The 55,063-nt window shown below is 59.2% G+C and carries 59 protein-coding genes, 1 tRNA gene and 1 pseudogene; 25 read left to right on the forward strand and 36 right to left on the reverse strand.

Translation table 11 applies throughout. The features are described 5' to 3' along the window. Positions 1–30 precede the first annotated feature (30 nt). The 9 genes from phnN to phnG all read right to left on the reverse strand — a co-directional run bounded on the left by phnN (position 31) and on the right by phnG (position 7,264). The gene (gene phnN / locus E1297_RS19445) at positions 31–630 is read right to left on the reverse strand and encodes a phosphonate metabolism protein/1,5-bisphosphokinase (PRPP-forming) PhnN (protein WP_209015872.1); all 600 of its coding nucleotides are present in this window, start codon (positions 628–630) and stop codon (positions 31–33) included. After that, on the reverse strand, positions 623–1,768 hold the full coding sequence (locus tag E1297_RS19450) for an alpha-D-ribose 1-methylphosphonate 5-triphosphate diphosphatase (RefSeq protein WP_155141327.1): 1,146 nt from the start codon (positions 1,766–1,768) through the stop codon (positions 623–625). The genes phnN and E1297_RS19450 overlap by 8 nt, the downstream gene beginning before the upstream one ends. Further along, entirely contained in the window at positions 1,765–2,502 is a 738-nt protein-coding gene (locus E1297_RS19455) for a DUF1045 domain-containing protein (protein WP_155141329.1), read from the reverse strand. The genes E1297_RS19450 and E1297_RS19455 overlap by 4 nt, the downstream gene beginning before the upstream one ends. A 99-nt stretch (positions 2,503–2,601) precedes the next feature. After that, on the reverse strand, positions 2,602–3,303 hold the full coding sequence (phnL, locus tag E1297_RS19460) for a phosphonate C-P lyase system protein PhnL (protein WP_155141331.1): 702 nt from the start codon (positions 3,301–3,303) through the stop codon (positions 2,602–2,604). Positions 3,304–3,315: 12 nt separating this feature from the next. Then, positions 3,316–4,104: a phosphonate C-P lyase system protein PhnK gene (gene phnK, locus E1297_RS19465; protein ID WP_155141333.1), complete on the reverse strand. Its 789-nt coding sequence runs from the start codon at positions 4,102–4,104 to the stop codon at positions 3,316–3,318. Beyond that, positions 4,101–5,030, reverse strand: coding sequence for an alpha-D-ribose 1-methylphosphonate 5-phosphate C-P-lyase PhnJ (locus E1297_RS19470; protein WP_155141335.1), 930 nt, complete (start codon positions 5,028–5,030; stop codon positions 4,101–4,103). Before E1297_RS19470 ends, phnK begins: the two co-directional genes overlap by 4 nt. Then, the gene (locus tag E1297_RS19475) at positions 5,027–6,142 is read right to left on the reverse strand and encodes a carbon-phosphorus lyase complex subunit PhnI (protein ID WP_155141337.1); all 1,116 of its coding nucleotides are present in this window, start codon (positions 6,140–6,142) and stop codon (positions 5,027–5,029) included. Before E1297_RS19475 ends, E1297_RS19470 begins: the two co-directional genes overlap by 4 nt. 1 nt (position 6,143) lies before the next feature. Next, positions 6,144–6,788, reverse strand: a complete 645-nt coding sequence (phnH, locus tag E1297_RS19480) for a phosphonate C-P lyase system protein PhnH (RefSeq protein ID WP_155141339.1) — start codon at positions 6,786–6,788, stop codon at positions 6,144–6,146. Beyond that, positions 6,788–7,264, reverse strand: coding sequence for a phosphonate C-P lyase system protein PhnG (gene phnG / locus E1297_RS19485; protein ID WP_155141341.1), 477 nt, complete (start codon positions 7,262–7,264; stop codon positions 6,788–6,790). The genes phnH and phnG overlap by 1 nt, the downstream gene beginning before the upstream one ends. Positions 7,265–7,382: 118 nt before the next feature. Between phnG and phnF the strand changes: the two genes are divergently transcribed. Continuing rightward, complete coding sequence (gene phnF, locus E1297_RS19490) at positions 7,383–8,117, forward strand: phosphonate metabolism transcriptional regulator PhnF (protein WP_155141343.1); 735 nt, start codon at positions 7,383–7,385, stop codon at positions 8,115–8,117. 29 nt (positions 8,118–8,146) lie between these two features. On the opposite strand, the gene E1297_RS19495 is transcribed toward phnF, so the two are convergent. Further along, entirely contained in the window at positions 8,147–9,709 is a 1,563-nt protein-coding gene (locus E1297_RS19495; protein ID WP_155141345.1) for a CYTH and CHAD domain-containing protein, read from the reverse strand. Between the two features lie 195 nt (positions 9,710–9,904). Here E1297_RS19495 and E1297_RS19500 point away from each other — a divergent pair. The 5 genes from E1297_RS19500 (at position 9,905) to E1297_RS19520 (ending at position 11,990) form a co-directional block, all read left to right on the forward strand. Beyond that, a tRNA-Leu gene (locus tag E1297_RS19500) sits at positions 9,905–9,989 on the forward strand. Between the two features lie 102 nt (positions 9,990–10,091). After that, the gene (locus E1297_RS19505) at positions 10,092–10,670 is read left to right on the forward strand and encodes a YqaA family protein (RefSeq protein WP_155141347.1); all 579 of its coding nucleotides are present in this window, start codon (positions 10,092–10,094) and stop codon (positions 10,668–10,670) included. A gap of 16 nt (positions 10,671–10,686) precedes the next feature. After that, positions 10,687–11,214, forward strand: coding sequence for a disulfide bond formation protein B (locus E1297_RS19510; RefSeq protein ID WP_209015873.1), 528 nt, complete (start codon positions 10,687–10,689; stop codon positions 11,212–11,214). After that, positions 11,211–11,459 carry a hypothetical protein gene (locus tag E1297_RS19515; RefSeq protein WP_155141349.1) on the forward strand — a complete coding sequence of 83 codons (249 nt, stop codon included), beginning with the start codon at positions 11,211–11,213 and terminating at the stop codon, positions 11,457–11,459. The genes E1297_RS19510 and E1297_RS19515 overlap by 4 nt, the downstream gene beginning before the upstream one ends. A 102-nt stretch (positions 11,460–11,561) precedes the next feature. Continuing rightward, a complete protein-coding gene (locus E1297_RS19520) occupies positions 11,562–11,990 on the forward strand; it encodes a metallopeptidase family protein (RefSeq protein ID WP_155141351.1) in 429 nt (142 codons plus the stop codon). Between the two features lie 39 nt (positions 11,991–12,029). On the opposite strand, the gene ppa is transcribed toward E1297_RS19520, so the two are convergent. Both ppa and E1297_RS19530 read right to left on the reverse strand, forming a co-directional pair. Further along, complete coding sequence (gene ppa / locus E1297_RS19525; RefSeq protein WP_155141353.1) at positions 12,030–12,569, reverse strand: inorganic diphosphatase; 540 nt, start codon at positions 12,567–12,569, stop codon at positions 12,030–12,032. A 242-nt stretch (positions 12,570–12,811) separates the two neighbouring features. Next, positions 12,812–13,324: a GNAT family N-acetyltransferase gene (locus E1297_RS19530; RefSeq protein WP_155141355.1), complete on the reverse strand. Its 513-nt coding sequence runs from the start codon at positions 13,322–13,324 to the stop codon at positions 12,812–12,814. Positions 13,325–13,774: 450 nt separating this feature from the next. On the opposite strand from E1297_RS19530, the gene E1297_RS19535 reads away from it, so the two are divergent. After that, positions 13,775–14,170, forward strand: a complete 396-nt coding sequence (locus tag E1297_RS19535; protein ID WP_155141357.1) for a DUF2794 domain-containing protein — start codon at positions 13,775–13,777, stop codon at positions 14,168–14,170. Positions 14,171–14,327: 157 nt separating this feature from the next. Here the strand turns inward: E1297_RS19535 and E1297_RS19540 are convergent, their stop codons facing one another. From E1297_RS19540 to E1297_RS19555, 4 genes are all read right to left on the reverse strand, one after another. After that, on the reverse strand, positions 14,328–15,110 hold the full coding sequence (locus E1297_RS19540; RefSeq protein ID WP_155141359.1) for a Bax inhibitor-1/YccA family protein: 783 nt from the start codon (positions 15,108–15,110) through the stop codon (positions 14,328–14,330). A gap of 165 nt (positions 15,111–15,275) precedes the next feature. Next, on the reverse strand, positions 15,276–16,049 hold the full coding sequence (locus tag E1297_RS19545) for a hypothetical protein (RefSeq protein WP_155141362.1): 774 nt from the start codon (positions 16,047–16,049) through the stop codon (positions 15,276–15,278). A 92-nt stretch (positions 16,050–16,141) separates the two neighbouring features. Next, complete coding sequence (locus E1297_RS19550) at positions 16,142–18,712, reverse strand: ABC transporter permease (protein ID WP_155141364.1); 2,571 nt, start codon at positions 18,710–18,712, stop codon at positions 16,142–16,144. Beyond that, positions 18,709–19,425 (reverse strand): ABC transporter ATP-binding protein, encoded by a 717-nt coding sequence (locus E1297_RS19555; RefSeq protein ID WP_155141366.1) that lies wholly within the window; start codon positions 19,423–19,425, stop codon positions 18,709–18,711. The genes E1297_RS19550 and E1297_RS19555 overlap by 4 nt, the downstream gene beginning before the upstream one ends. 224 nt (positions 19,426–19,649) lie before the next feature. Here E1297_RS19555 and E1297_RS19560 point away from each other — a divergent pair, with 224 nt between their 5' ends. The 3 genes from E1297_RS19560 to thpR all read left to right on the forward strand — a co-directional run bounded on the left by E1297_RS19560 (position 19,650) and on the right by thpR (position 22,378). Next, the gene (locus E1297_RS19560; RefSeq protein ID WP_368669618.1) at positions 19,650–20,219 is read left to right on the forward strand and encodes an arylesterase; all 570 of its coding nucleotides are present in this window, start codon (positions 19,650–19,652) and stop codon (positions 20,217–20,219) included. A gap of 54 nt (positions 20,220–20,273) precedes the next feature. Further along, positions 20,274–21,326: an aldo/keto reductase gene (locus E1297_RS19565; RefSeq protein ID WP_155141370.1), complete on the forward strand. Its 1,053-nt coding sequence runs from the start codon at positions 20,274–20,276 to the stop codon at positions 21,324–21,326. Between the two features lie 512 nt (positions 21,327–21,838). Then, a complete protein-coding gene (gene thpR, locus E1297_RS19570; protein ID WP_155141372.1) occupies positions 21,839–22,378 on the forward strand; it encodes an RNA 2',3'-cyclic phosphodiesterase in 540 nt (179 codons plus the stop codon). Positions 22,379–22,402: 24 nt separating this feature from the next. Here the strand turns inward: thpR and E1297_RS19575 are convergent, their stop codons facing one another. Continuing rightward, a complete protein-coding gene (locus tag E1297_RS19575) occupies positions 22,403–23,638 on the reverse strand; it encodes a glycosyltransferase family 4 protein (RefSeq protein ID WP_244327819.1) in 1,236 nt (411 codons plus the stop codon). A gap of 28 nt (positions 23,639–23,666) precedes the next feature. Between E1297_RS19575 and E1297_RS19580 the strand changes: the two genes are divergently transcribed. Beyond that, a complete protein-coding gene (locus E1297_RS19580) occupies positions 23,667–24,461 on the forward strand; it encodes a carboxylesterase (RefSeq protein ID WP_155141374.1) in 795 nt (264 codons plus the stop codon). 174 nt (positions 24,462–24,635) lie between these two features. On the opposite strand, the gene E1297_RS19585 is transcribed toward E1297_RS19580, so the two are convergent. Continuing rightward, positions 24,636–25,277 (reverse strand): DNA-3-methyladenine glycosylase, encoded by a 642-nt coding sequence (locus E1297_RS19585; RefSeq protein ID WP_155141376.1) that lies wholly within the window; start codon positions 25,275–25,277, stop codon positions 24,636–24,638. Positions 25,278–25,389: 112 nt separating this feature from the next. Between E1297_RS19585 and gluQRS the strand changes: the two genes are divergently transcribed. Then, positions 25,390–26,289: a tRNA glutamyl-Q(34) synthetase GluQRS gene (gluQRS, locus tag E1297_RS19590; protein WP_155141378.1), complete on the forward strand. Its 900-nt coding sequence runs from the start codon at positions 25,390–25,392 to the stop codon at positions 26,287–26,289. 32 nt (positions 26,290–26,321) lie between these two features. Here gluQRS and E1297_RS19595 read toward each other — a convergent pair whose 3' ends face one another. Then, positions 26,322–27,245: a LysR family transcriptional regulator gene (locus E1297_RS19595; protein ID WP_155141380.1), complete on the reverse strand. Its 924-nt coding sequence runs from the start codon at positions 27,243–27,245 to the stop codon at positions 26,322–26,324. 107 nt (positions 27,246–27,352) lie between these two features. Here E1297_RS19595 and E1297_RS19600 point away from each other — a divergent pair, with 107 nt between their 5' ends. The 5 genes from E1297_RS19600 (at position 27,353) to E1297_RS19620 (ending at position 32,762) form a co-directional block, all read left to right on the forward strand. After that, positions 27,353–28,129 carry a CmcJ/NvfI family oxidoreductase gene (locus E1297_RS19600; protein WP_155141382.1) on the forward strand — a complete coding sequence of 259 codons (777 nt, stop codon included), beginning with the start codon at positions 27,353–27,355 and terminating at the stop codon, positions 28,127–28,129. 13 nt (positions 28,130–28,142) lie between these two features. Continuing rightward, entirely contained in the window at positions 28,143–29,123 is a 981-nt protein-coding gene (locus E1297_RS19605; RefSeq protein WP_155141384.1) for a TIGR03571 family LLM class oxidoreductase, read from the forward strand. Next, complete coding sequence (locus tag E1297_RS19610; protein WP_155141386.1) at positions 29,120–29,908, forward strand: SDR family NAD(P)-dependent oxidoreductase; 789 nt, start codon at positions 29,120–29,122, stop codon at positions 29,906–29,908. The genes E1297_RS19605 and E1297_RS19610 overlap by 4 nt, the downstream gene beginning before the upstream one ends. 88 nt (positions 29,909–29,996) lie before the next feature. Continuing rightward, positions 29,997–30,842: an enoyl-CoA hydratase/isomerase family protein gene (locus E1297_RS19615; RefSeq protein ID WP_155141388.1), complete on the forward strand. Its 846-nt coding sequence runs from the start codon at positions 29,997–29,999 to the stop codon at positions 30,840–30,842. A 708-nt stretch (positions 30,843–31,550) separates the two neighbouring features. Then, positions 31,551–32,762 (forward strand): MFS transporter, encoded by a 1,212-nt coding sequence (locus E1297_RS19620; protein WP_155141390.1) that lies wholly within the window; start codon positions 31,551–31,553, stop codon positions 32,760–32,762. Positions 32,763–32,796: 34 nt separating this feature from the next. Here the strand turns inward: E1297_RS19620 and E1297_RS19625 are convergent, their stop codons facing one another. Further along, entirely contained in the window at positions 32,797–33,846 is a 1,050-nt protein-coding gene (locus E1297_RS19625) for an AEC family transporter (RefSeq protein ID WP_209015874.1), read from the reverse strand. Between the two features lie 118 nt (positions 33,847–33,964). Between E1297_RS19625 and E1297_RS19630 the strand changes: the two genes are divergently transcribed. Further along, on the forward strand, positions 33,965–35,086 hold the full coding sequence (locus E1297_RS19630; protein ID WP_196223364.1) for an ATP-binding protein: 1,122 nt from the start codon (positions 33,965–33,967) through the stop codon (positions 35,084–35,086). Between the two features lie 11 nt (positions 35,087–35,097). On the opposite strand, the gene E1297_RS19635 is transcribed toward E1297_RS19630, so the two are convergent. Continuing rightward, positions 35,098–35,748 (reverse strand): 2-hydroxychromene-2-carboxylate isomerase, encoded by a 651-nt coding sequence (locus tag E1297_RS19635; RefSeq protein ID WP_155141394.1) that lies wholly within the window; start codon positions 35,746–35,748, stop codon positions 35,098–35,100. Between the two features lie 89 nt (positions 35,749–35,837). On the opposite strand from E1297_RS19635, the gene E1297_RS19640 reads away from it, so the two are divergent. Then, the gene (locus E1297_RS19640; RefSeq protein ID WP_155141398.1) at positions 35,838–36,698 is read left to right on the forward strand and encodes a phosphatase PAP2 family protein; all 861 of its coding nucleotides are present in this window, start codon (positions 35,838–35,840) and stop codon (positions 36,696–36,698) included. Between the two features lie 16 nt (positions 36,699–36,714). On the opposite strand, the gene E1297_RS19645 is transcribed toward E1297_RS19640, so the two are convergent. Then, a complete protein-coding gene (locus E1297_RS19645; protein WP_155141400.1) occupies positions 36,715–36,981 on the reverse strand; it encodes a hypothetical protein in 267 nt (88 codons plus the stop codon). A 96-nt stretch (positions 36,982–37,077) separates the two neighbouring features. After that, positions 37,078–37,524, reverse strand: coding sequence for a low molecular weight protein-tyrosine-phosphatase (locus tag E1297_RS19650; protein WP_155141403.1), 447 nt, complete (start codon positions 37,522–37,524; stop codon positions 37,078–37,080). Between the two features lie 95 nt (positions 37,525–37,619). On the opposite strand from E1297_RS19650, the gene E1297_RS19655 reads away from it, so the two are divergent. Continuing rightward, positions 37,620–37,916, forward strand: a complete 297-nt coding sequence (locus tag E1297_RS19655) for a 4a-hydroxytetrahydrobiopterin dehydratase (protein ID WP_155141404.1) — start codon at positions 37,620–37,622, stop codon at positions 37,914–37,916. A 9-nt stretch (positions 37,917–37,925) separates the two neighbouring features. Here E1297_RS19655 and E1297_RS19660 read toward each other — a convergent pair whose 3' ends face one another. After that, positions 37,926–38,153 carry a sulfurtransferase TusA family protein gene (locus E1297_RS19660; RefSeq protein ID WP_155141407.1) on the reverse strand — a complete coding sequence of 76 codons (228 nt, stop codon included), beginning with the start codon at positions 38,151–38,153 and terminating at the stop codon, positions 37,926–37,928. Positions 38,154–38,251: 98 nt separating this feature from the next. On the opposite strand from E1297_RS19660, the gene E1297_RS19665 reads away from it, so the two are divergent. The 3 genes from E1297_RS19665 (at position 38,252) to E1297_RS19675 (ending at position 40,877) form a co-directional block, all read left to right on the forward strand. Then, positions 38,252–38,803, forward strand: coding sequence for a DUF924 family protein (locus tag E1297_RS19665; RefSeq protein WP_155141409.1), 552 nt, complete (start codon positions 38,252–38,254; stop codon positions 38,801–38,803). Positions 38,804–39,189: 386 nt separating this feature from the next. Further along, on the forward strand, positions 39,190–39,528 hold the full coding sequence (locus E1297_RS19670; RefSeq protein ID WP_155141411.1) for a P-II family nitrogen regulator: 339 nt from the start codon (positions 39,190–39,192) through the stop codon (positions 39,526–39,528). Between the two features lie 20 nt (positions 39,529–39,548). Further along, entirely contained in the window at positions 39,549–40,877 is a 1,329-nt protein-coding gene (locus E1297_RS19675) for an ammonium transporter (protein WP_155141413.1), read from the forward strand. Between the two features lie 77 nt (positions 40,878–40,954). On the opposite strand, the gene E1297_RS19680 is transcribed toward E1297_RS19675, so the two are convergent. Next, positions 40,955–41,629 carry an HAD family phosphatase gene (locus E1297_RS19680; RefSeq protein WP_155141415.1) on the reverse strand — a complete coding sequence of 225 codons (675 nt, stop codon included), beginning with the start codon at positions 41,627–41,629 and terminating at the stop codon, positions 40,955–40,957. Between the two features lie 453 nt (positions 41,630–42,082). Between E1297_RS19680 and E1297_RS19685 the strand changes: the two genes are divergently transcribed. Beyond that, positions 42,083–44,488, forward strand: a complete 2,406-nt coding sequence (locus tag E1297_RS19685) for a hypothetical protein (RefSeq protein ID WP_155141418.1) — start codon at positions 42,083–42,085, stop codon at positions 44,486–44,488. 98 nt (positions 44,489–44,586) lie between these two features. Here the strand turns inward: E1297_RS19685 and E1297_RS19690 are convergent, their stop codons facing one another. Continuing rightward, complete coding sequence (locus E1297_RS19690) at positions 44,587–45,405, reverse strand: ABC transporter permease subunit (protein WP_209015875.1); 819 nt, start codon at positions 45,403–45,405, stop codon at positions 44,587–44,589. A gap of 367 nt (positions 45,406–45,772) precedes the next feature. Here E1297_RS19690 and E1297_RS50370 point away from each other — a divergent pair. Next, positions 45,773–46,758, forward strand: a pseudogene (locus tag E1297_RS50370) (YbfB/YjiJ family MFS transporter); the annotation flags it as partial. A gap of 199 nt (positions 46,759–46,957) precedes the next feature. On the opposite strand, the gene E1297_RS19700 reads toward E1297_RS50370, so the two are convergent. The 10 genes from E1297_RS19700 to E1297_RS19745 all read right to left on the reverse strand — a co-directional run bounded on the left by E1297_RS19700 (position 46,958) and on the right by E1297_RS19745 (position 54,618). Further along, a complete protein-coding gene (locus E1297_RS19700; protein WP_155141419.1) occupies positions 46,958–47,845 on the reverse strand; it encodes a cation diffusion facilitator family transporter in 888 nt (295 codons plus the stop codon). A 74-nt stretch (positions 47,846–47,919) separates the two neighbouring features. Continuing rightward, positions 47,920–48,705 (reverse strand): thioredoxin family protein, encoded by a 786-nt coding sequence (locus E1297_RS19705; protein WP_155141421.1) that lies wholly within the window; start codon positions 48,703–48,705, stop codon positions 47,920–47,922. 247 nt (positions 48,706–48,952) lie between these two features. Then, positions 48,953–49,576, reverse strand: a complete 624-nt coding sequence (locus tag E1297_RS19710) for a DsbE family thiol:disulfide interchange protein (RefSeq protein WP_155141422.1) — start codon at positions 49,574–49,576, stop codon at positions 48,953–48,955. Then, positions 49,576–49,776, reverse strand: a complete 201-nt coding sequence (ccmD, locus tag E1297_RS19715; RefSeq protein WP_155141424.1) for a heme exporter protein CcmD — start codon at positions 49,774–49,776, stop codon at positions 49,576–49,578. The genes E1297_RS19710 and ccmD overlap by 1 nt, the downstream gene beginning before the upstream one ends. A 4-nt stretch (positions 49,777–49,780) precedes the next feature. Then, positions 49,781–50,548 (reverse strand): heme ABC transporter permease, encoded by a 768-nt coding sequence (locus E1297_RS19720; RefSeq protein WP_155141425.1) that lies wholly within the window; start codon positions 50,546–50,548, stop codon positions 49,781–49,783. 83 nt (positions 50,549–50,631) lie between these two features. After that, positions 50,632–51,303 carry a heme exporter protein CcmB gene (gene ccmB, locus E1297_RS19725; RefSeq protein WP_155141426.1) on the reverse strand — a complete coding sequence of 224 codons (672 nt, stop codon included), beginning with the start codon at positions 51,301–51,303 and terminating at the stop codon, positions 50,632–50,634. Further along, positions 51,300–51,935 carry a heme ABC exporter ATP-binding protein CcmA gene (ccmA, locus tag E1297_RS19730; protein WP_155141427.1) on the reverse strand — a complete coding sequence of 212 codons (636 nt, stop codon included), beginning with the start codon at positions 51,933–51,935 and terminating at the stop codon, positions 51,300–51,302. Before ccmA ends, ccmB begins: the two co-directional genes overlap by 4 nt. Positions 51,936–52,035: 100 nt before the next feature. Next, positions 52,036–52,716 (reverse strand): SMI1/KNR4 family protein, encoded by a 681-nt coding sequence (locus E1297_RS19735; protein ID WP_155141429.1) that lies wholly within the window; start codon positions 52,714–52,716, stop codon positions 52,036–52,038. A 371-nt stretch (positions 52,717–53,087) separates the two neighbouring features. Further along, complete coding sequence (locus tag E1297_RS19740; protein ID WP_196223365.1) at positions 53,088–53,750, reverse strand: outer membrane protein; 663 nt, start codon at positions 53,748–53,750, stop codon at positions 53,088–53,090. Positions 53,751–53,913: 163 nt separating this feature from the next. Then, entirely contained in the window at positions 53,914–54,618 is a 705-nt protein-coding gene (locus E1297_RS19745; protein WP_155141433.1) for a YoaK family protein, read from the reverse strand. Positions 54,619–55,063: the final 445 nt, after the last annotated feature.

The raw sequence follows: 55,063 nt of genomic DNA on the forward strand, positions 1-55,063 counted from the left end.
AGCCGCACAGACCAGCAATATGCAGAGGTCTTACAAAGAAAGCGCGGCACGCATGGCGGCGACACCTTCCTTGATTGTGCCGGTGTTCTCGATCCGGATCAGGCCCGGAACGTTTTGCGGTTCCAGATCGGCATGGGTCAGCCTTGCCTCGATTTGTGCCTTGCTTTCCCGGCCTCGGGCCGCCAGCCGTTCGGCCAGCACCGGGATTGGTGCCGTGATGAGGACCACATCCACATGGGCATATTTCTCGAACGCCCTGTGAAGCGCGCGCCGCGCGCCGTTGGCAATGACTGTGCCGCCGCGCCGTATGACGTCATCGCAGGTTTGAGGCAGGACATAACCGAGGCCATGGGCGCGCCAGAACAGGGCGCAGTTTCCGTTTGTTGTGACAGCGGCATAAGCGTCTTCGGAAAGCGTGTCGTGGTCTTCACTGTCCGCATCGGCGGGACGGGTGACCTGCCGCCTTGCAAAATGGATGTCGGACCGCCCTGCGAGATCCGCTTTGAGACCGGCGATCAGCGTGTCCTTGCCGGCCCCGCTCGGGCCGACGATCAGAACCAGTCTTCCCGGACCGGCCTTGCCGTTTGACACAGGCCCGTCCGGGTTGCCGGTTTGTGGTGTCTCAGGCAACGCGCCGCCCTTCACGCCAGACACCCCGCACGATCGGAACATTGCCGACAAGCCTGACCTGAACCAGATCGGCCCGCCGCCCGGTTTCAAGTTTGCCCCGGTCATCAAGACCGATCGCTTCGGCCGGGATGGCGGTCACCTTGGCAATGGCGTCCGGCAGGGAGATGGTATCCACCTCGCTGGCCAGCTGAAACGCTGCCTGGATCAGAGAGACCGGCACATAGTCCGAAGACAGAACGTCAAGACAAGCGTTTTCGGCAAGTTCGCGGGCCGAGACGTTGCCGGAATGAGACCCGCCCCGAACCACATTGGGGGCGCCCATCAACACCGCCATGCCGGCATCGCGCGAGGCCCTGGCCGCTTCAATGGTTGTCGGAAATTCGGCAATCCGCGTGTCGAGCGCAACGGCTTCGTCGACATGGGCAAGTGTGGCGTCGTCGTGGCTTGCGACCGAGATTCCGCGGTCTTTCGCGAAGGCCGCGATTCTTTTCCGGTGCTCCGGCGCATTCTTGTCGGCGCGTTCCTGCCGTTCGACGATAAACGCATCCATTTCCGCGTCGGAAAAGCCCTTCTTGCCCTGATAATAGGCGCGGAAGGAATGCAGCGAAACGAACTGGCGTTGGCCGGGGGTGTGATCCATCAGCGAGATCAGCCGCACCCGATCATCCTCTTCAAAGACGGAGAAGGCTTCCATCACATCGGGGGCCGAGACTTCGCATCTGAGGTGGATGAAGTGATCCGCGCGCAGGCGCTGCTCATTCTGGCCGGTCTCAATGGCATCGGCCAACAAGCGCATGTCGTGATAGCGCAGGTCCGCATCCTCATCCATACCGACCCGGAGCGCGTCGAACACGGTCGTAATCCCGGCGCAGGCAATCTGGGCATCATGAGCCTGCACGGCGGAGACCGGGTTCCAGCGCACTTTCGGACGGGGGGCGTAGTGGACTTCCAGATGGTCGGTGTGCAGTTCCACCAGACCCGGCAGCAGATAGTCGCCTTCGCAATCATGGCCCGAAGTGCTGGTCGCGCCGCCGATGCCGTCGATCCGGCCATCCTGACGGCAGGTCAACGCGCCGTCGATCACCTCGTCGGCAAGCACCAGCCGGGCGTTGGTGAAGGTTTTCGGACAAGAACTCATACCTGCTCCTTGAAAAGCTGTTCACTTGCGGCGGATGGGAGCGCCGGACCTTTAAGCTGAAAGTGTGTGTGCACGTGAAAGGGCGAGCGGCGATTTTCTTCCACGTAGAGCGCAAAGCTGCCGATGGTCATTGGCTTGCCGGTTACAGTGGAAAAATGTGCCTCGGCGGCGGCTTTCAGCTTACTGCGTTCATCGTCATTTTCGACCTTGTTGCTCAAGGTCATGTGAAACCGGAAGTCTTCGAAGATGTAGGGGTAGCCCCAATCTGCCAGATTTCGGTCTTGGGCCGGTGTGAGGGGGCTTTTTCTGCGCCGCGCCAGATCTTCGCCCGCCAAGGGGGCCCGGCAAGGTTCGAAGAAGCGGACGCAGGCGGCCGCAAATGCGGAGAGTTCCGGTGAATCGGCCGCCGGAATCAAGGCGAGAAACCCGTGGAGTTCGGCGACGGTCAGACCGGAAGTCCCGAAGCCGGAGATCTGGCTCGAAAACCGCTCACATGCCTTGAGGAGGTCTGTTTCGGTAACGTCGTCGCGAAGCGAAAACGGGGCTTTCAAGGTGCCGTGAAAGCCGTAGCGGCGCGGGTCTGCCGTCAGTTCCTTCAGCCGGTCCGGCGAGAGGGTCCTGATGCGCGGTTGCTCCAGCGCGGTCCCAGCAAACGGATCACGGCCCAGCCAGCCGTTTCCCAGTGTCATCAGCGGCGTTTTCTGGTCCGCTGCAAAATAGATGGCATAACGCATTGCCTTGCGTGTCCTTCAAGTCGGGAACGGCTGGATCATGTCCTGCCGGATAATCCGGAAGCCGTGTCGATCCTGTGACACTTTCCCCATGTCTGTTGTTCAGGCCGCCTCCGCATGGAACCGGGTCACATCGATGATCCGGTCGGCGATCTCGTCCCGGACATCCTGATCATGCAAAATGCCCAGCATGGCAACGCCTTCGGCCTTTTTCTCCTCGACCAGCTCGATCACGACCCGGCGATTGGCGGCGTCAAGCGAGGCGGTCGGTTCGTCAAGCAGAAGCAGCGGATAGGGAGCAATGAACCCACGGGCGATGTTCACCCGCTGCTGCTCGCCGCCGGAAAAGGTTGCCGGCGGCAGGTCCCAGAGCCGTTCGGGAACATTGAGCCGGGCAAGCAGCAGCCGAGCCTTCCTGAGGGCAACGTCCTGTGCGGTTCCCTGAGCCATCAGGGGTTCGGCCACGACTTCGGCAGCCGGAACTCTCGGGATCACCCGCAAGAACTGGCTGACATAACCGATCGTGTTGTGCCTGAGGGAAAGGATGTCCCGCGGGGCCGCTTCGGCGACATTGACGATCCGGTCACCCACCGTGACCAGGATTTGACCCGCATCGCAGCGATAGTTGCCGTAGATCATTTTCAGGATCGAGCTTTTTCCGGCCCCCGAGGGACCGCCAAGGACGACACACTCTCCGGAATCCACGGAAAAGTCGGCATTGGCGACCACCGGGATCTCGATCCCGCCTTGCAGATGCATCGTGAAGGTCTTGCCGACGCTGTTGAGATAAAGGCGAACGGTCATGGTCTAAAGCCCTCACACCTGCAAAATGGACGAGACGAGCAGTTGGGTATAGGGCGCATGCGGATCGTCGAGCACCTGATCAGTCAGGCCGGTTTCGATCACAGCGCCCTGGCGCATCACCATGATCCGGTGCGACAGAAGCCGGGCGACGGCCAGATCGTGGGTGACTATGATCACCGACAGTCCAAGGTCCGCCACAAGCCGCCGCAACAGGTCCAGAAGCCGCGCCTGCACCGAAACATCGAGCCCGCCGGTCGGCTCGTCCATGAACACCAGACGCGGATGGGTGACCAGATTGCGGGCGATCTGCAGGCGCTGGCGCATGCCGCCGGAAAAGCTTCTGGGATCGTCATCGATCCGGTCTTCGGCAATCTCGACGCGGCCCAGCCAGTCCGTGGCGGTGTCGCGGATCGTGCCGTAATGGCGCGCGCCGACAGCCATGAGCCGTTCGCCGACATTGGCACCGGCCGAGACCGTCATGCGCAGGCCGTCGGCGGCATTTTGATGCACAAAGCCCCAGTCGGTGCGCATCAGCATGCGCCGCTCGGCTTCGGTGAGATCATAAAGGTTGCGCATGGTCCCGTCGCGCATCCGGTATTCGATCGCACCCGCAGTGGGGGCAAGCCGGGTCGACAGGCAATTGAGCAAGGTGGTCTTGCCGGAGCCGCTTTCCCCGACAATGGCCAGTACTTCGCCGGGCCAGAGATCAAACGACACGTCCTGACACCCTGTACGGCTGCCATAAAACTTCGTCACGCCATGCACCTGAAGCAGCGGCGCGGCCTGAGCCATCATGCTCATCGGGACGCCTCCACGTTGTCTTTGTCCGTGCCTGTGAGCCGTACCGCAGCCGGATCGGCGGCCATCGGGCCGGTGTGACCGTCCGTGCGCCGGGTTTCGCAGAAATCCGTATCGGAGCAGACGAACATCCGCCCGCCCTTGTCGTCGAGGATGACTTCGTCGAGATAGACGCCATCCGCGCCGCACAGGCCGCAAGGTGTGTCGAACGACTGGACTTCAAAGGGATAATCCTCGAAGTCGAGACTTTTGACCTCGGTGTAGGGCGGAATTGCATAGACTCTCTGTTCGCGGCCCGCGCCATAAAGCTGCAGCGCGGGGGATCGGTTGATCTTCGGATTGTCGAATTTCGGCGTTGGTGAGGGATCCATCACATAGCGGCCATTGACCTTGACCGGATAGGCGTAGGTCGTGGCGATATGACCGTGGCGGGAAATGTCTTCGTAGAGTTTCACATGCATGAGGCCATAATCCTCAAGGGCATGCATCTTCCGGGTTTCGGTCTCGCGCGGCTCCAGAAAGCGCAAAGGCTCCGGAATCGGGACCTGAAAGACGATGATCTGGTCTTCGCGCAAGGGTTTTTCCGGGATCCGGTGACGCGTCTGGATGATCGAGGCCCTGGAGGTTTCGAAGGTCGTTTCGACACCGGCCGTCTTTTCAAAAAAGCCGCGCAGGGAGACAGCATTGGTGGTGTCGTCCGAGCCCTGGTCGATCATTTTCAGGCAGTCGTCCCGCCCGAGGATCGAGGCTGTCACCTGAACGCCGCCGGTCCCCCAGCCATAGGGCATCGGCATTTCCCGGGAGGCGAAAGGCACCTGATAGCCGGGGATCGCGATCGCCTTGAGCAGCGCGCGGCGGATCATCCGTTTGGTCTGTTCGTCCAGGTAGGCGAAATTGTAGGCTGTATCGTTCTCGGAAATTCCGGTCATTCCGCAGCCTCCTGGACGTTTTTTTCGCTCTCCGTCCGTTTTTCGAACCATTCGGCCCGCAAACGCCTGATCAGGTCCAGTTCGGCCTGAAAGTCGACATAGTGTGGCAGCTTGAGGTGTTCGACGAACCCGGTCGCCTGAATGTTGTCGGAGTGGGACAGGACGAATTCATGGTCCTGAACCGGCGCGGTCAGGTCTTCGCCCAGCTCTTCCCAGCGCAAGGCCCGCTCCACCATGGCCATCGCCATGGCCTTGCGCTCCACCTGACCGAAAACGAGGCCGTAGCCACGGGTGAAGGCGGGCGGGGTTGTGGCCGATCCCTGAAACTGGTTGACTATCTGGCATTCGGTTACCTTGATCCGTCCGAGCGAAACCGTGAAACCGAGCTCTTCGGAATAAAACTCCACATCCACCGCGCCATAGCGGATTTCGCCGGTAAAGGGGTGGGTTCGGGCATAGCCGCGCTGGGAGGAATAGGCGAGGGCCAGCAGAAAACCCTCGTCACCGCGCGCAAGGTTTTGAAGCCGCAGGTCGCGGCCTGCGGGAAAGGACAGGGGCTCGCGGGTCAGATCGGCGACCGGGGCATCGGTTGCAGGTTCCGGATCGGGTTCGATCAGGCCTTCGTCTCCGAGAAGATCGGTCACGCGCGGCATTGCCTCGTCCCGGACCCGGCCAGCGGCCACATCTTCCGGAATGCCTTCGTCTTCGGCGGCAAGCGCAAAGTCGAGCAGACGGTGACTGTAGTCGAAGGTCGGCCCGAGCACCTGGCCGCCGGGCAAGTCCTTGAACGTTGCGGAAATCCGCCGTTCCACCAGCATCGCACCGGTCTCGACCGGTTCACTGTAGCCGAAGCGCGGCACGGTGGTGCGATAGGCCCGCATCAGGAAGGCGGCCTCGATCAGGTCGCCGCGTGCCTGCTTGATTGCGAGCGCGGCCAGACCCTCGTCATAGAGCGAGCCTTCGCCCATGACCCGGGCAACGGACAGGCTGAGCTGTTCCGCGATCTGGTCCAGCGTCAGGCCCGGAACCGAGCGGTCGCCGCGCCTTCGTTTGGCAAGCAGCTTGTGGGCATTGCCGATCGCCTTCTCGCCCCCTTTGACGGCAACATACATGTCAGGCCTCCGGCAGGGTGATTGTGGTGGAGCGGGGCAGGGCGGCAATCTTGTGCGATCCGGCAAAGACCAGGTCGACCCCGCGCGGAAACTGCGCGTTGTTGGCCTGTACCTGATGCCAGAACCCGGCGGGAACCGGCTGCGTTGCAAAGCGCTCCTGATCCTTGACGCCCGGACCTGTCAGAACCGCGTCCGGTGGTCCGGCAAACAGCTGATTGAGCAGGATGAGTGTTGCCGACCGGTCGGGATAGTCGGGACTGCCCCGATGAAAGGCGTTGAGCGGCGGCATGCTTGCCGGGTCGGCGATCAGGGCGAAGGTAGCATCGGCCGGTTCGGTAACGAGCCTTGCGCCGGTGTGAAACTTCAGAAAATCCGAGACCGGTTGTGACGCCGACAGGGTCTTGTCCAGCCAGATGGTCGTGTCGTAGTCGAAGAGTGTAAGCGCAAGGGCTGCACCTATCGGGGTCAGCGGGGCTGGGGGCGTCAGGCCGGACGGGTTGAAGTCTTGCGTCCCCCCCGGACGGGCCATCGCCATCATTACGGCCCTGAAGCAGCGCTGCGCGTCATGGACCGGGTCCGGAAACCCGGGCGCAAGGGCCGAAAGATCTGGATGGTCCGCCATGCGGGAAGCTGGTCCGGTATCCATCAATTGTCTCCCCTGACCATGGTGAAGAAATCGACCTTTGTTGCGGCGGTTTCGGCCTTCAGTCGGGCGTCGGCCTCTGCCTGCTTTTGCTCAAGCGGGGCAATCACCTCCTCTTCGATCCTTGTGCGGAAGTCCGGGCTTTGCCAAAGGGCGTCGAACAAGGCTGCATCTGCGGCCTTTTGCTTGTGGCGGCCGAGACAATAGGCACTGCCGGTTTCGCCGGTTTTCAGCCGCACCACACAGCGGGTCACGGTGACCTCTCCGAGATTGAATGGCTGGCCGCTGCCGCCAGCCTTGCCGCGAACCATGACAAGGCCGGTTTCAGGCGGCCGGACCAGGTCGAATGCGGGCAAGGCGGGCAGGCAGGCTTTCGCCGCGGCCAGGTGGGTCGGATCGGCGGCGGCGAAGGCTGCCATCGCCCTTTGGCGGGCGGCGGTGTGTGCGGATGTGTCATGAGCGGGTGATGATTGGGTCATACGCTGCCTCGGCACTGAAGGGCTCCGTCGGGACACCGTCTCCATAAACCTGATTCGTATAATTGTATAGACAAATTTTCGAATTGACTTGAAGCCGCACCGGTTCGATGACGAGGGGATGACCCGACACTTACCGCTCGACCGCGGCGCAGGCATTGCGATCTGGCGCCAGATCATGGAATGGCTGAAAGCCGAAATTGCGTCCGGAGCCTTTGCCACCGGCAGCCGCTTGCCACCCGAATCCGAGATTGCCGATCAATTCGGCGTCAACCGCCACACGGTGCGGCGCGCAATTGCGGAACTGAGCAGCGAAGGTATCTTGCGCGCGGATCAGGGCCGCGGCACCTTCGTCGCCACAACGCCCCTGAGTTACCCGATCGGAACCCGGACCCGGTTTTCCGACATCATGTCCGAACAGAATCAGACACCCGAGGGCCGCTTGCTCGGGTCCTCGCTCGAACCGGCGGATGCGTTGCGGGCAAAGTGCCTTGAGGTGCCGGCTGGCACTCCGCTGATCCGTCTGGAAACCCTCAGGATTGCAGGTGGCGTGCCGGTGATTGCCGGGACGAGCTGGTTCGAGGAACGCCGCTTTCCCGCGCTCGTGAGCGACTATGCCGAAACGGGTTCCGTGACCAAAGCAATGGCCCGGGCGGGCGTGACCGATTACACCCGCAAGGAAAGCCGGGTGTCGGCGGCGCTGGTTTCGGAGGAAGATGCCGGGCACCTTGAACTGGCGCCCGGTTCGCCTGTGCTGCTTGTTGACAGCGTCAATGTCGACGGGTTCGGCAAACCGGTCCACTGTTCCCGTTCCCGCATGGCTTCCGGCCGGATGCAGCTGGTGATCGAGAGTTGAGAATATCCGGTTTTACTTTTTGACCGGGCTCACAGCCAAAACCGCGGCGTCTTTTTCGTGTCGGTCCAGTATTCCTTTGCGTGGGTCCACATGGCGTGGGCCTGGGCTTCGTGCCAGCCGACCACAAAGCCGACCGCCTGCTGGATCGCAACCGCATCGCCCTTCTTGGGCGGCGGCATCACCAGAAGTTTTTCCGCCATGGCGACGTCATTGAGATAGCCGAACACGTCCTGCAGGCGCTTCATGCGTCGCAAGAACGGTTTCATCTCGGTCTTGGGATAGAGCGACCCGAAGAATTCGGTACCGTAACGCAGCTTTTTCAGCGCCTTGCGCATGTCATGGCGTTCGGGAATTGCGAGCTCGTCGATCCGGGCGCCATATTTCGAGACCTTCTTCCAGCGCTTTTGAAGCGCCGTTCGGGAAAAGGCGCGCACCGACTGGCCGAGCAGCGCTGTCTGACCGAAGTTCTCAGGATCCAGCCAGCCCCTTGTCTCGGTATAGGCTGCCAGATCGAACAGGAAACTGTTGATGTCCGGTTGGTTCAGATGGGATTGCAGGCTGGCGCGGCAGGCCTCGCGCATGACATTCATGTGATCAAGCAGCGCGTCGAGCTTGAGCCCCGGCGGCACGAAAGCCGAAAGCGGTGCGACGATCTCTTCCGTCAAGACATCGAGGTCGCGCAACTCTCCGGCTTCGCCCGCAAGCGCTTGCGCGGTCGCGTCCAGCCGGTCGAGTGAAACCGGATTCAGCACCGGCCGGAACATGCGAAACGCGCTGCGCAGCCGCCGCAGACCGACACGCAGTTGGTGCGGGCCTTCCGGATCGCCGCTCTCGAGCATGACCATCCGGTTGTGGGCAATCTGACCGAGGCAGGAGCGCAGGATCTGGCGATAGGCCAGTTCGACGGTCTCATCGGCGAGCAGACCAATCTCGTCCGCCAGTTTCGGCAGCTTCTGATCGTCGGTCTCGCCACCTGCGAAACGGAACCCGCGCTCGGCCTTGTTGTAGGGCGAGAACCGGAATGGCGTGTCACCGGTGATTTCGCGTGCGGCTGCAAAAAGCGGTGCGGTCGAACCGCTCTTCAGTTCCAGCTCGATCTCGGCAAAGGGCTGCGTGCGGTCCCCGGCCTTGATCTCGCCATTGTCGAAGGCAAGCTCGATCTGGGTTCCGTCGGTTTTTGACGTGATCAGGCGGGTGGTGCGCCGGATCTCGTTTTCAAAACAGGGCTCCAGCGGCTTGTCGCCAATGGTTTTGGTCAACACCTCCAGAACGTCCGGGTCTGAAATGACCGAGAAATCGATATTGGGGCCGGTGACCGGGTGTTCCGCCTCGATCGGGCTCGACAGCGGTCCGTGCATGCCCGTGCCGAGTTTGGCCGTCTGCACCCAGCTGCGGCCGCTCTTTCGCACGCGCAGCGAGATTTTCGCGGCCCTGAGATCCTGATCCGGTGTATCGAAATAGATCGACTGCAGCGTGCGCGTGGTCGCACGTCCGGACGTGAAGCCTGAATAGGTGCCGTTCTTCTTCAGCCCCTCCAGCGCTTCGGGTGAGATGTCGAGCTTGAGCTCGATTTCCTTGCCTGCCTTGCTCATGAGCCATTTCTAGCCAAGGGCCATTTGCATGTCCAGAATAAGCGCACAATTTGCGCTTTATTGGGCTATGCGGTTTTGACGCGGTGCGTGTGCCTTTGTTGTGGCCATGTTCTCATGTGAATTTTGTGCGATTGCGGCGGGACGATCTTGCATCCGGGTCAAACAGCGTGATAAGAGGCGCCCTCGGTGTCAGTTGCCCCTCTGGCGGAACTGGTAGACGCGCGGGATTCAAAATCCCGTTCCTTCGGGAGTGCCGGTTCGATTCCGGCGGGGGGCACCACTATCTTTCCAAAAGCGCTCAATCTTTTCGCTGTGTGCATTCCGCTGCGGCGGATGACGTTTTTGAGGTGACACCGCCGGGGGACAAGGGTAAGGAAGCGCCATGTTGCGACGCCTTTATGACTGGACACTGTCCCTCGCTGCCGGACCGCGCGCCCCTGCCGCGCTCGGCACCGTTTCCTTTGTTGAAAGCTCGGTCTTTCCGCTTCCGCCCGACTTGCTTCTGATTCCGATGGTCATCGCCAAGCGGGACCGCGCCTGGTGGTTTGCCGCACTTTGCACGGTGGCCTCGGTTGCCGGTGGTGTGCTGGGCTACTTTCTCGGCATGTTCCTGTTCGAGCAAGTGGCCGAACCGGTGCTGGCCTTTTACGGCAAACTGCACTGGCTGCAGGAATTTTCCACTGTCTTCAACGACTGGGGGTGGTGGTTTGTGTTTATTGCCGGACTGACGCCGTTTCCCTACAAGGTGATTACCATCGCATCCGGAGCCGCGGGCCTCAGCCTGCCGGTTTTCATTGTCGCGAGCCTTGTATCGCGCGGCCTGCGGTTCTTTATCGTGGCTGCGCTGCTCTACATGTTCGGCCCGCCGATCCGGGATTTCATTGAGAAGCGCCTCGGGCTGATGTTCACCCTGTTTGTGGTGTTGCTGGTTGGCGGTTTTGCGGCCTTGAAAGTCATCTGAGAAGCTGGAGACCGAGATGATGGGTGCAACGGCAAAAGGTCAGGCCAATGCCATCGCGGCTCTTCTGATCCTTGCGGGTCTGGTGGCGATCGGCACCGCCTGGGGCTTCGAGTTGATTGGCGGCTATGCTCCTTGCAAGCTGTGCCTTGAGCAGCGCGTACCTTACTACATCGGTCTGCCGCTGGCGCTGGCCTCGCTTTACCTGTCCCTGAAAGGACGGTCGGGCCTGGCCGCGCTGGGGTTTGTTCTGGTTGCGGCTGTCTTTGCCTATGGCGGCGGGCTTGGCGTCTATCAGTCCGGGGCCGAGTGGGGTTTTTGGGCAGGCCCGAGCGATTGCGGTGGTGGCGCGGCCGCCCCGGCTTCTGCGGCGGACATGTTGTCGGCCCTGCAAACGACGCGCGTGGTCAGTTGTACGGAAGCCAGCTGGCGGTTTCTGGGTCTGTCCTTTGCAGGCTGGAATGCCTTCGTGTCTGGCGGACTTGCGGTGCTGGGGCTGATTGCGGCACTCTTGTCGCTCAAGGCAAGGAAGGCCAGAGTGGCATGAGCAAACCGGACCATGAGAAAAAGCGTCAGGATGCCCTGAGGGCGATTGATCGCGTTCAGGCGGAAAGCGAAACCATCGGCTCGTCGACTTTCGTCCGGATGGCACACCGGGCGACCGGTCATCTGGGGGCGTCCGACAAGGATCAGGACGACAAGATCGAGGTCTGGGGCACCCGCATTGGCAGGGTTGCAGGTCTGATTTTCGCGATCGGCCTGATTATATATCTGGCTGTAACATATTTTTAGGGCTGACGCCGCCGCTTGGCCGAAAACCTGATCACGACATAGGTCTGACAGTGTCCGGGTACCGGCGCGCTGTCGGAAACAATTCATTTGGGAGGAAGCCTCATGGCTTCAATGCATCCGTTCAGATCGGACTGGAGTGACCGGCGTGCGCCGGCGCTGGACGTGTTTCAGGCGATTGCAAGCGAAGTTCTCGCCAATATGCCGGACGAGTTTCTGGCCATGTGCGGCAACATCGAAATCCGCATGACCGAATATGCGCAAGACGAGATGCTCGATTCGCTTGGCATTGAAGATCCGAATGATCTTCTCGGCCTGTTTCAGGGGCGCGGACTGGCGCAGGGAGCGGCCGAGTTGCACACCGGCCAGATGCCGAACCGGATCTGGTTGTTCCGCCGCCCGATCCTGGATTACTGGGCCGCCGGGGAGGACACGCTGGGCGAAGTGGTCGCGCATGTCCTGATCCATGAAATCGGCCATCATTTCGGCCTGTCTGACGACGACATGGAGCAGATCGAGGCTGCGGCCGACTGATTTCCGGCCGCAACCCGTTTTTTTCTTGAGGCGTGCTGCTTATTCGGCAGCTTCCTTGGTGGCACGTTCAATCGATTCCACGATCAGTTTCTTGGCCGCATCAGCGCCCTCGATTCCCGTGACCTTGACCCACTTGCCCGGTTCCAGATCCTTGTAGTGCTCGAAGAAATGCTTGACCTGGTCGAGCATGATCTGCGGCAGTTGCGACGCATCCTGAAAATGGTCGTAGCGGGTTGTCAGCTTGCTGACCGGAAACGCGAGGATCTTTTCGTCGACGCCGGACTCGTCTTCCATGACCAGAACGCCGACGGCCCGGCAGGCCATGACGGCACCTGGAACGATCGGCCGCTGGTTGAGTACGATGACATCCATCGGGTCGCCATCACCGCACAGGGTGTGCGGGATGAAGCCATAGTTCCCCGGGTACCGCATCGGAGTGTAGAGGAACCGGTCGACGAACATCGCCCCGGCGTCCTTGTCCATTTCGTATTTGATGGGTTCGCCGCCGACGGGAACTTCAATGATGACGTTAAAGTCTTCCGGCGGGTTCTTGCCGATCGGCACAGCATCGATGCGCATTTGGCTTAGCTCCTATTGACTGTCCCGGCTCCTATTGCAGCCCGAAGAGGGAAGCGCAAGCCCCAAAAACGGCGCGTTTCATGAATATGTCTTCAGGTGGCGCGCTGTCTTTGCGCGGCCGGGATTTTCCCGCCCAAAATGCGGATGGCCAACGGGAAAAGAGTATTGTGTATTGTTTCGATGGCCGGTTTCGAGGTCTTGTTTGCGGTATACTCTGTCAGTGCTACGGGCAAGGGAAATGCCTATTGCCGCGGCCATGCATAGATCGACAGGTCGATGCGTTTGCCGGCACTTCGGTACCAGCTTCTTGCGACAAGCTGGCCGCCAAGGGCCCGGTAAAAGTGCCGGGCCGGCTGATTGTCACTCAAGACCTTGACCGCAAGCCCCTCGAAACCGCGGCGAGACAGTTCGCTCCGGACCTTTGAGAAAAGCGCCCGGCCGAACCCGAGCCCCTGGTATTCCGGCCTGAGATAAAGTTCGTAGACCTCGCCGCGCGCTGCCATGTTGTTCAGCCTGCAAGGTCCGTAATAGGCGTATCCCGCCGGTTCCTCCGCAACTTCGAGCAGCTTGATGGCCGCGCCGCTGACGAGGGCGTCAAACCAGAAACTGGCTCCCCGGCGCGAGATCATGCGCTGCAATTCAACACCGTTGAGCAGGCCGCGATAGGCCCCCAGCCAGGCCGCATTGTGAATGGCGGCGAGGGCTTCGCAATCTGCCGGGCGTGCCGGACGAATGTCGATCAGCTCGGTGCTCATGACAGACATGCTGGCACGGCGCGAGGTTTTCGAAAAGACGCAATTTTGCGCATGGGCGCTATGGCCGGATGCCGTCTTCAACGGAAAAGGGCCGGCGTAAAGCCGACCCTTCAGTTGCCCTAATGTATTACGCTGTACACAAGCTTGAGGGGATGTTCAGGTCCCGGGGGGCTGGGGGGCTAATGCGTTCCGGTTCCCGAACTCCTCAAACCCATCAGGGTATGGAGGAACTATGAAATTGCAAAGTGGCTCGCCAAGGGCCGGATTACGGCAAAATCATGATTTTAATGAGGGATTCCCGCCGCAAATCTTTCCGCAGCATGGCTGGAAGGATATTTTGCTGTCAAAGCGATGACGCAGGGTGTTTCGCCCCTTGCCAAAGGCTCAAGCGGCGGCGCATCATGACTGCGGGTCATCGGACCTCACCCAACGCCCGAATAAGGAGGGGGTATGAGCGAAGCCGACGAGAACGCAAATATGCGGGGCGCGAAGCCTCTGGCCGCAACGGCTTCAGCGCCTGCCTTCCATCCGCCCGCCAAACCCGTGGTCGCCTTCAACCGCAAAGAACTGGACGTTATCCTGCGCCTTTATGGCCGCAAGGTCGCAGAAGGCGAGTGGCGGGACTATGCGATGGATCTCTTGAAGGATCGCGCGGTTTTTTCGGTGTTCAGGCGCAGTTCCGAGATGCCGCTATACCGGATCGAGAAGGATCCGAAACTTGCCAGGCGTCAGGGGGTTTACTCCGTGGTTGCAACCGGGGGCATGATCCTCAAGCGTGGACACGATCTTGCACAGGTCTTGAAGGTTCTGGACAAGAAGAAGCACTTGCGGCTCGTCGAGGCCTGACCCGAGCCGTTCTGAGTGGGTCTCATGTTATTGAGAAGCCGTTGAAACGGTACCGTACGGGAACGGACCGGTGCCATTTTCCAGTTACATGCGCCATTGCGACATAACAAAAAGCCCGGCACGATGGCCGGGCTTTTCATGTGTGTTTCGCTGGCGCTTAGTCGCGGTTGCCAAACAACTGCAGCAGCATCAGGAACAGGTTGATAAAGTCGAGGTAGAGACGCAGGGCGCCCATGACCGACTTCTTCGTTGCGACTTCGCTGCTGTCGCCTTCGTAGTACATTTCCTTGATCTGCTGGGTGTCATAAGCGGTCAGGCCAGCAAAGACCAGAACGCCGACGACGGAGATGGCGAACTGCAGCGCGCTGGACGCCAGGAAAATGTTCACCAGCGACGCAATCACGACACCGATCAGGCCCATGAACAGGAATGAGCCCCACGCAGACAGGTCCTTCTTGGTGGAGTAGCCGAACAGGCTCAATGCGCCGAAGGAGGCAGCGGTGATGAAGAACACGCGTGCAATCGATGCTCCGGTGTAAACTAGGAAGATCGACGACAGGGAAATTCCCATCAGGGCCGCGTATACCATGAACATGGTCCGGGCACCGGAGGCGCTCATGGACTGGATCCGGAAGGACAGCCACAGCACCATGCCGAGTGGCGCGAGCATTACCACCCACTTCAGCGGCGAACCGTAAAGCGCGACACCCAGTTGTGTCAGCATCATGCCGTTGGGCAGCTGCGCGACGGCATCAGCCTGATTGCTGGTGACTGCGAGCATGAGCGTGCCGAGCGCAAACAGACCGGTCAGCGCAAGGCCGAAGGTCATGTAGTTGTAGACGCCCAGCATGTAGGAGCGCAGGCCCTGATCAATGCCGGCCTCGGCGCGCGTGCCGGCGGCCGCATAGGGCGCCTGTGTGTTCCGATCAAAGGTCGACATGTTTTTCGATTGTCCCTCTCGTGGTTATAGCGTCATGGGCAATCTGACCCACAACAGTCCTGCGCTAGAATATGGGAAAACCCGGACCGGCGCACAAGGTACCTGCATGAAAAAAACGTAAGGTATTTGTACGCCGCAACCGGAGAGGGCAGGGAGCCGGACGTTTTACCGCATGGCCTTCAGGCGGGATGCGATCTGCCGGTCACATGTGCCGTAGGGAGTACGCACGATTTCCTCGGCCTTGAAATCCAGAATTTCCTTGGTCTGATCGCGCATGTCCGCCTGGGTCACTCCGGGCTTGAACCACTGCAGCACGGCATAGTCACCGCCGGCATCGGTCAGGAACGCAACCGGTTTGCCGTCCTGTGAAATGCCCAGCCGGCCGACGCGGACCGGTTCAACGGACACCCGGCGGGTTTCGCCGTCGATCTTCAGGCTGTCCTGATCGATATGCAGGCTTTTCAGGGTCGAACCTGCCGTTCCGGCCCAGCTGCCATAGAGCTTGGCACCGTTTTCCTCGACAGACAAGCAGGACTTCATGTGGTTGACCAGGGACAAGCGTGTCGCCGAAGCCTCCATCGGGGTCTTGCCCTTCTCGGCAATGGTCAGCTTCATCGAGGTGTTGCCGGTCCGGTAGACGCGCAGGCCAACGGGCGTGTAGCCCTTGTCGCCGATGGTCCGGGTGTAGAAGTCGAACTGGTTGGTGTCGTTGGTACCTGCCCGGCGATAGAGCCAGCGCTTGGGCAGACCGTGCTCGAACACCAGCCAGTCGCTGATAACCAGGCCTTCGGCGCCTGCTTCGGTGTTGAGCTGCCATACGCCGGTGTGGAACGGGCTGTCAGCGGCTGCCGTGCCGGCCAGTCCGATGGTCGCGGTGGCCGCGACAACTGCACCGGCCGCAAGGCGCTTGAAAGAATTCAACAAATTGTCGTATCGCATGAAGGTCCTGCCCCCTTAGATGGATCTGATCCGGATTGGACAGCCTCATCGGGTAGGGGACGAAGATTGTGCGAAGCTTGCCCGTGTGACACTCACAGGTTGCGCAAGACAGGTGCCGGTTTTTCTCCGAGCACCTTCCAGGTGCCGATCAGGCCGAACCCGACGGTCAGGATCAAAGCGATGGCTGCCGCCGAAACCGCTGTCACCGGCAGGAAGACGAAGTCCCCGCCCATGATCTGCGTCACCACATACCAGGCCGCCACTCCACCGGCGAAAAGCGCAAAGACCGCCGTTGCAAGCCCCAGCATGGCATATTCCAGCGCATAGGCGGTGATCAGACGGCGCCGGGTCGCCCCCAGGGTTTTCAGGATCACCGCGTCATAGATCCGGTTCCGGTGCCCGGCCGCAAGCGCGCCTGCCAATACCAGAATGCTCGCAATCAGCGTGACGGATGAGGCTCCCCGGATCGCCCAGGCGAGCTGGGCGACCAGATCGTTGACCTGCGAGATGGCGTCCTTGACCCGGATCGTCGTCACGGTTGGAAAGGCATTGGACACCGTCCTCAGCAGGCCCAATTCTTCCGCAGGCGGCACGGGGTGGTCCCATCCGAGTGTCATCAGATAGGCGTGCGGGGCACCGGCAAAGGTGTTCGGAGAGAAGATCATCACGAAATTGATGCCGAGCGACTCCCATTCGATATGCCGTGTGTTGGCAATCTTGGCCGTCAATTGCCGCCCAAGTACATTGAGCGTGATTTCGTCGCCGATGGCGAGCCCAAGCTCCCGAACCGCTTCCTCCTCGAACGAAACGAGAGGCGGGCCGGTATAGTTTTCCGGCCACCATTCGCCCTGAACCAGGGTCGCATTTTCCGGCAGCTTTTCTTCATAGGTGATGCCGCGGTCGCCGCGCAGGATCCAGCCGGAGCCGCCGGACGTGTCATATTGATCTGCCGGAATGCCTCTCAGGCTGGTGATCCGTCCGCGCAGCATCGGCACGCTCTGGATATCGGCGCCGGGGGCATCAGCGGTCAGCAGGTCGCGGAAGGCGTCGCGTTCAGTGTTCTGGATGTCGACAAAGAAGAAGCTCGGTGCATCATCGGCCATCGTGGTGGTGAGTTCCCGGCGCAAATTGCCGTCAATCAGCGCCAGAGCGACCAGAAGGGACAGGCCGAGGCCGAGCGACAGCACCACGGACGGCGTCAGTGCGCCGGGCCGGTGCACATTGGCAATGGCAAGGCGGAGTTCTGTCGAGCGGACGCCGGGCACGCGCCGGGCAACTGCCATGATGCCGCGGGCGACCAGCGCCAGCAGAACAAAAGCACCGGCAGAAGCGGTGACATAGACGGTCGCCAGCGTCTTGCTTGAGGCCATCAGGATGGCAATTCCGGCGAGCAGCAGAACCGTGACCGCTGTTGCTGTCAGATAGCGTTTGCGCGGCAGTTTGGCCCCCGAGGACACCAAATCCCGGAAAAGGGCTGTCGGAGGCACGTCATGGGCCCGCCCGAGCGGCCAGAGCGCAAACGCAAGTGCCGTCAGAAATCCATAGAACAGGCCAAGGCCCAGTTCTGCCGGATAGATTCCGGCCGCAAGCTTGACCGGCAATACGTTCGACAGGGCCGCACCGGCTGCGAAGGGCACGATCGCACCGATCACAAGACCGGCGGCAATCCCGATCCCGGCCAGCAACAGCATCTGGATCAGGTAGATCTGGAACACGAAGCCGCCGGTTGCTCCAAGGCACTTGAAGCTGGCAATAACCTCGCGCTTCGTCTCCAGATAGGCACGGATGGCGTTGGCGACACCCACACCGCCCACCACCAGCGCGGTGAGGCCGACAAGGGTGAGGAATTGCGCGAACCGGTCGATGCTGCGTTGCAGCCCGGGCGCGGCGTTCGCACGCGACCGTATCCGCCAGCCCGCATCCGGTTGCGCGGACTTGGCTTCGTCAATCACCGAGATCAGCTGTTCGTCCGTTGGTGCACGGGCGAGTTTGACCCGGTAATGCCAGCGCACGAGGCTGCCCGGCTGAACCAGACCGGTGCCGGGCAGTGCCTGATCGGAGATCATCAGCCGGGGCCCGAACTCCATTCCGCCTGCCAGCTTGTCCGGCTCGGCGGTGAGCACATCTGTGACGCGGACCGTTTCGCGGCCGATTGTCAGCGTGTCGCCGACTGAAATATTGAGCCGCGCGAGAAGCGACATGTCGGCGGCGGCACCCCAGATGCCGCCCTGTTCGGAAAGGGCTTCCTGAAGCGGGCGCCCGCTTTCGACGGTCACGTTGCCGTAGAGCGGGTAATTGGCCCCGACCGCTTTCAACTCGACAAGGGCTTGCTCGTCTGTTTGCGGCCGTCTGGCCATGGCGCGCAAGGTGGCGACTTGCGAGACCTCGCCAAGGCTCTTCAAATACACAAGCTCGTCCGGTGTTGCCTCGCGGTGAACCAGTGAAAACGACAAGTCGCCGCCCAGAATAGCCTGCCCTTCGGCGGAAATTCCTTCGACCAGCGCGCGGGACAGGGAATTGACCCCCGAAATCGCGGCGACGCCAAGGGCGATGCAGGCGATGAAAATGTAAAACCCGCGAATGCCGCCGCGCAACTCACGCAAGGCAAAGCGCAAGGCAAGGGCCGGTCCGGGTTTGGCTGCCGGTGCGACAAAACCGTTCATGCCTGCGCTCCCGCACCCGCCATGGCGCGGGGCTGGCCCCAATCCTCGATTTCACCGGAGCGAACACGCACCGTTCTGGCGCATTGAGCCGCAAGTCCCGGGTCATGGGTGACGAGCACCAAAGTGGTGCCCCGGGCTTCCTGGGCGCGGAACATCAACTCGACGATCTGGTTGCCCGTTGTTTCGTCAAGGTTCCCGGTCGGTTCGTCCGCGATCAGAATTGCGGGTTCCACGACCAGCGCGCGGGCAACGGCGACGCGTTGCTGTTCGCCTCCTGACATTTGTGCCGGATAATGATGAAGCCGGTGGCCGAGACCAACGGCTTCCAGTTCCGCCTGCGCCTTGGAAAAAGCGGCGGTGTCGCCTGCAAGCTCAAGCGGCACGGCAACGTTCTCAAGCGCGGTCATGTTCGGAACCAGATGAAACGACTGGAAAATGATCCCGACATTCTGGCCGCGGAACTGCGCAAGCTGGTCTTCGGACAAGGGGCCAAGCTCCGTGCCTGCAACATGAACAGTGCCCTTGTCGGCCCGCTCAAGCCCGGCCATCACCATCAAGAGCGTCGATTTTCCCGATCCCGAAGGTCCGACCAGCCCGACCGATGTCCCCGGTTCGATTTCGAGGTCGATACCCTTCAGAATATGCACCTTGCCAGCGCCGTCGCCGAGTGTCAGATGAACATCTTTCAACGCTATTGCTGGTCCGCTTGCCATAATCGATCCTATATTGGTTTTTCGTCGGTGCCCGTTGCGGTTTACGCAGTTGGGCGGCAACAGGATTTCCCGAGAAGCTCCGACTTCAAATGATGTGAACTTACACGTCCGCGTTGATATGGGACACAGAAAGAAGGCCTTCCAGCCCCATGGTTTTGAGAAAAATGTATCAAACTGTATTGGCCGGCGCCGTCTTGTTTGGCGTCAGTGCGGCCGGCGAAGCAATGGCCGATCCCCTCAAGATCGTGGTGCTTGGCGACAGCCTGTCGGCCGGGTACCAGTTGCCGCCGGACCAGGCGTTCCCGGAACAGCTTGAACAGGCGCTCATCGACCGGGGGCATGACGTGGAAGTGGTCAATGCCGGTGTGTCCGGCGACACGTCCTCGGGAGGCTTGTCGCGGCTGGACTGGTCGGTCGGGCCGGATGTTGATGCCGTGATCCTGGAACTCGGTGCCAATGATGCCCTGCGCGGCATCCCGCCTCAGAAAACCCGCGAGAATCTCGACGAGATCGTCAGCCGTCTGAGCGCGCGCGGGGTGGATGTTCTGGTGACCGGCATGATGGCGCCGCGCAATCTGGGTGAGGATTATGCCGCCCGGTTCGACCCGATTTTCGGTCAGGTCGCAGAGAAAAACGATGCTTTGCATTATCCGTTTTTCCTTGAAGGTGTCGCGATGGATCCGTCCCTCAATCTGGCTGACGGGATCCATCCGACAGGCGAGGGTGTTTCCGTGATCGTGGAGAATGTGCTACCCCACGTGGAACAACTTATCACCCGCGCCGGGTCGTCCTGACAGCGCGGGCTCAGCCCGACACTGAATATTTTTGGACATCTGAAGGATTTTCCGATGGATCAGCGCCGTCTTGGCCGCACCGACATCAAGGTCAGCTCGATTTGCCTTGGAACCATGACCTATGGCGAACAGAATACGGAAGCCGAAGGCCATGCGCAGATGGATCTGGCTACCGACCGTGGCGTGAATTTTTTTGATACGGCCGAGCTTTATCCGATCCCGCCAAGCAAGCAGACCCAGGGCCGTACCGAGCGGATCATCGGCAGCTGGTTCAAGGCGCGCGGCAGCCGGGACAAGATCGTTCTGGCAACGAAAGTGGTCGGACGCACGGTGATGGACTGGTTCCGCGAAGACGGTTCGACCGGCCAACTGAACCGGTTCCAAATCGAGGAAGCCGTCAACCGCAGCCTGCGAAATCTTCAGACAGACTATATCGACCTCTATCAAATCCACTGGCCGGACCGGAATGTCTCCGGCTTCGGCTCCAACCCGACCCAATGGGTTGATGTGGACCCGGCCGAAGACGAGAACCCGATTGGCGAGACACTGGAAATCCTCGGCGATTTGGTCAAGGCCGGCAAAATCCGCCATGTCGGACTTTCGAACGAAAGCCCCTGGGGGACAATGACCTATCTGGCCGAAGCGGATAAACGCGGTCTGCCCCGGCCCGTTTCCATCCAGAATGCCTATTCGCTGGTCAACCGGACCTTCGAGACCGGTCTGGCGGAGATTGCCCGGCGCGAGAATGTCGGCCTTCTGGCCTATTCTGCGCTCGCGCAGGGATATCTGACCGGCAAGTACCGGGATGGCGCGATGCCCAAGGGCGCGCGGAAAACCCTGTTCGAGAGGCTGAACCGCTACGAGAAGCCTGGGGCCGAAGATACCATCAATCGCTATCTCGATCTGGCGCAGGAACTGGAGCTTGACCCGGCCCAGATGTCGCTTGCCTTTGCGCTTGGCCGGTCGTTCATGACTTCGGTGATCATCGGGGCAACCACCATGGAGCAGCTTGACACCAATCTCGCGTCTGCCGGGGTTACGCTCACGCCGGAGGCCGAGGAGCGGATCAATGCAATCCATCAGCTGACCGGAAACCCTTGCCCCTAGACTGAACAATGATCAGATCGGGGCTTTAATTCTGCGTCCTGACAGTCATCCCGGAATAACTGAAATGTTTTATCCGGGATCGGTTTGCCAATGAAATCAGTGATGTCAAGGTTCTCCGGTCCCGGGTCGCGCCAAGGCTTGTCCGGGATGGCGCATGAGGGTGACCGCTTATTTACCAATGACCAAACCTGACCAATGGTGACTTTCGTGCGACGGATCGCTGCGCCGTTGATCGAGCCTTGTTTGCAAGGCTGGCCATTTTTGGCCGGTTTCGGGCTTGTCTTCAAGGTGTCATCGGGAAGGTCTTAAAGGGGTTTGCGCAAGGGGCTTTTTCTGATCCTTGAGCAGAATCACACAAGCTTGGAAATCCGCCTGATTGACCAGTTCCGCGAATGGTTTCGTTGAAAAGCTCGGAAAATAGGTTTGGAATATCAGAGGTTTGAGGATTTAACTTGCGCTTTGGAAGAAGTTGATTCCTCATGGAATCATCAGCGACAGCGGAGGGCTATCCAATGCCGCGACTGTTTACAGGTCTTGAGATCCCGTCCCAGACAGGGCTCATGCTTTCCATGCTCCGGGGGGGGCTGCGGGGTGCGCGCTGGATCGACCCGGAAAACTTCCATATCACATTGAGATTCATCGGAGATATCGACGACCGCACTGCGGACGAAATCGCCGATGCGCTTGATCGTGTGCGGCGGCGGACGGTGGAGATCCGGATCAATGGTCTGGGCTCGTTCGGAAACGGCAAGCAGCCCCATGCTGTGTGGGCGAGGGTTGAACCCACCCCCCAGCTTGCCGAGCTGCAGGCCGAGCAGGAGCGCATCATCCAGCGTCTCAACCTGCCGCCGGAACGGCGCAAATATACGCCTCATGTCACGATTGCCCGGTGCCGGACGTCGAGCAATGCGGATGTGGCCAAGTGGCTTGCCGAACGCGGCGACTTTCAGGCGCCGCCGTTTATTGCGGGGCGGTTTGTGTTGTTTTCCGCAAAAGCGAGTGTCGGCGGCGGGCCTTATCTGGTGGAAGAGGCCTATCCCCTGGCTGCGTGAAACCAGCCGGCATTGTGAGCGGCCTTATCGGCTGCTCAACAGCTCGCGATAGACCTGAAGGGTCGCGCCGGTCATTGCGCCAACACTGAACTTGTCAGAGACATGGCGCCGGGCGCGCCCGAGCAGGGCTGCCCGTTCGGATGGTGCCAGCGAGAAAATATGCTCTATGGCATCTGCAATAGCCACGCTGTTGCCAGGAGGCACCCGCCATCCGGTACGCTCAGCGTCGTCAACCTCTGGCGGCGCGAGCACGGTTTCCGGCACCGCGCCGAGGTCCGAGACAATCACCGGCACATCTGCCGCCTGGGCTTCGACGGCCGCCCGCCCGAAGGCTTCGGGTTCCACGGAGGCGACAACGGAGACCGAAGACAGGGCAAGGGCGGCAGCAACATCGTCGCAATGGCCGACCAGTTTCACCTGATCGCCGATGCGGGATGCCTCTATCTGCTGATTGAGCTCATTCAGGTAGCCGGTGCGTCCCTGTGCATCCCCTGCAAGGATCGCGACCGGTTCGGTAATGCCGCGGTTGCGCAGTTCGGTCATGGCCGAAATGACCACACGTTGTCCCTTCCAGCCGGTCAGACGGCCCAATTGCAGGATGACAGGGCGGCCGGGAGCAAGGCCCCAGCTGGCCGCCAACTGCTGCTTTCTCAATTCGCTGACCGCTTCCGGGGCCAGTCCGTCCAGATCCGATCCGCGCTGGATGACGGTGATTCGGTCTGCCGAAAACGGATGCCGCTCGGCAATCAATCGCCCGGTGAAATGGGAATTGGCAATCACCCGGTCGCCGCGTGCCATGACCGAATTGTAAAAACCCTTTAGCCGGGATTTCTGTTTGTAAAAGCCGTGATAGGTCGTCACGAACGGCAGGCCGAGGCGTTTGGCGGCGAAATAGGCCGACCAGGCCGGAGCCCGGCTGCGGGCATGGACGATTGTTGCGCTGCGTGCCTGTGCCAGATCCTGAAGCGCCTTGACGTTCTGCCGCATGGTGAAAGGGTTCTTCGATTTGAGCGGTAACTCGTAATGTTCCCCGCCAGCTGCGATAATGTCCGCAACAAGAGGTCCGCCGCCGCTTGCGACCAGCGCCATTCCGCCCGCCTCGACAATGGCGCGGGCCACATCGACAGTGGTGCGTTCCACGCCGCCGGTTACCAGCTCGGGCAGGACTTGGAGAACGGTCAGGGATTTATCGGTCTGCACGAACAGGTCCTTGTCCGGGGGCACTTCAAAATTGGCATGCCCTGTGTCAATTGATTGCAAGCACGTAATTCTCGATGAGAGCCATAATATGACCGCACGCCGACCGCAATTCGTCACCCCCGGGAAAGCTGCCGCGCGCGGTGGAAAGGACGCAAGTCTTCGGGAGATCGCCGTGCTTCATGATGAAGGCGCTTCCCCGGGCCTGTTCTGGCTGTCGGGCTTCAAGTCCGACATGACCGGCACCAAGGCGGAGGCCCTGTCGGCCTGGGCGGTCCAATCCGGTGTTGCCTGCACGCGGTTCGACTATTCGGGCCACGGGGCATCCAGTGGCGCATTTGAAGACGCTTGCGTCTCGGATTGGCTGGAGGAAGCGATTGCCGTTTTCGACCGTTACTGCACCGCTCCGACCGTCATTGTCGGGTCGTCCATGGGCGGCTGGATGGCGCTGCTGCTGGCGCTTCAGCGGCGAGAAACAAAAAACATCAAGGGCATGGTTTTGATCGCACCTGCGACTGATTTCACTGAAGAGCTGATGTGGAAGCAGCGCTTTACCCCGGAGATCCGGGCCGTGATCGAACGCGAGGGCCGGTTCGAGGCCCCGTCCGCATATTCCGGCGACCCGTATGTGATCACCCGCAAGCTGATCGAGGACGGCCGCAAGCACCTCATTCTCGACCGGCTGCTGCATTTCGGTTTCCCGATCAAGATCCTGCAAGGGATCCGGGATGAGGATGTGCCGTGGCAGCATGCGGAGCGCTTGCTGCGGGCCTTGCCTGATGACGATGTCACCATGACACTGGTCCCGGACGGCGATCACCGCCTGTCCCGGCCACAAGACATCGACATGCTGCTCAATGCGGTGAGCGATCTCATGAAGGGCTGAGCATCGGGGGCACAGGAGTGAACAGCGATCTGATTGGGCACTTTCATCCCGCGCGTCGCCGTTCGGCCGGGTTCCGGGCTCTCCGATCCCGGCTCCGCGCGAAGGCTTGGGCGGGATGACGGTTTCAGAGTGAATTTGCCAAGCTAGAGACGATGTAATTTGATTGACTTGGCCCTAGACCGGCATGGTCTCGGAGCCGTTCTTGTAAACCCGGTACCAAGCCCAGAACAGCCGGGCGGCCACGGCGCGCCAGGGGGCCCAGTCTTGTGCTATTTTGTCGAGTTCGGCGGGTTTCGGGCGCTCCGGCAACCCGAGGGCCTTTTCAACGGCAACCTGAAGCGCTAGGTCGCCGCTTGGAAAGACATCGCGGTGACCGGCGCAAAACAGCAGGAAAATATCCGCCGACCAGCGGCCGATGCCCTTGAGTTCGCACAGCGTGGCATGGGCCTCCTCGGCGGGACGGTTGGCGAGCGCGGCCAGATCGAGCCCATTGAGGCAGGCTTCGGACACAGCACGCAGCGTGCGGATTTTCGGCCGGGACAAACCGGCTTCGGCCAGGGTGGCATCGTTGACGCGAGCAATTTCTTCTGCCGTCAGAGGCACGACGCTGGCCTCCAGCCGCTTGAAGATCGCAGCCGCACTTGCGACCGACACCAGCTGGCCGGTAACGATCTGCGCAAGACCTGCATAATCGGGTGCCAGCCGCCGCAAGGGAATGTCTCCTGCCATGCGCGCAATCGGCTCTAGCCGCGGATCGGCGGCCGTCAGCGCACGAAGGCCGGTTTCGATATCGGCAAGTGTTTCAATGCGGGTCATTCAGATCCTTCTTGCGGCAAGTCATAAGAGCAGGCCCCCGCTTGCCCTCATGGGCCGGGTTCAGTACCAGAGGCGGGTGTGTTGCCGTCTGTTTTGAAAGGGCTTTTTGCTGATGTCCAGCCCGGTGTTCCGTTTTGCGCCCTCGCCCAACGGGCATTTGCATCTGGGTCATGCCTATTCGGCTCTGTTGAACTTCGAGGCTGCAAGACGGCTGGGGGGCCGTTTTCTGCTTCGGGTCGAGGACATCGACCGCACCCGCTGCACGCCGGAACTGGAAGCTGCCATGATGGAGGATCTTCACTGGCTCGGCCTTGACTGGGAAACCCCGGTGCTGCGCCAGTCCGAAAGGTTTGCAGCCTATCAGACCCATCTCGACACGCTTACGAGGCTTGGCCTTGTGACAAAGAGCGTTTTGACCCGGTCGGAAATCAAGCGTTTTGTGGTGGAGCAGGAACAGGGGGGGCATGTCTGGCCGCGCGATCCGGATGGGGCACCGCTGGTTCCGAAAGATACGGCCATCCTGAGCAGGGACGTCATTGCGGAGCGGCTTGAGAGTGAAGCGAACTTCGCTCTCAGACTTGATATGGCAAAAGCGCTGGATCTCTTGCGTGAGGTCCGGCCGGAGAGGCTGACCTGGCAGGAGGGCGGGGCCGGCCCGGACGGCCTTCAACAAGCTGTCAAAACAGTCTCTTGCGATCCCTCAGTCTGGGGCGATGTGGTGCTGGCCCGCAAGGACACCCCGACCAGCTATCATCTGTCGGTGGTGGCCGATGACGCGTTGCAGGGCGTGAGCGATGTGCTGCGGGGACAGGATCTTTATGCGGCGACCGGCGTTCACCGGCTTTTGCAGACCCTTTTGGGCCTGCCCGAGCCTCTCTACCGGCATCACCCGCTGATCCTGGGCGATGACGGGCGCAAGCTTTCAAAATCCACGGGCTCAACCAGTCTGCGCGCCTTGCGCGCCGATGGCGTGACGGGTGCAGACATCCGGAAGCGACTCGGTCTGGGGTGAGACAGTGTGAGGGCTGAAAAGTGCTGTCGGGGTCAGGATGAACGACTGGCCGCCCAGGGCGGATTGCGGCCAATCCGGTCCAGAAGGAAGTCGATGAACACCCGGACCTTGGCCGAAAGCACGTTGGTTTGCGGGTATACCAGCCAAAGAAACGTTCCCTTGGCGATCTCGAAATCAGGCAGCACACGGACAAGGCGGCCATTTTGAAGATCGTCATGCACGCTCCAGAGGGAGTTTTCGGCAATGCCCAGCCCTGAAAGACAGGCAAGTTTGAGGCTTTGCCCGTCGTCCAGCGCGACCCGGCAGTCCCATTCGGCCGGATCCAGCCGGACGGTCTCGCCCACAGCCGAGGTCATTGTGCGGGGGACACGGTGGCGGAAAGCGATCAGCCGGTGCTTGTGAAAGTCTTCCGGGCTCGTGGGGGCGCCGAATTGCTCAAGATATGCCGGCGAGGCACACAGGACGCGGGTGTCATCTGCAAGTTTGCGGCACCGCAGGCTGGAATCCTCCAAAACGGCATTGCGCAGCGCGAGATCGAAACTGCCCTCAAGCAAGTCGATTTGCGTATCCGACAGCCGCAAGTCCAGAAACAGGTCCGGTTGTGCATCGATAAAGTCCGGCAGGATCGGCAGGATGTATTTCTGGGCAAAGGTGCTGGAGGCCGCGAACCGCAAAGTCCCGGTGACCATCGCCTTTCCCTGTCCGAGGGCAGCGCGGCCCGCATCTTCCTGAGCCAGAATTTCCCTGGCATAGGGCAGAAATTCCGAACCTTCGAGCGACAGGGACACCTTGCGGGTCGAGCGGTGCATCAGTTCCGCGCCCAGCGATTTCTCGAGTTTTGCGAGCTTGGCACTGGCCACAGCCGGGGCCATTCCCAAATCACGTCCTGCGCTGCTGATATTCAGTCTTTCTGCCGCGAGTACAAACAGGCGCAGTCCGTCGGTGTCAAAGCTCATTATCTTTAAAATCCGAATTATTAATCCAGAAAAACGCTATTTATTTATGAGTTAGCGGCAATCATATTTCCGGTCAATGACGGCACGGATCACGAAAAGGATCGGACATGCCCCGATTGGCGACAGTCAACTATCACGTCCACAAGGGTGAGCGGCAAGCGTTCGTGCTGGATGCAGGTGGCATCACCGGCAACCTGATTTCGCCGGAACTGGCCCCCACAAAGGTACGGCTGTCCGACACGCGAGACGCGGAGCATACGGTCAGTTTTTCAAAGGATGCTGTGACATTCATCACCTCCCCCAGTATCGTTCGAGATTATTCCGGCACAGCCTGGAAAAAGACATATGATCGTGAACTTACGGCGCTTTTGACAAAACAGACCGGAGCGCGCGAGGTTGTGGTCTTCGATCACACGGTCCGGGTGGACGACCCGGAGGCAACACGGCAACCGGCCCGCAATGTACACAGCGACTACAGCGAAGCGGGAGCGAGGCAGCGCCTGATTGACCTCATCGGCCGGGAGCGAGCCATCGAGTGGAGCCGGGGGCATTATGCCTTCATCAATGTCTGGCGGCCGATTGAACATCCGATCAACAGTGCGCCACTCGGCTTCGTGCGTCCGGATAGTATTGATCATGAAGACTGGATCCTTATCGATCTGATTTATCCGGACCGAAAGGGGCAGATCATGGGCCTTGCAGGCAATCCGGACCATGAATGGGTCTACCGCTCCGCCATGACCCCGGACGAGGTGGCGATTTTCAACATATATGACAATCAGGGCCTGGCATCGGTTGCGCACAGCGCGCTGGATATGGTGGAGGACCCCACCATACATCGGGTTCGCAAGAGCATCGAAAGCCGTACCCTTTTGCGCTACTGAACAAGAGACAGCCATGTTGGACAAGACATCACCCGAGGGGTTTCCGCCCATCAACAGGGCTTACAACCGGGTTTTCCAACCCCGGCGCCTCAGCCTTGGGCTGGTCTTGCCGCTTGAGGCCTTTTCGGTCGGAGCAACCCCTAGCCTGCAGGGACACATCGAAACCGCGCAATTGGCGGAACGCCTCGGGTTTTCCGCGCTCTGGCTCCGGGATGTGCCCTTCAATGTCCCAGCGTTCGGCGATCCCGGACAGATCTTCGACCCCTTTGTATATCTGGGGCTTCTTGCCGCGGTAACAGACCATATTGCGCTCGGGACAGCCAGCGTGATCCTGCCCTTGCGCCATCCCGCCCATGTGGCGAAGGCTGCAGCGACAGCAGACCAATTTTCCGGAGGCAGATTGCTGCTCGGCGTCGCATCGGGAGACCGTCCGGAAGAATACCCGGCGCTCAATCGGACCTACCCGGACCGGGGTACACGGTTTCGGGACAGCTTCGCCTATATCCGGGCAGCCGCAGCCCCCTATCCACGTCACACCGGCCTGCAGGGCCATTTGACCGGCGATATCGACCTGTTGCCCAAGCCAACCGGCCCGCGTCTGCCGCTACTGATTACCGGTAGGAGCCAGCAACCTGCAGACTGGGCCGCACGGAACGGAGATGGCTGGATAACCTATCCCCGGGATCCGGTATCGCAGGGCCGGTCAGTCTCCGCCTACCGGCAAGGGCTGGTGAATGCCGGCGAGCCGGACAAGCCTGTGGTGCAGTCGCTCTATGTCGATCTGCTGGAAGACCCTGACGCGCCGCCGCAACCGATCCATCTCGGCTTTCGATCCGGCACCGTGTTCCTGCACGGGTATCTGAAAGAGATCGAGCAGCTCGGGATCAATCACGCCGCCCTCAATCTCAGGTTCAATCAGGCCTCGATCGAGACCACACTCAACCAGCTTGCAGACACCCTGCTGCCCGACTTTGATCAAGGGACCATCACATGACCAAGACCATTCTCATTACCGGCTCCACCGATGGCATTGGATTGCTCACGGCCAAAAAACTTGCAGCCGATGGGCACACTATATTGCTCCATGGCCGAAACCGCGCAAAACTGGTGGCTGCAACTTCTGAGTTTGAAGGTTCTGTTGAGACCTATGCGGCAGACCTGTCGGACATGTCAGATGTTCGCAAGCTTGCTGCGGACATCCGCGTCAAACATGACCGGCTGGATGTCCTGATCAACAATGCCGGGGTTTACAAGCTGCCGCATCCCGTTCTTGAAAACGGGCTTGATGCGCGTTTTGCCGTCAACACTCTCGCTCCCTACCTGCTGACCCAGCTGCTCCTGAACGTCATCCCGAAGGAGGGCCGTGTGGTGAACCTGTCTTCGGCAGCCCAAGCTCCTGTCGACACCGGTGCCTTGCTGGGACAGCGGCGCCTGGACGATATGGGGGCCTACGCCCAGAGCAAACTCGGGATCACCATCTGGACCCGTGAATGGGCGCGGGAATTGCCGGACGGACCGGTGATGATTGCGGTCAATCCGGGCTCGCTGCTTGCGTCCAAGATGGTGAAGGAAGGTTTTGGCGTTGCGGGAAAGGATTTGAACATCGGTGCCGATATCCTCATCCGGGCTGCCCTTGATCCAGCCTTTGCAAGCGCTTCCGGCCAGTATTTCGACAATGACAGCGGCGCATTTGCAGACCCTCATTCCGCAGCCCTCAATGCTGCCCACTCCCGGGAAGTCATGAAGGCCATCAAGGCCCTTGTCCACCAGCATATCTGAGCCGCAAGGCCCGGCAACCGCCTGAAACTTTCATATTTTGCCCCCAACCTGGAAACACCGTTTCCCGGTCACAGGAAAGGACTGTCTTATGAAATACGAAAATTTCCAGACCTTCGACGTGAAAGTCGAAAACGCCATCGCAACGGTTACCTTCAATTTCGGAACGGTAAACGTGCAAGGTCAGGAGATGTTGGCTGACCTGAACAGCCTGGCCATGCGGCTGGAACGTGACCGGGAGACCAAGGTCGTTATCTTCCAGTCGGCCAATCCGGAGATCTGGGTGTGCCATTACGACACCGAGTTGCTCAAGGACATGTCGACCGAAGCCGTCTCCCGCGACGACGCGCAGCTTCTGGACCTCCAATCCGTGTGTGAGCGCATCAGCAAGGTGCCGCAAGCAACAATTGCCAAGCTGGAAGGCTTTGCACGCGGCGGCGGACATGAGCTGGCACTGGCTCTCGACATGCGGTTTGCCGCCCGGGGCAAGTACAAGTTCATGCAGATGGAAGTCGGCATGGGTATTTTACCTTGCGGTGGCGGGGCATCGCGCATGGCGCGCCAGACCGGCCTTGGCAAGGCGCTTGAGATCATCCTGAGTGCAAGGGACTATGATGCAGACGACGCCGAACGCTTCGGAACGATCAACAAGGCGCTGGATCCCGTTGAAATCGGCCCGTTTGTTGACGCTCTGGCGCAGCGCATTGCGCAGTTCCCCGCGGAATCGATCAATGCGTGCAAGAAGATGGTTTATGAATCCATCGACAAGCCGATCGACGAGGCATTGAAGGCGGAGGCCTATTGGCTCTATCAGGCCACAAGCAAGACCCCGGCGGTCAAGCGGTTCACGATTGCGGATGAGAAGGGTCTTGAACATGACCTCGAAAACCAGCGTAAGTGGGACGAGCTGGTAATGAGCGTTCAGGACATCGACTGAAGCCGTGCGAACAAGCTGCAAAATCCCTGTTCCGGTGAGAACCATCGGGGCAGGCAGCACTCGGTCGTGGGTTTCCCTAACCCCCTAGCTACCGGTCCGGTATAAGGTTCATCACAGTGAATTCATCACATGGTGCAACGCAGCATAACCGTTGTAGGCAGAAGCGATGTTCCTCTCGATTTAGGTAAAAAGGGCTGAGTGTTAGGAGCGCTCCGCTCTGCAAATCGGTTTTGCAACCTTTGAAATTCAATCCCTTGGGGCGAACAAGTCCTAAATATTGCGCATTTTCACTTCTTGGTTGAAGACGACTCAGCTTGCAATGTAAATAATATATGTATTTTTAACTCCAACAATATTTCATAGAAAATCGGATATAAAAGAAATTTTGTGATAATTTGATATTCATATATTTTTACTTTGGAACTTTGTTCGTTTATAAATTGTAATGTTTTTCGTAGATTATTGTTATTCCAATGGAATGCTATTTTTATTTGATTGTTTTATTTTATTTTTGATGAAGTTAATTTTATTGGTGTCTACACATTCTGCTTTTCCCTCCTTATCTGCGTTTTGGCCGCACTGCAGCATAATCATTGCAGGGACAGGTCCGATCTGGCTGGCCTGATCCGTTTTTCCCCACCGGGTCGGCCCGGCTTCTGGGGAGCAGGCAGTCGGTCCCGCAAAAACGAGAGTATCAAGGAGACCGCAATGTCTGACGGAGTTCAGGCGGCCGGGCGGGGCCGCTCCCATGTTGCGCGCCTGACGTTCTGGCTGGCGTCCGGGGGTTTTGCGATCGGATCGGGTGAATTCGCGGCCATGAGCCTGTTGCCCTACTACGCACACGGGTTCGGCGTCAGCGAGACCGTGGCCGGGCACGCCGTGTCGATTTATGCAATTGGCGCCATCATCGGCGCTCCGCTATTTGCGGTTCTGGCCGTGAAAGTCCCGCGCAAGACCGCTCTCTTGGGCTTCATGGCGCTGATCGGGATCGGATATGCGCTTGCGGCAGCAGCCCCGTCCATGGCGGCGCTTGATGTGGCCCGGTTCATTTCCGGCCTGCCGCACGGGGCCTATTATGGCATGGCGATGTTGTTGGCGGCAGATATGGCCGGTGAGGAAAAGCGGGCCCGCGCCGCGAGCCACATCATGCTCGGACTGGCGGTTGCCAACATTGTGGGCGTTCCCCTGATCAACGTGATCGGCCAGTTTCTCGGCTGGCGCGTCGGGTTCGGTTTGGTCGCAGGACTTGCGGCCCTGACCACCTTGATGGTCTGGCGCATAGCCCCTCATGAACCGGCGCCGCAGGACAGCGCGCCGCTGAAGGAATTGTTGGCACTTGCCAACCGCCAGGTCCTTCTGGTGCTGGCCATGGGAGCAATCGGAAACGGTGCCGCCTTTGCCGTTTATGCCTATTATTCGGCGGCCTTTTTGCAGACGGTTCATTTGCCCGAATGGTGGGTTTCGGTTGGCCTCGTCACCTATGGTGCCGGTATTGTGCTCGGCAACTGGAGTGCGGGACATCTGGCAGGGCGCAATGTGCTCTATGCAGCCTTCGGATTTCAGCTGCTTCTGTCAATCGCGACGTTGGCTTATGCGGCCTCGATCGGCTCGGCGCCGATGATGTTTGCTGCCATGTTTCTGACCGGTGCCGGTGGCGGTCTTGTGGTGCCCTTGCAAACCCGTCTGATGGATGTGGCGGGCGAGGGGCAGACCATGGCTGCTGCCATGAACCACGCCGCCTTCAACGCGGCCAATGCGCTCGGGCCGTGGCTTGCCGGTCTTGTGCTTGCCGCCGGTATGGGCTGGCAATCGGCAGGCGTGGTCGGTTTTGCCCTGTCGATGGGCGGTCTTCTGTTCTGGCTTGCGATCATGGTCACGACGACGCGCGGCTCCAGACACCATCACCGCTATGCGGACTGAGCGGATCCATCGGCCGATCGGTTGATTGAAAGGATCACGGCGATGCAGTCCAAATATCAAGCCAGATCGCCCAAAGCCCGGTGGTCACGACGGCGGCGGCCGTCGTGACCGTGATGGCATTGGTCGACATGGCGTGGCCTGTTCCGTAGCGATTGGCGAAGATATAGGCGTTTACCCCGGTCGGGCAGGCTGCCGTCAGGGTCGCGACGGCAGTCCATAGCGGCGGCAACTGAAACACAAATGCGCCGGCCGCGAAGACTACGGCCGGCATGACAATCATTTTGATCAGGCTCAGGATCAGCCCGGGCAGGACATTGCCGCGCATACCATAGGCGACCATGCTCATGCCGAGCGAAAAAAGCGCTACCGGAAGTGCGGTCGCAGCGATCTTGTCCAAGACATCCTGCAAGACGCCTTCGATCGGCAGACCGGTCGATCGCCAGACAAGGGAACAGACGATCCCGATTACGATCGGATTGGTCACAAGGTTTCGAGCAATCCGCCGGAGAAGAACCGCGGGGCGCACGGCTTCGCCGAGCCCGTCCAGAGCCACGGCCCGTTCCATCAGGATTGCGGTGACAACCGTCATGATCGGCAAATGCACGGAGATGATCAGGAGGATCGGCACCAGCCCGTCGCCACCGTAAAGCTCCGACACAAGCGGGAGACCGACCATGATCGTGTTGGCGAAGGCTGCCGAGATCCCGCCGATGACACCTGCCCGGGCTTCGCGGCCGAACCCGCGCCGGATGACCAGGGTGCCAAGTGTCCAGGCGGCTGCAACACCGGTGAAATAGCTGGCCCAAAGGGTGTAGGGTGTCTCTCCGTCAAGGTTCACCACAGCCAATGTGCGGAAAATCAGGACGGGAATTGCGACGACATAGACGTATTGCCCAAGCGCTTCGCCGACAGAGGGGCCCAACACCTTGAAGCGTGCCAGGCCGTAGCCAAGGGCGATCAGGATAAAGACGGGAACAACGATTGAAAATACGCCAGAGGCCATGGGCAGGTGTTCGGGTTTGCCGCCCGGGGATTTGCCAATCCCTTGAAGGACGTGGTGACAACGGCAGATGCGGGCAGACATCCGGGTTTATCGTCAACGGTGTGTTTGGCACAACGCGGGCGAAGGTGGTGGACCATGTCCCTGCTTTCCGGATTTGGCAAGCTTGGACGTGAATTTTAAAGCTTGGGGGCTTCCCAAAATGATTGACAACAAGACCGCGGACGCTGCCGCGCTCCTTGCCCATGACCTTCGAACGCCATTGTCGGCCATGCGTCTGGCGGCCGAATTGATCGGGACCGAAAGCTTGAGCGACCGTCAACGGGAACGGTTGTCGCTGTTGTTGCAGTCAATCGACATGTTGTCCGCAATGACCGATGGGATGCTCGGGGCTGACAGTGCGCTCGTGAACCCGGCTCCGCGCACGCGATCGGTGCTTGAGCTGATTGGGGCGGCGGCAGCCCTTTTCCGGCTGCCGGCTGAACAAAAGGGGCTCGATCTGACAGTGGACTCCGGAAATATCAGCAATGCTGTTGCGGTATCGGAGACGGCTGCCGTGCAGCGCATCGTGAATGCACTGCTCGACAATGCGGTCAAATACACGGATCAAGGTTCCATTTCCCTGTCCGTAAGCACAATGCGTGACACCGAAGGCAGGGAAATGTTGCGTCTTTCGATTTCCGATACCGGCTGTGGCATAACCAGCGAAGAACGGGCACGGCTGTTCCAACCGTTCATGCGCGGTGAGGCCGGGCGCGCCCGTTGCAAAGGGGACGGGCTCGGCCTTTGGGGCGTTCGCCGGTGGGTCGGCGAGCTGGGCGGAGAGCTTTCTGTCGAGAGCCGTGTGGGCACCGGCAGCCGGTTTGAAGTCCGCCTGCCTTTGTCTGAGCCCGCTGCCTCGGTTTGCTCAGAACCGGCGCAAGAGCGGATAAGCCAACAAAAGCCACCTCTGGCCGGGCACGTATTGATTGTTGACGACAACATGGTCAACAGACAGCTGATGGGTGCAATGCTGGACGCCTTTGGTCTCACATATGAAGACGCGGACAGCGGAGCGGCCGGTTTGGCGAAGCTTGGTGAGGGCCGGTTTGATGTTGCTCTTCTGGACCTGCACATGCCGGACATGTCCGGGATCGAAACGGCCCGGCGCGCAACAGGAATGGCTGGCAAGGGGCATGCACCGGTATTCATTGCGGTTACGGCTTCTCCGGAAAAGGTGGAGCCGGATCGATTGCGTGAGGCCGGGATCGCGGGTCTCGTTGCAAAGCCGTTTCGGGCCGACGATCTGTACCGGGTATTGAGCGCTCACATTCACCAAGGCTGATTCCGCCACTCTCAGTCCCGTGGCGTCAGGGCAGCGTCGAAGGCATCGGCCATCCGGTCAAATCCCCAAAACAGGGAACCGTCTTCGGTAACGAAACTCGGTGCACCAAAGATTCCCTTGTGTTCGGCCTCTTCGACCGTTTGCCGCAGGCTGATCTTGTTGCCATCGGTAACCGCCTGTGCCAGCAGGTCTTCAGGGTCGGCACCTGCGTCCTGGACGAGCCGGGACAGCACCTGCGGATCGGAGATATCGGCCCCCTCGCCGAATTCCGCCTGAAAGACGCCGCGCGCAAAATCGGGAAGCCACGAAGCGTCCCGCCCGACATGGGCGATCCGTGTGGCCAACAGGCTGTTTTGCGGAAACGGGTCGGGAACGGTCAGCGGCAGGCCAAGCTTCTTGCACTGGCGTGCCATGTCCTGCCACATGTAGCGGCCTTTCGCCGGGTTCAGGTTAAAGGGCGATGTCGGCTTTCCCTGCTTTTTGAAGATGGGGCCAAGCAAAAACGGCCGCCAGACAACCTCCACTTGCCGCTCTTCGGCCATGTGCTCGACCCGCATGGCCGACAGGTAACTGTAGGTGGAGGCAAAATCCCACCAGAACTCAATTTTCGGAAAGCGGCTTTCCGTGCTGGCTGGCCGTTGGGCATTCGGGGAAATGTTCATGGCCTTGTTCTTTCCTCCCTGAAGGTTTTGGCTGCGGCATTTCACGCAAGCCCATTGGCCACCGGGCCCGGATCGGCTAAACAGCCGCCATGACCCGTGCGCTTGAAAACAACAATAAGTCCCTCTCGGCCCTCTACAAGACATGGGGGTGGGCCGCTGCGCACCCCGTGCTGGCCGTTTGTGGTTATATCGTTGTGGTGTCAGTGTTTTTTCTCGTCTTTCCGAAGGTGGATCTTTGGGCCAGCGGGCTTTTCTACGTTGAGGGCAAGGGATTTGTGGCCAAGGATGTGCCGATCCTGCGCGAGTTCCGGCATCTGGGGCCTTATCTGATCAAGATTGCCGCAATCGTCTCGGTTGCGATTATGCTCCTGAAACTGTTGCTCCCCGCCCGGTCACCTTTGGTGCCCTTGCGGACCCCCGTGTTTCTGGTGTCCACGTTGATCCTTGGGCCTGGGATTCTGGTCAATGCGATCCTGAAGGACAATTGGGGCCGGCCGCGGCCCAATTCCGTCGAGGTTTTCGGTGGTACGGCGCACTATCAGGATGTCTGGGTGATGTCGGACCAGTGCGCCTCCAACTGTTCCTTTGTGTCTGGAGAAGCCTCCGGGTCAATGTGGCTGGTGGCACTGGCCTTTGTGGCACCGCTGGCATGGCGCGCCGCGATCTTGTGGTTTGTATTGCCGCTCGGATTTCTGTTGTCGCTCAACCGGATTGCCTTTGGCGGGCATTTTCTCTCCGATACGCTGTTATCCTGGGGGCTGACCCTGCTGGTCCTGCTTTTTGTGCACCGGTTGCTTTACCGGACCGGCGCACGTGCGATTGATGACACGAGGCTGGATGTCTGGTTCACGAAAGCCGGACGGGGACTTCAGCGCTGGACAGGCAGGGCGGCGGCGGCAGCCAGCCGCGCCGCGATCCGTTTCAAGAACAGGTTTTCGAAAGCAAGTTGAGGGCGCCTTGCGGGGTTCAGTCAATTTTCTTGCGTGGGCGCGTGCGTTTCAGAATGCGCGAGAAATGCAGTGGCGCCCGGTCTTCCAGCCAGACGAAGACCCTGTTGAGCCGTGATCCCCGCCTGCGGCGCTGACGCAGCATCCGGGCCGCAGACCGGCTGGTGGCAATCACGACTATTGCGCCAAGCGCCATCAAGGGAACACCGGTCGGGATCGGCATCCAGACGGTCGCAAGACCAAGCACAAACAGGATGATGGCAACGCCCCACCAGAGGATTTTCATAAGTCCGGGCACCTTCATGGCTGGTGCGCCGTTGATAGCGCAAGGTCTGCGTCGGAATTATGAAGGCATGCCGGTTGCACCGGAACCCCGGAATAATCAGGATATCAATCGCTCAGCCTGCTGACAGAGCATTTGATAAACCTGCTCGAAACCCTGCGGTCCACCATAGTAGGGATCGGGCACGTCTTGCGGAGGATGATCCAGCAACAGTTGAACCTGTGCCGTGCCGGTGGCAGGCATTCGGCCTGAAAGCGTTTCAAGATTGCTGCGGTCCATGGCGAGGATCAGGTCGAACCGCTTGAAGTCCGCCTCCACGACCTGCCGGGCCCGCTGACCGGAAATATCGATACCATGATGGCGCGCAATGGCGATGGAGCGCGGGTCGGGCGGGTTGCCCACATGCCAGGCGCCGGTGCCGGCCGAATCAAACCGGTAAGTGTCTGTCTGGCCGCGTTCTTCGGCGCGGCGCCGGAAAATCCCTTCAGCGAGTGGCGAACGGCAGATATTTCCGAGACAGACGAATAGAATGGCCTTGGTTGTCATGATCCTCAAAACCGGTTGTGGCAGGGTTTTCGGGGCAGGAAATTTGCCTAGGTCCTTAAAGGTATAACAAGTTTACGAAGCAAGGGGAGTTTGAAATGGCAGACAGATTGAGGCCGGAAGAGCGTGCGGCAGCCATGCAATCCCTGTCCGGGTGGAACATGGCTGAGGGCCGCGAGGCGATCACCAAGGAATTCCGCTTCCGCAATTTCGTTGAGGCGTTCGGTTTCATGACCCGCGCCGCGATGGTTGCGGAAAAAATGAACCATCATCCGGAATGGTCGAATGTCTACCGCACGGTTGACGTGACCCTGACGACTCATGACGCCGGAGGCTTGACGATCCTTGATATGAAACTGGCAAATGAAATGGACCGTCTGGCCGGGCAGGAATAAACGGACATCCTAGCCTTTTTGAATAACAAACCGGCCATGTTCCCCATCCATTTCAGAGGAAACGAGAACATGGCCGTCTTCTGAACAAAAGTGCGGGATGTCGATCGCGGCCATCGGGTCCGTGGTCAGCACGGTGACCTGCGTGCCCGCTTGGAGGCTCTTGAGGGCCTTGCGGGTCTTGAGAACGGGAAGCGGGCACTTCAGCCCTTTGAGATCCAGTGTCCGGCCTTCGCTCAAAACGTTTTGTCCCTGGTTGCAGCCACACGTCAGTCGCCTGATATAGGGTGGCTTGGTTCTGTGCAATCAGGATGCAGATGTAAGGTGCGGGGAAAGCGATGCAGGATTTGATATTGTCGCCATTGGATGTGCTCGAATTCTGGTGGGACGCCGGGGAGAGCAAATGGTTTTCAGGGGGCGAGACATTCGACCGGAGCTGCCGCGACCTGTTTCTCGGGACGGTTGAGGCCGGATTAAACGGCGATCTCGAGGATTGGTTTGGTACCGCACATGGCACGCTCGCATTGATCCTGGTTCTGGACCAGCTGACCCGAAATGTTTTCAGAGGGGAAGCGCGTGCTTTTGCGGGCGATCCGACGGCACAGATACTTGCCGATCACGCCGTTCTCGAAGGGTATGACCGGGCATTTCCGAAGAATGTGCGCGGGTTTTTCTATCTGCCATTCGAACATGCCGAGAACATGGCCTTGCAGGAACGGTCCGTCGACCTGTTCCGGCGGCTTGGATCGCAAGAACATTCCTATTACGCCCTGCTCCATATGGATGTGATCCGGCGGTTTGGACGGTTTCCGCATCGCAACAAGGTTCTTGGCCGCGCCACCACGCCGGACGAGGCGGCGTATCTGGCGGACAATGGCTTTTCGGCCTGAGCAGGCCAAATCCTCGTTAAAACCAACCTGCCTGTTTTTTGTTCGCCGCGCAATGAAGCGTAATTAATGACCGATAAATGAGCAAAAAATGAAATCTGCTTAAACTTTAATCTGCTCAAGCCGGTCTCATTGCCTCTAGTCTTGCTTGGTCGAAAGTCGCAACGCGCCCGCTAAGCCTCTGAGTTTTCACGTCTTAAATCGAGCTTCATCAGAGTTGGCACGCTCCTTGATTATAACAGGGGCGTTGCCGGCACGTTTTCGTGCGTCTGCGGGCTCTGGGGACCTTCAAGGGACTGGCAGGGCGGAACCTTGAAGGGGGGAACCAGACGGGCCGGTCAAACCTCTTCGACGGGGAGAGGTCAAAGAAGAAGGAACGGGAACGAGCAATGAAAATAGTGATGGCCATTATCAAGCCGTTCAAGCTCGACGAGGTGCGTGATGCGCTCACCGGCATCGGCATCCAGGGACTGACGGTTACGGAAGTAAAGGGCTATGGCCGCCAGAAGGGGCACACCGAAATCTACCGCGGTGCTGAATATGCCGTCAGCTTCCTGCCGAAACTGAAGATCGAGGTCGCGGTCGACCAGGCCGATGTCGACAAGACCGTCGAGGCCATCACCGCGGCGGCCAAGACCGGTCAGATCGGAGACGGCAAGATCTTTGTCCATTCCATCGATCAGGTTGTTCGGATCCGCACCGGCGAAACCGACGCCGAAGCTCTTTGATGATTGTGAGGAAAACACAGATGAACAAACTAGTCGCAACAGGCGCGGCGTCACTCGGAGTCCTCGGCCTTATGATCGTGCCGGCGTTGGCTCAGGAGTCGGAAGCCATTCCGGCGGTCAGCCCGGAAGTCGCCTATATTCTGAATACGCTGCTGTTTCTGATCGGCGGTTTTCTGGTCATGTGGATGGCGGCCGGCTTCGCCATGCTCGAAGCGGGACTGGTGCGGACCAAAAACGTGTCCATGCAGTGCCTGAAAAACATTTCGCTTTATTCCATTGCGGGCCTGATGTTCTGGATCACCGGATACAACCTGATGTATTCCGGTGTCGACGGCGGTTTCATGGGATCTTTCGGTCCCTACAACTTTGATGCCGTTGGCGGTGATGCCCTGGATACCGGTTACTCGACCGCATCCGACTGGTTCTTCCAGATGGTGTTTTGTGCCACCACGGCGTCAATCGTGTCCGGTACCCTGGCCGAGCGTCTCAAGCTGTGGCCGTTCCTGGTCTTCACCGTCATCCTGACCGGTTTCCTTTATCCGATTGCCGGCTCCTGGCAGTGGGGCGGCGGCTGGCTGTCTGAAATGGGCTTCTCCGATTTCGCAGGCTCCACGATTGTGCATTCCGTCGGTGGCTGGGCTGCTCTTGCCGGTGCCCTGATCCTCGGTGCGCGGAAAGGCAAGTATGGTCCGGACGGTTCCGTTCATCCGTTCCCGGGCTCGTCCATGCCGCTTGCAACGCTGGGTACGTTCATCCTGTGGCTCGGCTGGTTCGGCTTCAATGGCGGTTCGCAGCTCGCCATGGGCACCATCGGTGACGTCACCGACGTGTCGCGCATCTTCGCCAATACCAACATGGCCGCTGCCGCGGGTGTGGTTGTCGCCGTGATCCTGACCCAGGTGATCTACAAGAAGGTCGACGTCACCATGGCGCTCAACGGTGCGCTGGCAGGTCTTGTGTCGATCACCGCAGAGCCGCTTGCCCCGAGTGTCTGGCAGGCCGTGTTCATCGGTGCCGTTGGTGGTGCGATCGTTGTCTTCACCGTTCCGCTGCTCGACAAGCTGAAGATCGACGACGTCGTCGGTGCGATCCCGGTCCACCTGGTTGCGGGTATCTGGGGCACGCTGATCGTGCCGCTGTCCAACACCGGCGCTTCCTACGGCACCCAGCTGACCGGTGTCGTCGCCTACGGTGTGTTCACCTTCGTGGCCAGCGCGATCGTCTGGTTCATCCTGAAGGCCGTGATCGGCATTCGCGTGTCCGACGAGGAAGAAGCCCTTGGTCTCGACAAGGTCGAAATCGGCGTCGAAGCCTATCCGGAATTCGGCACAGGTTCGCAGCGCCTCTAACAGAAGCGCCAACACCTCCCAAAGCGGTCTCGTTGGCTCGGACCGCGACCTTAACCCGGGGCTTGCCCCGGGTTTTTTTATGCGGCCGCGAGCGCGGTCTGCATGTCGTGATAGCTGGAGAAGACGGCCGCAACGCCCGCTTCGCGCATCAGTTCATCGTGGCCTTCGTCAATATGGCCGCCGCCAGTGAACCCCCACACGGTCATGCCGGCGGCAACGCCCGCGCGCGCGCCGTTGATGCTGTCCTCAATGACAAGGCAGTTTTCCGGTGCGGCCCCGACCTGGCGGGCTGCAAACAGGAAAAGATCGGGTGCAGGTTTGCCATTGGTGACCTGTTCTCCGGAGTAGACATGGTGGCCGAAATGGCTTTTGAGACCGGTTTGGGCAAGTTTCCGGTCGAGAAGTGCCAACGCGCTGGACGAGGCAACGGCCCTTGGCAGAGCCCCCAACTCCGACAGAAACCCCGAGGCGCCACAAATCGGCAGGAGTTCGTTTTCGAAGCGCTGCCGGGTTTCGCGGTTCATTTCATCAAAGACGCTGCCGGGAAAGGGCTTGCCAACCACCTTTTCATAATCTGCGCGGATATTGGCCCGGAAGTCACGCGGATCCATGCCGGTGAAACGGCTCTTGAAGGCCGCGCGCTCATAGGTCAGGCCGATCCGGGCCAGGCACTCCAGTTCGACAACTTCATAAATGATCTCCGAATCGACGAGAACACCGTCGCAATCGAACAGGATGGCTTCAAACTGCATTAGTACCTCATGTGTTTCAGCACGTGCCCAAACCCATTGCCGAAGCTGCGGGTCTCTCTGGGGATGTGGCTTTTCAATAGGGATGAGATTATTTCAAGGGTGACAAATTTTCGTTGATGTGAATTGTTTCATGTATTTTTTCTGATCTTTTTGTTCCTTTTGAGGGTAGTTCAAATGTTTCATCGAAAATTTCGGATGTTTATGAATAAAAATTTATTTTTGGATTTTTTTTACTTCAAATTTTGTCGCCTTTCCGAGCCCGGATGTCCGTGTCTGGATTGACCAATCCTAAAGCCCGTTTGTTTCTGGAGTTTTATTGTCATGTTTTAATTTTATAATTTTTTATCAATAAATTCAGTATATTATAAATAACGAATTGTTACAAAAAATATAGTTTATCGTAGCATTAGAGTAGGATTAGCTCCCCGCCACGACAAAATACGGTGGGATGCAATGACAAGTTATACATACGATGAATCTTCCGGATACTATGTCTCTGATGACGGTGTACATGTGTCTTCTGAAGCGTATGATGCAATTCAGAGTTTTTCCAAGGCCTCGACAAAGACCACGAAGGAGTGGAGCTGGACGGCCTTCTGGGAGGAGGAATATCTAACCAAGGATAGGGGCATTTACGAGCTCGACTCCGGTCAGTCGGAGTTCAACAACAAATACAGCCAATCGACAACATCGTATTGGTGGACCAGTGTTCCCTACAAATACACTTACAAATACTATTCGCTCGTGATCGGAAACGACGAAGACAACGTCATATATGGACCAACGCAAAATTCGCACGTCAGCGGGCGCGGGATAACCATCTATGCGGGATTGGGCAATGATACGATCTACGGCGGGGATGGCAGTGATACGATCTATGCCGAAACCGGCAACAACGTCGTTTATGGACGAAAAGGTGACAACACGATCTACGGCGGAGATGGCGATGACATTCTTGTCGGCGGCAACGATAACGATACAATCTACGGCGGCGGCGGCGACAATCTCATTTACTCAGGCTCATTGTTTGAGGGGAGCAGCAATGTCCTGACGGGCGGTTCGGGCAGCAACACGTTTGTGCTCGGCAAGGCGGGAGAGGTGTCTTCGGAAGTTGCGGGGGTCGACTGGGACAGTTTTGCTGAAACGGCGATCAAGTCTGCGGTGAACCTGGTGATGATGACCCCAGGTGTCGGCCTGTCGGTGAAGGTGGCCAAGACTGCAATTTATGCCGGTCTCGATCTCTATAACATCATCGTCGATGGTCAGGAGGTCATTGACACGAGCGACCCGTTTGCCTCTTACACCAAGGTAACCGATTTCAATCCGACCACGGACGTTTTGATCCTGCCGGTGTCCTCGACCGACCTGTCGAATGTTTTCTTGTCGGACAATCTGACAAATGGCGGCTACGGCTTCACCGTCATGTATCAGAATGGCAGTTCTTCCAATATTGTCGCTGACATCAATTATGAGGATTCGGCAACGATTTTTGGAGAAATGTCGACGTCCTGGTCTCAGACCATGGCGGATGCCTATTACGACGCGATGTTGCAAAACGCGCTGATCATTACGGCGGACGGTGTCGCGTATGACTTCACCAGTGGCGGTCTGGCGGATATTTCGGACGATGATCTGGCTGACATGGACGGCACAGCCTACATCCTGATGGGAGCCTATTCCGGATGGTACGTCTATGGCGACTCCGGCAACAACGTGTTGGTTGGCACGAGCTACGACGACGTTATCTATGGTTATATTCCCGATCCATCCATCGCAGGCTATACCGGTGCTGAAAACGCCGGAGATGATGTTATCTACCTGATTGGTGGCAACAACTACGTGCAAGCGGGTGCCGGAAATGACTACATTTTTGGCGGGACGGGGTCTGACACGTCAGCCTACACGGATTCACCAAGTGGAATTTATGTCGATCTGTCGACGACCTATAGCGACGTGAACGGCAGCTACGCCTTGGCCGATGACGGCTTTGGGACAACGGACCGGCTCTACGACATCAACAATATTTTCGGTAGCCTGTATGATGACGTGATCATCGGCAGTACGGGCGATAACGTCTTGGCTGGTATCGGCGGAGACAATGTTATCTACGGCGTTGGCGGCGACAACACCATCTATGGCGGCACCGGGTTTGACTCCATCTACGGTGGCACCGGCAACGACTCGATCTATGTCGGATCCGGCGGCGGCTACTATGACGGCGGTTCAGGAACGAATACCCTTTATTTCATCAATACGGACAATGGAATACTGGTCGATCTGGGGCAGGACATTGTTTCGGATGACGGCTTCGGGAATGGTATCGAAATTCTAAACTTCCAGAATGTCTACGGATCCGGCCACGATGACATCATCATCGGCAACGAATACGATAATGTTCTCTATGGCGCCGATGGTGAAAACAGCATTTATGGTGTGAGCGGGAACAACATTCTAGTTGGCGGCATTGGCGATGATGCCCTTTATGGCGGCGACGGGAACGACGTTTTGATCTCGACCGGTGGCGATGACATCCTGACTGGCGGTGAGGGTTACAACACGTTTGTTCTTGCAGGCGGCTATGTCACCATCACCGACTTTGATCCTGATACCGACACCATTTTGATCTATGCTGGCGAATATGATGGAACGCTGAGCCGGCTGGACGATGAAGGTGCCTACACGGGAGACAGCATTTCCTTCTATGACGAAAATGGAACTGCCTATCTGACATTCGCGGATACCGACTATGACGCTGTTTTTTCAGCTCTGGACAGCTCTGAGCGCGGATACACGTCGATCTCCTACAGCCGGTCGGATTACGTTCTGGACCTGACCGACTACAGCGACATGTTCGCCTGAGAAGAAGCCTGAAGCAAATCGTCTGTTTCACGGGACCCAAGATAATCCCGGCCTTTCAAAGCGCAGGGCCGGGATTGGAGAAGCGTTAAATTGGCCGGTTAGTGACTGCCGTCAAAAAGGCCTTTGACCACCTGTCTTTGGAACAGGATCACCAGAAGCGCAGGCGGTATGACCCCCAATAGCGCCAGCATTGTGCCCTGAAGGCTGCGGTCACCGTAAAACTGCAAGCCGCGGATCAGGGTGTAGAGGCTTTCATCGGAGGTAACGACGACCGGCCAGAGATACTGGTTCCAGCCATTGACGAATGTCACCAGAAACAGTGCGGAAGCCATTGGCACAGAGAGGGGAACAAGCATGTCGGTGAGGAAGCGGATGGGCCCCGCGCCATCAAGCCGGGCCGCTTCGGTCAAGGTGTCCGGCACCGATTTCAGGAAACCCCGGAAGAACAGGACGCCGATCCCGGAGGCGGCAAGGGGCAGGATAAGTCCGGCATGGGTGTTGACCAGACCAAGCGCCGAGGCGGCTGCGTAAGTTGGCAGGAACCGCGATTCCAGCGGCAACATCAAAGACAGCATCAGCACCCAGAAAATGATGCCCGCACCACGCACCCTGAAATAGGCAAGCGCATAGGCGGCAATCAGGGAGAGGGATACTTTCACGGCCGCGAAACCAACCCCGAGGATCAGGGAGTTGACCAGCATCCGGGAAGCGGTGATTTCGCCGGTAAAACCGGCGCGCGTGGTCAAAAAATCCCGATAGTTTTCAAGGCCGGCAGAGCCGGGAAGCAGGGCAAGGCCGTTTGCCGGATGGGCGCCCGGCGGTTGCGTGGTGGCGAAAAAGACAGCAACAAGCGGCGCGGACATCAACAGCGCACCGAGGATCAAGACCGTGTGGTCGACGCATTTTGAAAGGGACACGCAAATTACCTATGAAAAATGGTTTGCATCATGACTTTGAATTTTTGAGTTGAATTTTCTGAAGACGTTTGGATCAGGCCTCAAGCTACGTGATTGCTTTCTTGAAAAATCAAAAATTAGCTAAATCCATCCCGAATTCAATTTTGGAGCTCGCTGCATGTGAGTGTTGAGTAAAATTCAATTTTAAACAGCAAGTGCAATACACAATTCAGTCTGAAGGAAAATACTTCGACACTCCAAATAATTGCAAGCTCCAATGACCCGACGCAGTCTTTCGCAACCGGTGCAAGTCGCCTTGTTTGGCTTTTTTACGATGGCAACAGCAATCGGAGTCGGACGGTTCGTGTATACGCCCATTTTGCCAAGCATGGTTAGCGGCGTACCGATTTCTCATACGGACGCCGGTCTTATCGCATCGGCAAATTACCTCGGGTATTTGATTGGCGCTTTGGTGGCGTCATTCTATCCTGCGCCTTCCGGGCAAGCGCGATACTGGCTTGTTGGCGGAGTGCTCGCCAGTATTGTAACAACAGCGGCGATGGGGGTAGTGGGCGGAGTTGAGGGGTTCGCCATAATCCGGTTTATCGCAGGGCTATTCAGCGCCTTTGTCCAGATTTATGCGTCGGCGCTGGTGATCTCTTTGGCGGCAGAAGAAGGCCGTCCACTGTTGTCGGCGCTGCATTTTGGTGGTGTCGGATTCGGAATTGCGGGGTCAGCCGTTCTGATTGCCGTTTTTAAACACTACACCTTGCCGTGGCCGGAACTCTGGGAAGCGAGCGCGCTTGCCAGTGTTTGCCTCCTGGCGATTTCGCTGCTCTTTATTCCCGATGGAAGGCCGTTCCCCGGAAGACGCATTATGGCTCAGGAAACTGTCCGTAAACTCGAATGGTCACCTGAGTTGATCCGGTTGATAGTCGCATTCGGCTTGTACGGATTTGGTTATGTAATCACGGCCACTTTCATGCGGTAATCGCTGCGGCAGGGCCTGACGCGCCGACGGTTGACAAAATGGTATGGTTCATTGTGGGGCTTTGTGCGGCACCATCCATTTATCTTTGGAGCCAAATCAGTGAGCGGTTTGGAACGGTCAATACATATGTTCTGACTTGCTTTTTGGCAGCGGTCGGTGTCGCGTTGACTGTCTCTGGACTTGGTTGGTGGTGCGTCGTTTTGGGCTCTGGCTTGTTGGGTGCAACTTTCATGGGTATCTCTGCACTCGGACTTTTCCGGGTTAGGGAAATCAATCATGACCATTTGGCCCGCTTGACTGGTATCATGACCGCAAGTTTCGGTCTCGGACAGATGATTGGGCCGACCTTCGCCGGCAGCATTGCCTCTGCAAGCGGTTCGTTTCTTTTACCATCTGCTGTCGCAGCCGGAGCATTGGTTGTATCGGGGCTTTTGGTCCTGCTGCCAGGATTTAATCGGCAACCTTCGCATGAATAGATCAAAAACGCGGATTTATATCCTGAGTACAAATCTGCCAAAACCCAAATAGACTTCAGGATCGAAATTGTATTCACACAGCAACCTGAAATCTGAAATTGCCAAATTACAATACCACGATGCCGGAATGCTTGGCCTTGTGCTCCGGTTCCACATGGATGGTCACGCGTGCGCCGGGAAGATCGGCGGAAATTGCCTCCTCGATCCGGTCGCAGATGTCATGTGCCGTGTCGACCGGCATGCTGCCGGGAACAACCAGGTGAAAGTCTATGAATGTGATGCGTCCGGCAAGCCGGGTGCGCAGGTCATGGGCTTCAAGCGCGCCTTCGCCGTGGTCGCTGATCAGGGTCCGGATCTTGGTGAGAACCTCGTCTGATGCGGCTTCGTCCATCAGGCCGCTAACCGATTCCTTCATCACGTTCCAGCCGGACCAGAGCACGGTCAGACCGACCAGAACGGCGAGGGTCGAATCGAGCCAGTGCCAGCCGGTCGCAAATACCAGCAGGACGCCGGTCACGACCCCGGCGGAGCTTGCGACATCGGTAAACAGGTGTTTGCCGTCTGCGGTGAGTGCGGGAGACCGGCTGGACCGTCCGAAGCGGACCAGAAACCATGCCCATGCCCCGTTGATCAGGGCGCCAAGAAGATTGATGCCGATCCCGAGCGCGGAAAACGTGATGTCGTCATGTCCGGAAAAACCGCGCCAGGCAGCAAAAAAGATTGATATCGCAGCCAGCACGATCATCACGCCGACGAGAACGGCTGCGAAATACTCCGCCTTGTCATGGCCGTAGGGGTGATTGGAATCGGCAGGCTTAGCGGCAAACCAGACTGCGATGACGGTGGCCACCGACGAGGCGACGTTGACGATCGTCTCAAGCGCGTCGGACAGCAGGGCGACAGAGCCGGTCAGCCAGTAGGCCCCCGCCTTGAGAGCAAGGACCAACAGGCCGATGGCAATACTTGCAAGTCCCACCCTCAGCCGAAGGCTCATAAAAATGCTCCGTCACGCCTGCACCGGCGTCACCGGCACTTCCACGCGACAGCCCTACAACCAACGGACAGAATTTACCAGTCCATCACCCCGGCGCCGATGATCCGCCCCGGTCCGTCCGCGTTCTCAAGCTGGATCAGCACCGCACAGCGAGTGCTGCCGTTCTTCATCAGTTCGGACTTGGGCATGCGGAAGGTTTCCCGGCCACCCGACCACATGCCGATCGGCCGGACGGGTTGGGCGACATTGGCGTAGGTGTAGCTGTTGCCGGCATTCTCGCCGGTGTCGATTGCAACCTCGACCGCGTTCCGGATCCGGACAAAAAACACCGTTGCCATTCTGGTGCCGGGCGGCAGGTCGCCGGTGACGGTGGCCTTCAGCCCCACGTCGGTCATGGTGACGTCGACCTTTGCGGTGAAGGGCTCGGCGCGGGACATGGCAGCGGCAACGTCACGTTCCTTGCTGCCGATCACGTGTTCGGTGCCGTTGACCACCAGCTGCGGCGTGTAGACCGAGCGGTCGCCCCGCTGGGCCGCATAGGCCCGTTGGCGCTGGGTATGGGCCGGATGAGCAAGTGTATCGCGCCAGCCGAGATAATCCCAGTAGTCGACATTCAGGGACAGGGCGAGAATGCCGTCATTTCTGGAAAGATCCTTGAGAAGACGGTCCGCAGGCGGACAGGAGGAGCAGCCTTGGCTGGTAAAGAGTTCGGCAACGACCTGCGGGCCGTCCTGTGCGTCCGCGGTCTGGAGAGACGGCAACAGGGAAAGGCCCAGTATGGCCGCCAGAAAGCGCCGGCGGGACCGGATGAATTTTGGTCTGGAGCGGGAAAACAAGCTCGATTTTGTGCGCAAGATCATGTGCGCAAGCTACCCAATCCTGTCAGAATTCGCGAGTCACGAGCCAGTGATTCACGCGGACATGATTTGCAATCACATTCCGGGTACGGGTGGCGGGAAATCCCCGGCGCGATGCTCCTTGGCCATCCCGGTCAGAGTCCGCGCAGAACCGGGACCGGTCGAAATCTTTGTGGCAGAATAAAGTAGCCGCCATCCACGGCGTTTTCTGTAACAGTCTTGCGTCAACCGCTCCAGCGGCATCGGTTCATCAAGACCCTGCAGCCGAGGCCTTGATTTTCTCAAGTTCCGGCAGGAAGACGTTCTTGTAGGTTTGCGGGCTCAACGGGCCGATAAACTTGTAGCGGATCGTGCCTTTCGGGCCGATGATGAAGGTCTCCGGCACGCCATAGACACCCCAGTCGATGGCCGCGCGGCCATTGGGGTCGGCTCCGACCCTGTCATAGGGATTGCCGAGGCTGCCGAGGAAGCGGCGGGCGTTTTCCGGCTTGTCCTTGTAGTTGATGCCGATCATCTGGACGCCGCCCTCTTTGGCGAGGTCTTCCAGCAGCGGATGCTCCTGACGGCAGGGCGCGCACCAGGACGCAAACACGTTCACGACCGACACCTTGCCCAGAAGATCCGCCTTGGAAAAGCCGGGGACCTGTTTGCCGTTTTCGGTCAATCCTTCCACCGGCGGCAGGGATTGTTCGGGCACCGGCTTGCCGATCAGGGCGGAGGGGATCTTGCTCGGGTCGCCGCCCATGGTGAGCTGGAACAGGAACAGGCCTGCCAGGGCTGCAAAGATCACAACAGGCAGCAGCACCAGAACCGGGATCCGGCGCTTGGGGCGGGGCGGCGTGCGGGTGGAGGGAGGGGTGTTTGTATCGGTCATCAGGGTTTGGAGGGCGGCGTTCGTGTCGACGGGCGCTGGCTTGCGCGGGTGATGCCTTGCCCTTCCAGCTCTTTGAGGGCGGCCTTCTGTTTCGCGCGGTCCAGAAAAACCCAGAGGATCATTACGGCCATGACGCCGAACGTGATCAGATAGGACGCAATGATGAAACCGGCATGGGGCCCGAGGTCGAAGGGGTTCATGATCTCACTCCGCCGGCTGTACGCGCACCGTTGCCCCGGCAGGACGGGCGCTGGCGGCGGCCTTCAGGCGCATCGCCCGCACCCGGCGGCGCATGATTTCGTTGCGCATGGCCATCAGATGCAAGGTGAAAAACAGGAGCGTGAAGGCGAGCGCCATCACCAGAAGCGGAACAAGAATGTCCGGATGAATGGTTGGTCCGTCCATGCGAACCACGCTTGCGGGCTGGTGCAGGGTGTTCCACCAGTCCACGGAGAACTTGATAATCGGCAGGTTCAGTGCACCGACCAGTGTTAGCACGGCTGCGGCCTTGCCGGCCTTGATCGGGTCTTCCATGGTCCGCCACAGGGTCATCAGGCCCAAATACATGATGAACAGGACGAGGACCGAGGTCAGCCGGGCGTCCCAGACCCAATAGGTGCCCCACATCGGCTTGCCCCAGAGTGAACCGGTCAGCAGCGCGATGAAGGTGAAAGCGGCCCCGATCGGGGCTGCCGCCTTGGCCGACACATCCGCCAGCGGATGCTTCCACACAAGGGTGCCGATGGCGGAGACGGTCATGATCGAATAAGACATCATGGCAAGCCACGCCGCCGGCACATGGATGAACATGATCCGCACGGTGTCGCCCTGCTGATAGTCTTCGGGCGCGACGAAGAAACTCTTGTAGAGACCGATCACGAAGACGAGCGCGCACAATGCCGCGAGCCAGGGCAGCACCCGGTCGGCGAAACGCACGAAGCGTGTCGGATTTGCGTAATCCCAAATTGCCATGGAACCGTTCTAAATCACTCAAGGTCAGGCTTCAATGGACAACAGAGCCGCAGGGTGCATTGCGGCTGATCAATTCTGGCCGGTCAATCGGCGGCGAACCGGAGCGCGGCAGCGGATGCGAACGGGCCGACCACGGCCGAAATCAGCGTGAGCGCACATAAAATCGAAAACGGCGTCAGGAACGGCACCGGGTCATTGACGGCGGCATCCGCCGCGCTGACCCCGAAAATCAGCACCGGAATCGCGAGCGGGATGACCAAAACCGCCAGCAACAGGCCGCCGCGCCGCAAGGTGACGGTGAGGGAGGCGCCGATGGCCCCGATCAGCGTCAAGGCCGGGGTGCCCGCCAGAAGCGTCAGCGTAACCGCGCCAATCGCAAGCGGCGGCAGGTTCAGGAAGATCGCGAGCACAGGGCTTGCAATCACCAGAGGCAAGCCGGTCGCAACCCAATGGGCGGCGCATTTGACAAGGACGACAAGCTCCAGCGGCCGTCCGGCCATCAGCATCAGGTCCAGCGCGCCGTCGTCCCGGTCGGCCTGAAACAGCCGGTCGAGCCCGAGAAGCGTAGCCAGCAGGGCGCCGATCCACAGAATTGCCGGGCCGATCCGTGCAAGAAGATTGAGATCCGGGCCGACCCCGAACGGGATCACGGTGACAACAGCCAGAAAAAACAGCACGCCGACGAGGCCGCTGCCGCCGACCCTGACCGCCAGCCGCAGCTCGCGCCGGAACAGGGTAAACGCCCAGCCGGTCATGCGGCTTCATCCAGCTGCAGATGGAGCCGCTGCTTGTTGGCAAGCGCGAGGTCGGAATGGGTTGCGGTCACGATCAGCCCGCCCCTGCCGAGATGGTCGTTCATCAGTTTCAGGAGAAGGGCTTCGGAGGCGGTGTCGAGCGCAGAAGTCGGCTCGTCCATCAGCCAGACCGGCCGGGCGGTGACCAGAAGCCGGGCGAGCGCAAGCCGCCGGCCCTGACCGGCCGACAGATAGGCCGCAGGCAGATTGGCCGTGTGGCCGATGCCGAGCAGGTCCAGCGCCTCGCTTGGCGGCAAAGGCGCGGTGTGGAAAAACGGTCCTGACACGGACGCGGTGAAATCCCGCCAGAAGTTGAGGTTTTCCAGAGCGGTCAGGGCCGGTTTGTTGGCGTTCTGGTGGCCGAAATAGTGGCAATGTTCGCCAGCTGACAGGTCCGGATCGCCGTTTTCGACCGTCAGCCTGCCCGCATGCAGCGCGACCAGCCCGGCCAGCGTTCTGAGCAGCGAGGATTTGCCGATGCCGTTCGCACCGGTCACCTGCAGGGCCGCGCCGCTTGACAGCGTAAAGGACAGGTCCTCGAAAACGCGCCGGTCGCCGCGGTCGATGGTCAGATTGTCGGCAACGAGTTTCAGGGAAGGGCTCCGCGCATCTTTTAACTGTGAGCCTTGTTAGAGATGCGCGGGACTGCTGGCAAGTACCGGGCGTTTACGGATACATGCGTTTGGCGTGGCGTCAGCCCGGAAAGCGGGGGCGGAGGCGCTGGACCATGCCGGACAACCGGGCCGCCACGGGCCGGTGTCCGGACTTGGGGTTCTTGCCGGAGGCCGTTTGTGATTGTCCAAAGGCATTTTGCCGGGTTCCGTCGGCGGCAAACTGATCGGCAAGCCGTGCTGTCTCGCAGAGGACCCAGTCGTCAAGGCACCGCCATGTGTTTAACACCATATCGGGCCTTAAATCAGGCACCCGGCCGATCGTGCCGTCCGGCCTGATGAGGGCGTGTGTATGATTGTCGTAGACCGCAATTGTCAGGTCCCGTCCTTGAGGGGCGGGCACGTCCGGGGCAATCGCCCTGGTCAGCAGATTGTGCACCTGCGCCGTGCCTTTCGAAGCACGGGCAAAGACATCGCCGGGAAGCCCGAGAATGGAGATCGCGCCGCAAAACAGGCTGCAGCCGTTGTGAACGCGATAGAAATCAACAAGTGCAGCCGGGATCGCCATGCCTGTCAGCATTTTCAAGTCCCTATCCGAACAGGAAATCATCAGTTCCGTGGCCGGAGGCGGAAATTCAAACAGGTAATCCTCGAAAGTCTCAGGGAGCCTGGCGACCCGCATAGTGCCGTCACTCAGGGTCTGGTTGGGCAAATGGCCCCAGCGACGCGTTGTTTCGTAAACAAGACTCATATGGGAAAGCATGGACACCTCGTTGTGTTGAAATCAGGACAACAACAACCTCCCAGTGACCGTCTTTATTGCCGGAATGCGGGGTATTGGCCGCGCGAACCGGTCCTTGCATCAACAGCCTGGGGTGAAAGGCATGTTTCATGCAACCGTGTCAATAATATCAATCTTCACAGTCTGAGCGATCAGAATTGGACATGGCAAGGGGCTGTCTTTGCTCGTCATTTCCCGCTGGCGGTACTTTCCGTTTACGTCAATTTGCTGAAAATGCTGCAGTGCGGCATCCTGCCGCTGCCGAAAAAAAAGCGGGCCACCCGGGCCCGCTCAGGCCCTGTCCGGGCGAGCCGGACAGGGTTTCGGTCTTCGCCGATTGCACGGCGTCCCGATCAGAAGTGGTAGGAGATGCCCACCCGGCCGGCGTGCAGGCCGCCGTCGATCTCCATTTCCTCACCGGCGATCTCGTGATCGGCCGAAAAAAGGCCCGTGTATTGATAGTTCAGGTCAAGGCTGATCTTGTCGGTCAGGAAGGCTGCCGCGCCGCCGCCAAGGTTCCAGGTCGCGTGGGTTTCGGTGCTGCTGCCCCAATCGGAATGGGAGTCAAGCTTGACGCCCATGGCACCGAAACCGGCAGCGGCATAGACCGCATACCGGTCAAATGTCATGCCTGCGCGGAGTTTGGCGTCGCTGCTCCACTGGGCATAAACATGGCCTGTTCCGTTTTGGTGTTCCCAGTCAAGCACGTCCGCCTGAACTTCAAGGCCAATAAAATATTGACCAAGCATGTGATTGTAACCGGCATGCAGCCCGCCGAGCAGTCCCCACACTTCATCGAAGTCGCCGGTGTAAGTCGTGCCATTATAGTCGTAGCTGCCCTCGGGCGTCCCGCCACCGAACCCGGTGTGGACACCGGCGTAAAAGCCGCCAAAGTCAAACTGCGGCGCAGCTGAAACGGTTGCGGCTGGCGCTTCTTGGACGACCGGCAGGTCTGCGGCCAGGGCCGGTGCGGTCAGGGCAACGCTTGCGCAAAGTGACAGGAGTATCTTTTTCATTTTTTTTCCGATTTTCAGTTTGAAATCGGGGCGCCAGATATTTGGCATGCGTATTTTTTGCAATTTGTTTCGGAGGTTTCTATGCTCAAAAATGGGCATTGTTACCAATGAGTGACACGGCGCCGGTCACTCGTTGCCGAGTTAATGATCTGAATTTATTGAATTATCCGGACCGATAGTTCACGAAGGCCGAAAAGGCCAGAACGGCGACGGGAACACCCAGAGAAGCGAAGCCGGCAAGCAGATAACCGTAGGTGCCGAATATGACACCGGCGAGGAAACTCAGGATGACGACCAGATAGTAGCGGGCCTTGGCCGCAGCGTCGGGATTGGCCGGGGCGGGACTGCCCTCTTTGCCGGACCAGGCATCGACCATCTCCAACGCGGCATGGATCATGTTCGTCGTGTTGCCGGTCATGAAGTGGGTCGGCGCCTTCTTGTTCAGCAGCCGGAAAAAGATCGTGCTGTGCAGGGACATGGCGCCCACTGCGAGGAATGACAGCACGAACGTTCCGGGCGCAAAGGCGATGGCCTGTTTGCCCATGACAAGCCCGGCTACGAACATCAAGAACAACAAAAGACACTCAACCAGCAGCATCACGAAGGCCGTGTTCGGGATCTTTTCGTTGAGGCGGCGGATCAGGTGGATCCACAGCAGACTGAACCCGAGAAATGTCAGAAGCACGAACACTTTCAGATAAAAACCGGGCGTTCCCTCTGCGAATTCGACGACCATGAACACCATCGTTCCGGTGATGAAGGTCACGAAGGTGCTGAACAACCCGGTCACGCAAACGGCCTCTACAAAGCCGGCGACAAATGCCAGAAGAAACTCGATGTTCAAACGGCTGTGGAGCGGTGCATTCATGAGTTTCCGTCAGCTTCTCAAAATGACCCTGCCAGACTGTGAGAAGACGGCACCCGCGTCAATTGTTTGCTGATGGCGGGCAGATTCAGCTGCAAACGGCGACAAGGCGAGGATCAATCCCCTATGGCAAAAACGCAAGGATGCCTCGAACGGCATGATAGGTCTCTGGTGCCGATCCTCGAGAAAGAGCGATTGAGTTTGAACAGACTGCATCGCGGTGCATGTCGCACATGACGTCACCATAGCGTATCCGCAGGCTCGTTTGAGACGGCGGCGGGCAGCGCCGGTGGGCGTTTCCTGTCGGGATTCATATTGAACTATCTGATATTTCTGCCTTAAAAGTATTTGAGTGAACAGAATACACCTGCTTAAGAGCGGCTGGATCGGAAAATAAGAAAGCGTCTCAATGATTAAGTTGGAATGATTACATTTGGATGTTATTTAA

This window comes from Roseibium sp. RKSG952, assembly GCF_009711355.1.

Bases quoted from the DNA above. Each gene is read 5' to 3' on its own strand.
- E1297_RS19450 (WP_155141327.1), bottom strand. From the start codon at position 1,768: ATGAGTTCTTGTCCGAAAACCTTCACCAACGCCCGGCTGGTGCTTGCC.
- E1297_RS19455 (WP_155141329.1), bottom strand. From the start codon at position 2,502: ATGCGTTATGCCATCTATTTTGCAGCGGACCAGAAAACGCCGCTGATG.
- phnL (WP_155141331.1), bottom strand. From the start codon at position 3,303: ATGACCGTTCGCCTTTATCTCAACAGCGTCGGCAAGACCTTCACGATG.
- phnK (WP_155141333.1), bottom strand. From the start codon at position 4,104: ATGAGCATGATGGCTCAGGCCGCGCCGCTGCTTCAGGTGCATGGCGTG.
- E1297_RS19470 (WP_155141335.1), bottom strand. From the start codon at position 5,030: ATGACCGGAATTTCCGAGAACGATACAGCCTACAATTTCGCCTACCTG.
- E1297_RS19475 (WP_155141337.1), bottom strand. From the start codon at position 6,142: ATGTATGTTGCCGTCAAAGGGGGCGAGAAGGCGATCGGCAATGCCCAC.
- phnH (WP_155141339.1), bottom strand. From the start codon at position 6,788: ATGGATACCGGACCAGCTTCCCGCATGGCGGACCATCCAGATCTTTCG.
- phnG (WP_155141341.1), bottom strand. From the start codon at position 7,264: ATGACCCAATCATCACCCGCTCATGACACATCCGCACACACCGCCGCC.
- phnF (WP_155141343.1), top strand. From the start codon at position 7,383: ATGACCCGACACTTACCGCTCGACCGCGGCGCAGGCATTGCGATCTGG.
- E1297_RS19495 (WP_155141345.1), bottom strand. From the start codon at position 9,709: ATGAGCAAGGCAGGCAAGGAAATCGAGCTCAAGCTCGACATCTCACCC.
- E1297_RS19505 (WP_155141347.1), top strand. From the start codon at position 10,092: ATGTTGCGACGCCTTTATGACTGGACACTGTCCCTCGCTGCCGGACCG.
- E1297_RS19510 (WP_209015873.1), top strand. From the start codon at position 10,687: ATGATGGGTGCAACGGCAAAAGGTCAGGCCAATGCCATCGCGGCTCTT.
- E1297_RS19515 (WP_155141349.1), top strand. From the start codon at position 11,211: ATGAGCAAACCGGACCATGAGAAAAAGCGTCAGGATGCCCTGAGGGCG.
- E1297_RS19520 (WP_155141351.1), top strand. From the start codon at position 11,562: ATGGCTTCAATGCATCCGTTCAGATCGGACTGGAGTGACCGGCGTGCG.
- ppa (WP_155141353.1), bottom strand. From the start codon at position 12,569: ATGCGCATCGATGCTGTGCCGATCGGCAAGAACCCGCCGGAAGACTTT.
- E1297_RS19530 (WP_155141355.1), bottom strand. From the start codon at position 13,324: ATGAGCACCGAGCTGATCGACATTCGTCCGGCACGCCCGGCAGATTGC.
- E1297_RS19535 (WP_155141357.1), top strand. From the start codon at position 13,775: ATGAGCGAAGCCGACGAGAACGCAAATATGCGGGGCGCGAAGCCTCTG.
- E1297_RS19540 (WP_155141359.1), bottom strand. From the start codon at position 15,110: ATGTCGACCTTTGATCGGAACACACAGGCGCCCTATGCGGCCGCCGGC.
- E1297_RS19545 (WP_155141362.1), bottom strand. From the start codon at position 16,049: ATGCGATACGACAATTTGTTGAATTCTTTCAAGCGCCTTGCGGCCGGT.
- E1297_RS19550 (WP_155141364.1), bottom strand. From the start codon at position 18,712: ATGAACGGTTTTGTCGCACCGGCAGCCAAACCCGGACCGGCCCTTGCC.
- E1297_RS19555 (WP_155141366.1), bottom strand. From the start codon at position 19,425: ATGGCAAGCGGACCAGCAATAGCGTTGAAAGATGTTCATCTGACACTC.
- E1297_RS19560 (WP_368669618.1), top strand. From the start codon at position 19,650: ATGGCCGATCCCCTCAAGATCGTGGTGCTTGGCGACAGCCTGTCGGCC.
- E1297_RS19565 (WP_155141370.1), top strand. From the start codon at position 20,274: ATGGATCAGCGCCGTCTTGGCCGCACCGACATCAAGGTCAGCTCGATT.
- thpR (WP_155141372.1), top strand. From the start codon at position 21,839: ATGCCGCGACTGTTTACAGGTCTTGAGATCCCGTCCCAGACAGGGCTC.
- E1297_RS19580 (WP_155141374.1), top strand. From the start codon at position 23,667: ATGACCGCACGCCGACCGCAATTCGTCACCCCCGGGAAAGCTGCCGCG.
- E1297_RS19585 (WP_155141376.1), bottom strand. From the start codon at position 25,277: ATGACCCGCATTGAAACACTTGCCGATATCGAAACCGGCCTTCGTGCG.
- gluQRS (WP_155141378.1), top strand. From the start codon at position 25,390: ATGTCCAGCCCGGTGTTCCGTTTTGCGCCCTCGCCCAACGGGCATTTG.
- E1297_RS19595 (WP_155141380.1), bottom strand. From the start codon at position 27,245: ATGAGCTTTGACACCGACGGACTGCGCCTGTTTGTACTCGCGGCAGAA.
- E1297_RS19600 (WP_155141382.1), top strand. From the start codon at position 27,353: ATGCCCCGATTGGCGACAGTCAACTATCACGTCCACAAGGGTGAGCGG.
- E1297_RS19605 (WP_155141384.1), top strand. From the start codon at position 28,143: ATGTTGGACAAGACATCACCCGAGGGGTTTCCGCCCATCAACAGGGCT.
- E1297_RS19610 (WP_155141386.1), top strand. From the start codon at position 29,120: ATGACCAAGACCATTCTCATTACCGGCTCCACCGATGGCATTGGATTG.
- E1297_RS19615 (WP_155141388.1), top strand. From the start codon at position 29,997: ATGAAATACGAAAATTTCCAGACCTTCGACGTGAAAGTCGAAAACGCC.
- E1297_RS19620 (WP_155141390.1), top strand. From the start codon at position 31,551: ATGTCTGACGGAGTTCAGGCGGCCGGGCGGGGCCGCTCCCATGTTGCG.
- E1297_RS19625 (WP_209015874.1), bottom strand. From the start codon at position 33,846: ATGTCTGCCCGCATCTGCCGTTGTCACCACGTCCTTCAAGGGATTGGC.
- E1297_RS19630 (WP_196223364.1), top strand. From the start codon at position 33,965: ATGATTGACAACAAGACCGCGGACGCTGCCGCGCTCCTTGCCCATGAC.
- E1297_RS19635 (WP_155141394.1), bottom strand. From the start codon at position 35,748: ATGAACATTTCCCCGAATGCCCAACGGCCAGCCAGCACGGAAAGCCGC.
- E1297_RS19640 (WP_155141398.1), top strand. From the start codon at position 35,838: ATGACCCGTGCGCTTGAAAACAACAATAAGTCCCTCTCGGCCCTCTAC.
- E1297_RS19645 (WP_155141400.1), bottom strand. From the start codon at position 36,981: ATGAAAATCCTCTGGTGGGGCGTTGCCATCATCCTGTTTGTGCTTGGT.
- E1297_RS19650 (WP_155141403.1), bottom strand. From the start codon at position 37,524: ATGACAACCAAGGCCATTCTATTCGTCTGTCTCGGAAATATCTGCCGT.
- E1297_RS19655 (WP_155141404.1), top strand. From the start codon at position 37,620: ATGGCAGACAGATTGAGGCCGGAAGAGCGTGCGGCAGCCATGCAATCC.
- E1297_RS19665 (WP_155141409.1), top strand. From the start codon at position 38,252: ATGCAGGATTTGATATTGTCGCCATTGGATGTGCTCGAATTCTGGTGG.
- E1297_RS19670 (WP_155141411.1), top strand. From the start codon at position 39,190: ATGAAAATAGTGATGGCCATTATCAAGCCGTTCAAGCTCGACGAGGTG.
- E1297_RS19675 (WP_155141413.1), top strand. From the start codon at position 39,549: ATGAACAAACTAGTCGCAACAGGCGCGGCGTCACTCGGAGTCCTCGGC.
- E1297_RS19680 (WP_155141415.1), bottom strand. From the start codon at position 41,629: ATGCAGTTTGAAGCCATCCTGTTCGATTGCGACGGTGTTCTCGTCGAT.
- E1297_RS19685 (WP_155141418.1), top strand. From the start codon at position 42,083: ATGACAAGTTATACATACGATGAATCTTCCGGATACTATGTCTCTGAT.
- E1297_RS19700 (WP_155141419.1), bottom strand. From the start codon at position 47,845: ATGAGCCTTCGGCTGAGGGTGGGACTTGCAAGTATTGCCATCGGCCTG.
- E1297_RS19705 (WP_155141421.1), bottom strand. From the start codon at position 48,705: ATGATCTTGCGCACAAAATCGAGCTTGTTTTCCCGCTCCAGACCAAAA.
- E1297_RS19710 (WP_155141422.1), bottom strand. From the start codon at position 49,576: ATGACCGATACAAACACCCCTCCCTCCACCCGCACGCCGCCCCGCCCC.
- ccmD (WP_155141424.1), bottom strand. From the start codon at position 49,776: ATGAACCCCTTCGACCTCGGGCCCCATGCCGGTTTCATCATTGCGTCC.
- E1297_RS19720 (WP_155141425.1), bottom strand. From the start codon at position 50,548: ATGGCAATTTGGGATTACGCAAATCCGACACGCTTCGTGCGTTTCGCC.
- ccmB (WP_155141426.1), bottom strand. From the start codon at position 51,303: ATGACCGGCTGGGCGTTTACCCTGTTCCGGCGCGAGCTGCGGCTGGCG.
- E1297_RS19735 (WP_155141429.1), bottom strand. From the start codon at position 52,716: ATGCTTTCCCATATGAGTCTTGTTTACGAAACAACGCGTCGCTGGGGC.
- E1297_RS19740 (WP_196223365.1), bottom strand. From the start codon at position 53,750: ATGAAAAAGATACTCCTGTCACTTTGCGCAAGCGTTGCCCTGACCGCA.
- E1297_RS19745 (WP_155141433.1), bottom strand. From the start codon at position 54,618: ATGAATGCACCGCTCCACAGCCGTTTGAACATCGAGTTTCTTCTGGCA.